General features: G+C 66.3%; 39 protein-coding genes. 18 read left to right on the top strand and 21 right to left on the bottom strand.

Annotated features, from left to right (window positions below):
* Positions 1 to 270 precede the first annotated feature (270 nt).
* Both CSQ99_RS23850 and CSQ99_RS23845 read left to right on the top strand, forming a co-directional pair.
* The gene (locus tag CSQ99_RS23850; RefSeq protein WP_099041472.1) at positions 271 to 1,860 is read left to right on the top strand and encodes an HNH endonuclease signature motif containing protein; all 1,590 of its coding nucleotides are present in this window, start codon (positions 271 to 273) and stop codon (positions 1,858 to 1,860) included.
* Between the two features lie 372 nt (positions 1,861 to 2,232).
* Positions 2,233 to 2,583 (top strand): TFIIB-type zinc ribbon-containing protein, encoded by a 351-nt coding sequence (locus CSQ99_RS23845; protein ID WP_099041471.1) that lies wholly within the window; start codon positions 2,233 to 2,235, stop codon positions 2,581 to 2,583.
* Here CSQ99_RS23845 and CSQ99_RS23840 read toward each other — a convergent pair.
* Together CSQ99_RS23840 and CSQ99_RS23835 are read right to left on the bottom strand one after the other, a co-directional pair.
* The gene (locus CSQ99_RS23840; RefSeq protein WP_099041470.1) at positions 2,576 to 3,334 is read right to left on the bottom strand and encodes a phosphotransferase family protein; all 759 of its coding nucleotides are present in this window, start codon (positions 3,332 to 3,334) and stop codon (positions 2,576 to 2,578) included. The genes CSQ99_RS23845 and CSQ99_RS23840 overlap by 8 nt on opposite strands.
* Positions 3,335 to 3,361: 27 nt before the next feature.
* Positions 3,362 to 3,832: a carboxymuconolactone decarboxylase family protein gene (locus tag CSQ99_RS23835; protein ID WP_099041480.1), complete on the bottom strand. Its 471-nt coding sequence runs from the start codon at positions 3,830 to 3,832 to the stop codon at positions 3,362 to 3,364.
* A 49-nt stretch (positions 3,833 to 3,881) separates the two neighbouring features.
* Between CSQ99_RS23835 and pdxR the strand changes: the two genes are divergently transcribed.
* The 9 genes from pdxR (at position 3,882) to CSQ99_RS23790 (ending at position 20,534) form a co-directional block, all read left to right on the top strand.
* Positions 3,882 to 5,300, top strand: coding sequence for a MocR-like pyridoxine biosynthesis transcription factor PdxR (gene pdxR, locus CSQ99_RS23830; RefSeq protein WP_099041469.1), 1,419 nt, complete (start codon positions 3,882 to 3,884; stop codon positions 5,298 to 5,300).
* A 24-nt stretch (positions 5,301 to 5,324) separates the two neighbouring features.
* Complete coding sequence (locus tag CSQ99_RS23825; protein WP_099041479.1) at positions 5,325 to 5,720, top strand: GtrA family protein; 396 nt, start codon at positions 5,325 to 5,327, stop codon at positions 5,718 to 5,720.
* Positions 5,721 to 5,776: 56 nt separating this feature from the next.
* A complete protein-coding gene (gene dprE1 / locus CSQ99_RS23820; protein ID WP_099041468.1) occupies positions 5,777 to 7,177 on the top strand; it encodes a decaprenylphosphoryl-beta-D-ribose oxidase in 1,401 nt (466 codons plus the stop codon).
* Positions 7,177 to 7,959, top strand: coding sequence for a decaprenylphospho-beta-D-erythro-pentofuranosid-2-ulose 2-reductase (dprE2, locus tag CSQ99_RS23815; RefSeq protein ID WP_099041467.1), 783 nt, complete (start codon positions 7,177 to 7,179; stop codon positions 7,957 to 7,959). The genes dprE1 and dprE2 overlap by 1 nt, the downstream gene beginning before the upstream one ends.
* A gap of 31 nt (positions 7,960 to 7,990) precedes the next feature.
* Positions 7,991 to 9,841 carry a galactan 5-O-arabinofuranosyltransferase gene (locus CSQ99_RS23810; protein WP_176561192.1) on the top strand — a complete coding sequence of 617 codons (1,851 nt, stop codon included), beginning with the start codon at positions 7,991 to 7,993 and terminating at the stop codon, positions 9,839 to 9,841.
* A complete protein-coding gene (locus tag CSQ99_RS23805) occupies positions 9,796 to 13,077 on the top strand; it encodes an arabinosyltransferase domain-containing protein (RefSeq protein ID WP_425437862.1) in 3,282 nt (1,093 codons plus the stop codon). The genes CSQ99_RS23810 and CSQ99_RS23805 overlap by 46 nt, the downstream gene beginning before the upstream one ends.
* A gap of 85 nt (positions 13,078 to 13,162) precedes the next feature.
* Positions 13,163 to 16,426 carry an arabinosyltransferase domain-containing protein gene (locus CSQ99_RS23800; protein WP_099041478.1) on the top strand — a complete coding sequence of 1,088 codons (3,264 nt, stop codon included), beginning with the start codon at positions 13,163 to 13,165 and terminating at the stop codon, positions 16,424 to 16,426.
* Complete coding sequence (locus tag CSQ99_RS23795) at positions 16,423 to 19,626, top strand: arabinosyltransferase domain-containing protein (RefSeq protein ID WP_099041464.1); 3,204 nt, start codon at positions 16,423 to 16,425, stop codon at positions 19,624 to 19,626. Before CSQ99_RS23800 ends, CSQ99_RS23795 begins: the two co-directional genes overlap by 4 nt.
* On the top strand, positions 19,623 to 20,534 hold the full coding sequence (locus CSQ99_RS23790) for an MBL fold metallo-hydrolase (protein ID WP_099041463.1): 912 nt from the start codon (positions 19,623 to 19,625) through the stop codon (positions 20,532 to 20,534). Before CSQ99_RS23795 ends, CSQ99_RS23790 begins: the two co-directional genes overlap by 4 nt.
* Before the next feature lies 1 nt (position 20,535).
* Here the strand turns inward: CSQ99_RS23790 and CSQ99_RS23785 are convergent, their stop codons facing one another.
* The 15 genes from CSQ99_RS23785 to glf all read right to left on the bottom strand — a co-directional run bounded on the left by CSQ99_RS23785 (position 20,536) and on the right by glf (position 43,719).
* A complete protein-coding gene (locus tag CSQ99_RS23785) occupies positions 20,536 to 21,960 on the bottom strand; it encodes a serine/threonine-protein kinase (protein ID WP_099041462.1) in 1,425 nt (474 codons plus the stop codon).
* Between the two features lie 28 nt (positions 21,961 to 21,988).
* Positions 21,989 to 22,999, bottom strand: a complete 1,011-nt coding sequence (locus tag CSQ99_RS23780; RefSeq protein ID WP_099041461.1) for a DUF4331 family protein — start codon at positions 22,997 to 22,999, stop codon at positions 21,989 to 21,991.
* Between the two features lie 16 nt (positions 23,000 to 23,015).
* Entirely contained in the window at positions 23,016 to 24,566 is a 1,551-nt protein-coding gene (locus tag CSQ99_RS23775; protein ID WP_099041460.1) for an acyl-CoA carboxylase subunit beta, read from the bottom strand.
* Positions 24,563 to 29,998, bottom strand: a complete 5,436-nt coding sequence (pks13, locus tag CSQ99_RS23770) for a polyketide synthase Pks13 (RefSeq protein ID WP_281258508.1) — start codon at positions 29,996 to 29,998, stop codon at positions 24,563 to 24,565. The genes CSQ99_RS23775 and pks13 overlap by 4 nt, the downstream gene beginning before the upstream one ends.
* A 17-nt stretch (positions 29,999 to 30,015) precedes the next feature.
* Positions 30,016 to 31,905, bottom strand: coding sequence for a long-chain-fatty-acid--AMP ligase FadD32 (gene fadD32 / locus CSQ99_RS23765; RefSeq protein ID WP_099041458.1), 1,890 nt, complete (start codon positions 31,903 to 31,905; stop codon positions 30,016 to 30,018).
* A 163-nt stretch (positions 31,906 to 32,068) separates the two neighbouring features.
* Positions 32,069 to 33,076 carry a carboxylesterase Culp6 gene (gene culp6, locus CSQ99_RS23760; RefSeq protein WP_099041457.1) on the bottom strand — a complete coding sequence of 336 codons (1,008 nt, stop codon included), beginning with the start codon at positions 33,074 to 33,076 and terminating at the stop codon, positions 32,069 to 32,071.
* A gap of 58 nt (positions 33,077 to 33,134) precedes the next feature.
* On the bottom strand, positions 33,135 to 33,536 hold the full coding sequence (locus tag CSQ99_RS23755; RefSeq protein ID WP_245909054.1) for a DUF732 domain-containing protein: 402 nt from the start codon (positions 33,534 to 33,536) through the stop codon (positions 33,135 to 33,137).
* Between the two features lie 157 nt (positions 33,537 to 33,693).
* Positions 33,694 to 34,578: an alpha/beta hydrolase-fold protein gene (locus CSQ99_RS23750; RefSeq protein ID WP_176561190.1), complete on the bottom strand. Its 885-nt coding sequence runs from the start codon at positions 34,576 to 34,578 to the stop codon at positions 33,694 to 33,696.
* A 165-nt stretch (positions 34,579 to 34,743) separates the two neighbouring features.
* The gene (locus tag CSQ99_RS23745; RefSeq protein ID WP_099041455.1) at positions 34,744 to 35,823 is read right to left on the bottom strand and encodes an esterase family protein; all 1,080 of its coding nucleotides are present in this window, start codon (positions 35,821 to 35,823) and stop codon (positions 34,744 to 34,746) included.
* 129 nt (positions 35,824 to 35,952) lie between these two features.
* Entirely contained in the window at positions 35,953 to 36,948 is a 996-nt protein-coding gene (locus CSQ99_RS23740) for an alpha/beta hydrolase (RefSeq protein WP_176561188.1), read from the bottom strand.
* Positions 36,949 to 37,029: 81 nt separating this feature from the next.
* Complete coding sequence (gene aftB / locus CSQ99_RS23735) at positions 37,030 to 39,060, bottom strand: terminal beta-(1->2)-arabinofuranosyltransferase (protein ID WP_176561189.1); 2,031 nt, start codon at positions 39,058 to 39,060, stop codon at positions 37,030 to 37,032.
* A 37-nt stretch (positions 39,061 to 39,097) separates the two neighbouring features.
* Positions 39,098 to 40,060, bottom strand: coding sequence for a decaprenyl-phosphate phosphoribosyltransferase (locus CSQ99_RS23730; protein WP_176561187.1), 963 nt, complete (start codon positions 40,058 to 40,060; stop codon positions 39,098 to 39,100).
* Positions 40,060 to 40,581, bottom strand: coding sequence for a phosphatase PAP2 family protein (locus CSQ99_RS23725; RefSeq protein ID WP_099041454.1), 522 nt, complete (start codon positions 40,579 to 40,581; stop codon positions 40,060 to 40,062). The genes CSQ99_RS23730 and CSQ99_RS23725 overlap by 1 nt, the downstream gene beginning before the upstream one ends.
* Positions 40,574 to 42,508 carry a glycosyltransferase gene (locus tag CSQ99_RS23720; protein WP_099041453.1) on the bottom strand — a complete coding sequence of 645 codons (1,935 nt, stop codon included), beginning with the start codon at positions 42,506 to 42,508 and terminating at the stop codon, positions 40,574 to 40,576. The genes CSQ99_RS23725 and CSQ99_RS23720 overlap by 8 nt, the downstream gene beginning before the upstream one ends.
* Complete coding sequence (gene glf / locus CSQ99_RS23715) at positions 42,505 to 43,719, bottom strand: UDP-galactopyranose mutase (RefSeq protein ID WP_099041452.1); 1,215 nt, start codon at positions 43,717 to 43,719, stop codon at positions 42,505 to 42,507. Before glf ends, CSQ99_RS23720 begins: the two co-directional genes overlap by 4 nt.
* Before the next feature lie 160 nt (positions 43,720 to 43,879).
* On the opposite strand from glf, the gene CSQ99_RS23710 reads away from it, so the two are divergent.
* Positions 43,880 to 44,785 (top strand): hypothetical protein, encoded by a 906-nt coding sequence (locus CSQ99_RS23710; RefSeq protein WP_099041451.1) that lies wholly within the window; start codon positions 43,880 to 43,882, stop codon positions 44,783 to 44,785.
* Between the two features lie 164 nt (positions 44,786 to 44,949).
* The gene (locus CSQ99_RS23705) at positions 44,950 to 46,548 is read left to right on the top strand and encodes an N-acetylmuramoyl-L-alanine amidase (RefSeq protein ID WP_425437861.1); all 1,599 of its coding nucleotides are present in this window, start codon (positions 44,950 to 44,952) and stop codon (positions 46,546 to 46,548) included.
* Here the strand turns inward: CSQ99_RS23705 and CSQ99_RS23700 are convergent, their stop codons facing one another.
* Genes CSQ99_RS23700 through CSQ99_RS23690 form a run of 3 tightly spaced genes read right to left on the bottom strand, consistent with a single transcriptional unit; the run spans position 46,549 to position 48,904 of the window.
* Positions 46,549 to 47,364 carry an HAD family hydrolase gene (locus tag CSQ99_RS23700; RefSeq protein ID WP_099041449.1) on the bottom strand — a complete coding sequence of 272 codons (816 nt, stop codon included), beginning with the start codon at positions 47,362 to 47,364 and terminating at the stop codon, positions 46,549 to 46,551.
* Complete coding sequence (locus CSQ99_RS23695) at positions 47,361 to 48,125, bottom strand: lysophospholipid acyltransferase family protein (RefSeq protein WP_099041448.1); 765 nt, start codon at positions 48,123 to 48,125, stop codon at positions 47,361 to 47,363. Before CSQ99_RS23695 ends, CSQ99_RS23700 begins: the two co-directional genes overlap by 4 nt.
* 5 nt (positions 48,126 to 48,130) lie before the next feature.
* Positions 48,131 to 48,904, bottom strand: a complete 774-nt coding sequence (locus CSQ99_RS23690) for a lysophospholipid acyltransferase family protein (protein WP_099041447.1) — start codon at positions 48,902 to 48,904, stop codon at positions 48,131 to 48,133.
* Between the two features lie 18 nt (positions 48,905 to 48,922).
* Between CSQ99_RS23690 and CSQ99_RS23685 the strand changes: the two genes are divergently transcribed.
* Genes CSQ99_RS23685 through CSQ99_RS23670 form a run of 4 tightly spaced genes read left to right on the top strand, consistent with a single transcriptional unit; the run spans position 48,923 to position 52,263 of the window.
* Entirely contained in the window at positions 48,923 to 49,594 is a 672-nt protein-coding gene (locus CSQ99_RS23685; RefSeq protein ID WP_099041446.1) for a phosphotransferase, read from the top strand.
* On the top strand, positions 49,591 to 50,304 hold the full coding sequence (locus CSQ99_RS23680; protein WP_099041473.1) for an AAA family ATPase: 714 nt from the start codon (positions 49,591 to 49,593) through the stop codon (positions 50,302 to 50,304). The genes CSQ99_RS23685 and CSQ99_RS23680 overlap by 4 nt, the downstream gene beginning before the upstream one ends.
* Positions 50,305 to 50,356: 52 nt before the next feature.
* Entirely contained in the window at positions 50,357 to 51,931 is a 1,575-nt protein-coding gene (locus tag CSQ99_RS23675) for a Rieske 2Fe-2S domain-containing protein (protein ID WP_099041445.1), read from the top strand.
* Positions 51,928 to 52,263, top strand: coding sequence for a hypothetical protein (locus CSQ99_RS23670; RefSeq protein WP_099041444.1), 336 nt, complete (start codon positions 51,928 to 51,930; stop codon positions 52,261 to 52,263). Before CSQ99_RS23675 ends, CSQ99_RS23670 begins: the two co-directional genes overlap by 4 nt.
* A gap of 6 nt (positions 52,264 to 52,269) precedes the next feature.
* Here the strand turns inward: CSQ99_RS23670 and serS are convergent, their stop codons facing one another.
* Positions 52,270 to 53,526 carry a serine--tRNA ligase gene (gene serS / locus CSQ99_RS23665; protein WP_099041443.1) on the bottom strand — a complete coding sequence of 419 codons (1,257 nt, stop codon included), beginning with the start codon at positions 53,524 to 53,526 and terminating at the stop codon, positions 52,270 to 52,272.
* Between the two features lie 114 nt (positions 53,527 to 53,640).
* On the opposite strand from serS, the gene CSQ99_RS23660 reads away from it, so the two are divergent.
* Positions 53,641 to 55,001, top strand: a 1,361-nt coding sequence (locus CSQ99_RS23660) for a septum formation family protein (protein ID WP_141562725.1), incomplete at its 3' end; no start/stop codon positions are given.

Raw genomic sequence — 55,001 nt, 5'->3', positions numbered from 1 at the left:
CGGCGCGGTGTTCCACAAAGGCAAGCTACTCGAACGGCCCGTTGGCATCACACCCGCCGAGAGCGACGAATCAACCGAAACCGAGGTCGCCTGAAACAACCTCATCCACAGGTCTTGACAATATCTCCTGCGCGACTGGGTCTGGTTCCTGGCCCCGAGCGGGTCTAGCCCTCTGCCCGAGGGGGTGAAGTTATCCCCAATCGGGGTTTTATCCACAGGTAGGGTTTGGGCTGGTCGCGACGCGTCGGGGACGTGAGTAGTGTCGAACCTATGTTCGAATCATTGGTGACCGCCGCCCTTCGTAGCCGGGCTTCGGCTGCGGTGGGCGCGTGGGCGCGGGTGGAGAACGCCGCCTGCGCACGGCGGTTGTTCGCGATGGCTGATGAGCTCGAACGAATGCTGGCCGCCGACGGCTCTCTTGAGCGCGAGCAGTGGTGCCTGGACAACTGGGACGCCGTGGCCGCCTCGGTGGCCGCCGCGCAGAACGTGTCGCTCGGCGTCGCGTCGCATCAACTCCTGATCGCCGACGGCCTACGCAAGCGCCTACCGCGGGTGGCCGAGGTGTTCGCCGCCGGCGCCATCTCCTACCGCATGGTGGCCGCGGTGGTGTCCCGCACCCGGCTGATCAAAGACACTGACGCGCTGGCCAAGGTGGATACCGAGATCGCCGCACACGTCACCTCCTGGGGGTCGTTGTCGGTGGACAAGACCCAGACCGAGATCGACTACTGGGTCGACCGCTACGACCCGGCGGCGGTGCGCCGCAACGAATACACCGCGCGTGGGCGCTACGCCGATGTACGCAAACCCGAGGACGGGTCGGGGACTGCCGATCTTGAGGCCCGGTTGTTGGCCACCGACGCCGACGCCCTCGATCAACGGTTGCAGGCCATGGCGGACGCGGTGTGCGCCAACGATCCCAGAACCATGGATCAGCGTCGCAGCGACGCCCTGGGTGTGATCGGACACGGCGCCGACCGCCTCGCCTGCCTATGTCAAGATCCGCGGTGCCCGGCCGCCGACGGGCAGCCCAGCACGGTGGTCGTCCACGTCGTCGCCCACGAAGAGTCCCTGACCGATGACACCCCAGCCCAACTCGACGGCCAAGAACCCCGTCGACCGTGGTCGGGAGAACCCGTCGCCCCCGAACCACCGACCGGCCCGGCAGCCACCGCGCCGGCGGCACTGATGGGCGGCGGCATGCTGCCGGCCCCGTTGTTGGCCGCCAAGATCGCCGGCACTGCGAAGATCGTGCCGATCGTGCATCCTGGCGATGCGCCGCCGCAGCCGCGCTACATTCCCACCGCGGTACTGGCGACGTTCATCCGGTGCCGCGACATGACTTGCCGGTTCCCTGGCTGCGACGAACCCGCCCACCATTGCGACCTCGACCACACCATCGCCTACCCGGCAGGCCCGACCCAGGCGTCGAATCTGAAATGCGTGTGCCGAAAACATCACTTACTCAAAACCTTCGGCGACTGGCGCGACCTACAGTGGCCAGACGGCACCGTGGTGTGGACGTCACCGCACGGGCAGACCTACACCACTCATCCGGGCAGCCGAATACTGTTCCCCACCCTGTGCAAACCCACCGCACCCATCACCAAAGTCGAGATGCCCCAGACCGACACCACCGCCGCCAACCGCCCGCTGGCCATGCCCCGACGCAAAGCGACCCGAACCCAGAACCGCACCCAAGCCATCAACGACGAACGCCGACACAACCAAAGCGTCATCCAGACCGAGGCAGAAGAACGCGCCCGAGAACTAGGTAAAGATCCCGGGAAGGCTTGCGAAGAAACATATTGCGTCTCTCGACCACGACCGCCAAGCGACGACGATCCGCCCCCATTTTGACGGCACCCGCATCTGGCCCCGCTGATTTCAAGGCGAGCGAACATGTTTTCAGCGCCGCTAGCTGCGCGCGGGGCAGGGGCGGGCCAGCTATAGATCGAGAGATCTCAACGTCAGAGACCCAAGGTCCCTGCGACACCGTCGTTCTCGTGCACGGCCTCTGGATGCCGCCGCGCAGTTGAGAAGGATGGGAGGCGCACTACGAGGAGAAGTGGGTCGCGACCACTGGAACTGTGCGGCGCGAGGCTGGGAAGCGGTGGCCGACTATGTGCTCGACTGGGCGTTGGCCTACGCCGACACGAAACCGCGGGGCAGACACACCGCCTGAGACCTGGCTCCCAGGCACTTCCCCGGTTGCTCTAGCGTTATCGCGATATGAGCATCCCGCCATATGAACCCCCGACGTCACCGCCGACGTCCGGCGCCGCGAACACGCTGCTGTGTCCGAAGTGCTCCGGAATCATGAAGACGTACGAGCGCAACGGCATCCACCTGGAGCAATGCGATACGTGCCGCGGCATCTTCCTCGACTTCGGCGAGCTCGAGTCGCTGACACAGATGGAGAACCGGGTCCTCCAGGCCGCGCCGCCGCCGCCACCGCCCCCGCAACCGGGCTACGGCGGGCAGCAGGGCTATGGCGGCTATGACTACGGTCCCGGCTGGGGTCACCGCGGCAACAAGCACTACCGCAAGCAGGGTTTCGGCCGCCTGTTCTTCTCTAGCTAGCCATCCGCGCACAGGCCGCCAACAGCAGCTCGTCCCGATGATGTGCGGCGGCCTGCACCACCGCCGCCCTGGCGAACGGCTCGAGAACCGGCCACGGGTCACCCGCGGGTAGGGCTGGCCCGTCGGCGTCTCGGTAGGCGTCGACGAACGTCGCCCAGTCGTCATCGGGGATCAGCCCCGCCGCCCAGAATCCGGCCGGGCGGGCGAGATCCCACGCCGGGTCGCCGACGCCGAGATCGTCGACATCGATCAGCAGCCAGGGCGCACCGGCAGCTGACCGACCGAGCTGGCCAAGGTGGAAGTCGCCGTGCACCGCCGTTGCGGGCCGACCGGGAGAGCTTGCGCGCCACACCGCGTCGGGCAGGGCCGCGGCCGCGCGGCGGACGGTGGCATTGGGGCGCTCCCGCAGCGCATCCATCGCCCGGCGCAGTCGCTGGGGCCAGCCCTGCGGGGGAATCCGCCCGGCGGGTTCCTCGCGGTGCAGGCGGGCCAGCAGCCCGCCAGCCTCCGCCCATGGTAGGGACTCAGGTTGCGGCACAACGGTTTCCACGAATGGCCAGACCGAACGCCACCGGTCGCCGACCCGTTCGGGCTGCGCCGACAACGGAGACACCAACGCCTGCGAAGCCGCTGCGACGCGCAAGCGGGTGGCCAACTGCCGCGGGTCGGTTCCCGGTCGGTGCAGCTTGTAGACCACTGCATCGAGACCGCAGCCGTCGACGTGGATCTCTGCACCGGACGGGGTCTGCATCCCTTGACCGTATTAGCGACGCGGCCGTTACCGGGTAGGCGGTTGTATGCGGGTGGCAACGTTGATGCGGTTCCACGCATTGATGGTCACCGCCATCGCGATCACCTGGCCGAGTTCGCGATCGGAGAACACCTCCGCGGCCCGCTGGTACACGTCGTCGGGCACATGGCCGTCACCGAGTTGGGTGATCGCCTCGGTCAAAGCCAGCGCGGCCCGCTCACTCTCGGAGAACAGTTGCCCGGCTTCTTTCCATGCGGCCAGGACGTCGAGCTTCTGCGTGCTGACGCCGTGCTTACGTGCGTCGCGCGTGTGCATGTCCAGGCAGAAAGCGCAGTGGTTGAGCTGGGATGCCCGGATTTTGATCAGCTCACCGAGTTCGACATCGAGGTCTTTGGCCGACGCATTGGACAGCGCCATCATCGCGTCGTACAGCTCGGGGGATGTCTTGTAGATCTTGAGTCGTTCCAGGGACTCTGAAGTTTGCAGGGTGCTTGTCATGCCCACAACGCTACTGCGCAAAATCCCATCTGCGTGGTTAACTTCAGACATGGATTCATGGGCCAATCCCGGTCATCGCGACCTCCATCTGGATCTGCGCGATGCCATCACCCCGGGCGCTCGCGGCGCCAGGGAGCTGCTGCTGACCGCGCTCCGCGACGCCGTGCGGTCTGGCCGGCTGGCCGCCGGAACGATGCTCCCGCCGTCGCGCTCCTTGGCCACCGATCTCGGGTTGGCCCGCAACACCGTCGCCGAGGCGTACGCCGAACTGGTCGCGGAGGGTTGGCTGGCGTCGCGCCAGGGCGCAGGCACCTGGGTGGTCAACACCAGCGGCGCCCAACGTCCCGCCCGCCCGCGCGGCGTGCGAGTGGTACCGACACACAACCTGCTCCCCGGTCACCCCGACGTGGCGGAGTTCCCGCGCAACCAATGGGCGGCCGCCACCCGGCGCGCACTCACCAACGCCCCCACCGAGGCACTGCGCATGGGCGATCCGCGGGGCCGTCCCGAGCTTCGTGACGCGCTCGCCGACTACCTGGCGCGCGTGCGTGGCGTCCGGACATCGCCGGACTCGATCGTCATCTGCGCCGGCGTGCGCCACGCGGTTGAGTTGATGGGCCGCGTCTTCGGAGCCCGACGGCCGATCGCGGTCGAGGCTTACGGCCTGTTCGTCTTCCGCGAGGCACTCGAGGCCATGGGGATCGCCACCGTCCCAATCGATCTCGACGAGCACGGCGCGGTGGTCGCCGAGCTCGACGAGCTCGACGTGCCCGCGGTGTTGCTCACCCCCGCACATCACAATCCGTACGGGATGTCGTTGCACCCGTCCCGGCGAACCGCGGTCGTCGAATGGGCCCAACGGACCGACGGCTACGTGATGGACGACGACTACGACGGCGAGTTCCGCTACGACCGCCAACCGATCGGCGCGCTGCAGGCGCTGAGTCCCGAACGCGTCGTCTATCTGGGGTCAGCCAGTAAGAGCCTGTCCCCCGTCCTGCGCCTGGGCTGGATGGTGTTGCCGACCGACCTCGTCGACGCCGTCATCGAAGCCGAAGGCGGGTCCCAGTTCTACGTCGACGGCGTCACCCAGTTGACGATGGCCGAATTCATTACCAGCGGCGGCTACGACAAGCACATCCGCCGCATGCGGATGCGCTACCGGCGGCGGCGCGATCTCGCCGTAGGAGCCCTGTCCGCCGCCGACGTCAGCATCCGCGGTCTGGACGCCGGCCTGAACCTGACGCTGACGCTGCCCGACGGCGCCGAACAAGAGGTGCTGCAGCGCGCGGGCGAGGCCGGCGTCGGCGTCACCGGCCTGGCGATCATGCGTCATCCGCAGGCCGGGGCCGAGGTGGCGCGGCCCGACGGCCTGGTCGTCGGCTTCGGCACCCCGGCCGAGCACACATTCGGAGCGGCGATCGACGCGTTGCGCGCCGTGCTGAGCGCCAGCGGACTGGGTGGCTAAGCTGCCCGGGTGGCCGAGCCCCCGATGCCCCCCGGCCTGAGTCTCGCGACCCAGGCATGGCGATTCATCGTCACCGGAGGCCTCTCGGCGATCGTCGACTTCGGGCTCTACATCGCGCTTCTGGCGGCGGGGTTGCACGTCAACATCGCGAAGACCATCAGCTTCATCGCGGGAACCACCACGGCCTACCTGATCAACCGGCGCTGGACGTTCCAGGCGCCGCCGAGCAAGGTGCGGTTCATCGCCGTCTGCGCGCTCTACGCGGTCACCTACGCCGTGCAGGTCGGCATCAACTATCTCCTCTACATGGCGTGGGACGACAAGCCGTGGCGCGTCCCGGTGGCGTTCGTCATCGCGCAGGGCACCGCGACGGTCATCAACTTCATCGTGCAGCGCGCGGTCATCTTCCGGTTGCGCTGACGCACCAATTGCGCAGCTGACCGGGCGCAAACGGGCAGCACGGTACCCTCGTCTCGATGTTCGACAACCTCCCGACGACCTCGCGTGCCCTGACCGGGTTCGGGCGCACCGCACCGTCGGTCGCGCAGGTGCTGTCCACACCCGACGTCGAATTGATCGCCAGGGCCGTTCGCGAAGCCAACGATCCCGGCTCTTCGAGTGCGACATTCCTGAGTCGCGGTGTCCTCGCACGGGGTCTCGGCCGCTCCTACGGCGACCAGGCCTGCAACGGCGGCGGACTCGTCATCGACATGACCGCACTGGACAAGATCCATTCGGTGAGCAGCGATACGACCGTGGCCGACGTCGACGCCGGGGTCAGCCTGGACCAACTGATGAAGGCGGCACTGCCGTTCGGGCTGTGGGTTCCGGTGCTGCCCGGTACGCGACAGGTCACCATCGGCGGCGCCATCGCCTCAGACATCCACGGTAAGAACCACCACAGCGCAGGCAGCTTCGGCAATCACGTGCTGTCGATGGATCTGCTGATGGCAGACGGAGAGGTGCGCACCCTCACACCGGACGGGCCTGAAGCGGAGTTGTTCTGGGCCACGGTCGGCGGCAACGGTTTGACGGGCATCGTGGTGCGCGCCCATATTGCCATGACCCGCACCGAGACGGCGTACTTCATCGCCGACGGCGTCTCCACCAAGGACCTCGACGAAACCATCGCCGTGCACCTCGACGGTAGCGAGGACCGCTACACCTACTCCAGCGCCTGGTTCGACCTGATCAGCCCGCCGCCCAAACTCGGCCGCGCCGCGGTAAGCCGGGGCAGCCTCGCCACGCTGGACCAATTACCACCCAAGCTGGCCAAGAATCCGCTGAAATTCGATGCGCCACAACTGTTGAGCGTGCCCGACATCTTCCCGGTGAGCGCGATGAACAAGCTGTCGTTCATGGCGATCGGCGAGATCTACTATCGACTCGGCGGAACATACAGCGGCAAGATCATGAACCTGTCGCAGTTCTACCACATGCTCGACCTGGTCAGCGGCTGGAATAATGCCTATGGCCCAGCGGGTTTCGCCCAACACCAGTTCCTGGTACCCCCCGATGCGCTTGAGGAGTTCAAGGCGATCATCCGCTGGATCCAGACCCGTGGGCATTACTCGGCGCTCAACGTGTTCAAACTGTTCGGCCCGGGAAACCGTGCACCGCTGAGCTTTCCGATGGCTGGCTGGAACGTCGCGATGGACTTCCCCAACAAGGTCGGCGTCAACGAATTCCTCAACGAACTCGATGACCGTGTCATGGAATTCGGCGGGCGGGTCTACACCGCCAAGGATTCCCGCGTCAGCGCGGAGAGATTCCACAAGATGTATCCCCTCATCGACGAGTGGATCGCGGTGCGCCGCAAGGCCGATCCCAACGGGGTCTTCGCATCCGATATGGCCCGACGCTTGGAGCTTCTTTAATGGTTCTTGATGCCACCGGTAATCCCCAGACCATCCTGCTGCTCGGAGGCACCTCCGAGATCGGACTGGCCATCTGTGAGCGCTACCTGCGCAACGCACGTGCCCGCATCGTGCTGGCCGACGTCCCCGGCCACCCGAAGCGCGACGACGCCATCGCCCAGATGGAAGCCGCCGGAGCGAAGTCCGTCGAATGGATCGACTTCGACGGTGTCGACACCGAGAGCCACCCGAAAGTGATCGACGCGGCCTTCGCGGGTGGCGACGTCGACGTCGCCATCGTGGCTTTTGGTCTGCTCGGTGACGCCGAGGAACTGTGGCAGAACCAGCGCAAGGCCGTGCAGATCGCCGAGATCAACTACACCGCCGCGGTTTCCGTCGGTGTGCTCCTCGGCGAGAAGATGCGTGCGCAGGGCTTCGGCCGAATCATCGCGATGAGCTCGGCCGCCGGTGAACGGGTGCGGCGCTCGAACTTCGTCTACGGATCGACCAAGGCCGGGCTGGACGGCTTCTACCTGGGCCTCGGAGAGGCGCTGCGCGAGTTCGGTGTTCGAGTCCTGGTGATCAGGCCGGGGCAGGTGCGCACCGGCACGACGATCGCGCACTGGAAGGCCACCGGCGCCAAGGAGGCGCCCTTCACCGTCGACAAGGAAGACGTCGCCGAACTGGCGGTCGCGGCGTCGGCCAAGGGCAAGGACTTGGTGTGGGCGCCGGGAGCGTTTCGGTACGTGATGATGGTGATCCGGCACATCCCGCGCACCATCATGCGCAAGCTCCCGATCTAACGTGCGCGGCACGCTGGCGATCCTCGGCCAGATGGCCGTGGCGGTCATCATCGCGGTGACCGTGACCGCGGTGTCGCTTGTCGCCATCGCGCGGGTGGAATGGCCGGCGTATAACTCTTCGAACCAGCTGCACGCGCTGACCACCGTCGGCCAATTCGTCTGTCTCGCCGGCCTGTTCGCGTGCGGCCTGCTCTGGCGACGCGGACGCCGTGTCCTGGCGCGGCTCGGGACGGTGCTGTTCCTGTCGGCGTTCTCGGTGGTCACGCTGGCGATGCCGCTCGGTGCGACGAAGCTCTACCTGTACGGGATCTCCGTCGACCAGCAGTTCCGCACCGAATACCTCACCCGCCTCGCCGACAGCCCCGCACTGCACGATATGACCTACTACGGGCTGCCGCCGTTCTACCCGCCCGGCTGGTTCTGGATCGGCGGCCGGATGGCGGCGCTGAGCGGGACCCCCGCATGGGAGATGTTCAAACCGTGGGCCATCATCTCGATCACGGTCGCCATCGCGCTCGCCTTCGTGTTGTGGGCCAAGATGATTCGCTTCGAGTACGCGTTGGTCGTGACGACGGCGACCGCCGCAGCCACGCTGGCGTACTCACCGGCCGAGCCCTACGCCGCCGTCATCACCGTGCTTCTGCCGCCGGTCTTCGTGCTGGCGTGGTCGGGGTTGCGCGGCGGTAAGTCGGACGGGGCGGTGGGCGGGAGAACGCGAGCTGGCTGGGCAGCTGTCATTGCGACGGGGATTTTTCTCGGCGTCGCAGCGCTGTTCTACTCGCTGCTGCTCGGCTATGCCGCGTTCACGCTGGCGATCATGGCGTTCACTCTCGCCGCCGCGCGCCGTTCTATCGAGCCGCTGCGCAGACTGCTTGTCATCGCGGCGATCTCGGCGGCCATGTGGCTGATCGGTCTCGGTCCGTGGCTGCTGGCCGCGATCAAGGACAGGCCTGCCGGGTCCGGCTCCGCTCAGCACTATCTACCGGCGGCAGGCGCATCGCTGGAGTTCCCGATGCTGCGCTTCACCCTGCTCGGCGCGCTGTGCTTGCTCGGGACGCTGTGGCTGGTGTGGCGTGCCCGCTCGTCGACCCGCGCAGGCGCGTTGGCCGTCGCCGTGCTCGCCGTCTACGCGTGGTCGCTGCTCTCGATGCTCACCACGCTGCTCGGCACCACCCTGTTGTCCTTCCGGCTACAGCCGCCGCTCACGGTGCTGCTGGCGGCGGCAGGCGCCTTCGGCTTCATCGAAGTCGCCCTGGCGATCGCACGCCGGTATGCGCCCGAAACCGGACGGCGCGTTGTCGCGGTCGCCGCAACACTGGGCGCCATCGGTGCGCTGACCTTCGCCCAGGACATTCCGGACGTGTTGCGCTCCGACATCGTCGTCGCCTACACCGATACCGACGGCGACGGCCACCGGGCCGACCGCCGTCCGCCGGGCGCCGAGCGCTACTACCGCGAGATCGACGCCAGGGTCGGCGAGGTGACGGGTCGGCCGCGAAACGAGACCGTGGTACTCACCGCGGACTACAGCTTCCTGTCGTATTACCCGTACTACGGATTCCAGGGGCTGACGTCGCACTACGCCAACCCGCTCGCTCAATTCGAGAAGCGTGCCGACACGATCGAAGGCTGGGCGACGCTGACCGATGCCGATCAGTTCATCGAAAGCCTCGATTCGCTGCCGTGGAAGGCGCCCGACGTGTTCCTGATGCGTCGCGGCGCAGACGACACGTACACGTTGCGGCTGGCTTCCGACGTCTACCCCAACCAGCCCAACGTGCGGCGCTACCACGTCACGCTCGACGAGGCGCTGTTCGACGATCCACGCTTCGACGTATCCGAGATCGGGCCGTTCGTGCTGGCCATTCGGCTGCCCAATTAGGATCAACCCCCGTGACCGGAGGCGGGGCGAGGACGGCTAACCACCGGACGGCGCGAATCATCGCCATCGTCGCGGGTCTGGTCGGTGCGGCGCTGGCGCTCGCCACCCCCCTGCTACCGGTGGTGCAGACCACCGCGCAGCTGAACTGGCCCCAGAACGGCGTACTACAGAGCGTTGACGCACCGCTGATCGGATACGTGGCCACCGACCTGGAGATCTCGGTGCCCTGCAGCGCGGCGGCGGGCCTGGCCGGGCCGCAGAACCGCGGCCGCACCGTGCTGTTGTCGACAGTGCCCAAGCAGGCACCCAAGGCGATCGATCGCGGTCTGCTCATCGAACGGGTCAACAATGACCTGCTCGTCATCGTCCGCAACACCCCGGTGGTCAGCGCACCGCTGGACCAGGTGCTCAGCCCGGCCTGCCAGGAGCTGACGTTCACCGCGCAGGCCGACCAGGTGACGGGCGAATTCGTCGGACTGGTGAAGTCACCTGACTCCGACGATCCCGGCGCACCCCTGCGCGGTGAGCGCGGCGGCTACGACTTCCGCCCGCAGATCGTCGGCGTCTTCACCGATCTGTCCGGTCCGGCGCCACCCGGCCTCGAGTTCTCGGCGACGCTGGACACCCGTTACAGCAGCGCGCCCACGCTGCTGAAAGTGTTGGCGATGATCATCGGCGTGGCGATGACGATCATCGCGCTCGGCGCCCTGCATGTTTTGGACACCGCCGACGGCAGATCGGTCAAACGCTTCCTGCCGCCGCGATGGTGGTCGGTCAAACCGCTGGACGGCGTGGTCACCGCGGTGCTGGTGTGGTGGCACTTCGTCGGGGCCAACACCGCCGACGACGGCTACATCCTGACCATGGCGCGGGTGTCCGAGCATGCCGGGTACATGGCGAACTACTACCGATGGTTCGGCACCCCAGAAGCCCCGTTCGGCTGGTACTACGACCTGCTCGCCTTGTGGGCGCACGTCAGCACCACCAGCGTCTGGATGCGGCTGCCGACGCTCGCGATGGCGCTCGCCTGCTGGTGGGTGATCAGTCGCGAGGTGCTGCCGCGGCTGGGCCACGCCGTCAAGACCAGCCAGGCTGCGGCGTGGACGGCGGCTGGCCTGTTCCTGGTGTTCTGGCTGCCGCTGAACAACGGCCTGCGCCCCGAACCCATCATCGCGCTCGGCATCCTGCTCACATGGTGCTCGGTGGAACGCGGGGTGGCCACCAGCAGGCTGCTACCGGTGGCGATCGCCATCATCATCGGTGCACTGACGTTGTTCTCCGGGCCCACCGGCATCGCCGCGGTCGGCGCACTTCTCGTCGCGGTGGGTCCCCTGAAAACCATTGTGGCCGCGCATACTTCGCGGTTCGGGTACCTGGCGCTGCTGGCTCCTATCCTGGCGGCAGGCACGGTGACGATCTTCCTGATCTTCCGCGATCAGACGTTGGCCGGTGAACTGCAGGCCAGCACGTTCAAGTCCGCCGTCGGCCCGAGCCTGAGCTGGTTCGACGAGCACATCCGCTACGAGCGACTGTTCACCACCAGCCCCGACGGCTCGGTCGCCCGCCGGTTCGCGGTACTCACACTTCTGCTGACACTTGCGGTGTCGGTGGCGATGTCGCTGCGCAAGTACCGGATTCCGGGAACCGCGTTGGGCCCAAGCCGTCGCATCATCGGCATCACGGTCATCTCGTTTCTGGCGCTGATGTTCACCCCGACCAAGTGGACCCACCACTTCGGGGTGTTCGCCGGGTTGGCGGGATCGCTCGGTGCGCTGGCCGCGGTCGCCGTCACGGCGGTCGCGATGCGCTCGCGCCGTAACCGCTCGGTGTTCGGCGCGGCGGTGCTGTTCGTGATGGCGCTGTCGTTCGCGACCGTCAACGGGTGGTGGTACGTCTCCAACTTCGGAGTGCCGTGGTCCAACGAGTTCCCCGAGTGGAAGTTCGGCTTCACCACCATTTTGCTGGGTTTCTCGGTCCTTGCGCTGCTACTGGCGGCGTGGTTCCACTTCTCGGGCCGCGATGTGTCGCCGCCGGGTCCGCCGAGGAGATGGCAGCGGATTGTCCAGTCGCCGTTGGCCGTTGCGACCTGGGTGCTCGTCGTATTCGAGGTGGCATCGCTCACCCTGGCGATGGTCGACCAGTATCCGGCGTGGAGCGTCGGCCGATCCAACCTCGAGGCGGTGGCGGGCAAGACCTGCGGGATGGCCGAGGACGTGCTCGTTGAACAGGATCCGAACGGCGCCATCTTGATGCCCGTCGACGTGCCGGTCAGTGACGCCCTCGGTGCGGTGACCGCAGAAGGATTCGGCCCCAACGGAATCCCGTCCGACGTATCGGCCGACGAGGTGCTTTCCGGCCCCGGAACCGCGACGAACTTCGCCGACACACCGGAAGCGGATGAGACGGCGGGCGAGGCGGGCACCGAGGGTGGCACCACCGCCGCGGCCGGCGTCAACGGATCCCGGGCCCGCCTGCCCTATGGCCTCGACCCGGCGACGACACCGGTGCTGGGCAGCTGGCGCAGCGGCACCCAGCAGCCTGCGGAGCTGCGCTCGGCGTGGTACCGGCTGCCGCCCCGGGACGAGTCGGGCCCATTGCTGGTGGTCGCCGCGGCCGGTCGCTTCGACGGGAGCGAGGTCACCCTGCAATGGGCCGACGACGAACAGGCGGCCAACGACGAGGCGGGCGGCGGTGTCGGATTCGCCGACGTCGGCGCGGTGCCGGCCTGGCGCAACCTGCGTGCTCCGATGGACGCCATTCCCGCCGAGGCCACCCAGGTGCGCCTGGTCGCGACTGACGACGATCTCAATCCGCAGCACTGGATCGCGCTGACCCCGCCACGCATCCCGCAGCTGCGCACCCTGCAGGACGTCGTGGGCACCGAAGATCCGGTACTGCTGGACTGGCTGGTGGGCCTCGCGTTCCCGTGCCAGCGCCCATTCGGCCACCAGTACGGCGTAGCCGAGGTGCCCAAGTGGCGGATCCTGCCCGACCGGTTCGGCGCAGAGGCCAATTCACCGGTGATGGACTACCTGGGCGGCGGTCCGCTGGGCATCACGGAACTGCTGGTGCGGGCCACCACGGTGCCGAGCTATCTGAAGGACGACTGGTTCCGCGATTGGGGCGCGCTGCAGCAGCTCAACCCGTGGTATCCGAACGCGGAGCCGGCGCGGCTGGAACTGGGAACCGCGACTCGCAGCGGACTGTGGAGCCCGGCACCGCTGCGGCTGTCCTGAAGTACGGCTGCGCACGGCCCCGCATCGTCGGCTCTCACACCTACGTCGCATACCATCGAGCCTCGTGCCAGCCGACCCCGAAGACATGCGAGCAGAGCGGACCCACCGGTTCGCGCGCCTGATCGCCGTCGTCGCAGGCATCGCGGGTCTGCTGCTGTGCGGCCTGATTCCGCTGCTGCCGGTCCAACAGACCACCGCCACCATCCTGTGGCCACAGTCGTCCGGTCCCGACGGGCTGATCACCGATATCACCGCGCCGCTGGTGTCCGGCGCACCGCTGGCCCTCGACATCTCCATCCCCTGCCAGGCCATCGCCACCCTGCCCGAAGCGGGCGGTTTGGTGGTGTCCACCGTGCCGACGAACGGTATCGACGCCAGCCGTAACGGCATGTTCGTCCGTGCCACCGCCGACGTCGTGGTGGTCGCGGTCCGAGACTCCGTCGCCGCCGTCGCACCCCGGCCCGCCGTCGAGTCCGGTGCGTGCAGCTCGCTGCACCTCTGGGCCAACCCGGGCGAGGTCGGCGCCGACTTCATCGGTATCCCCGGTGCGGCGGGCACCCTGTCGGCCGAAAAGAAGCCACAGGTTGCGGGGGTGTTCACCGATCTGGAGGTGGCGGCGCAGACGGGGCTGTCGGGGCGTATCGACATCGACACCCGGTTCATCACGTCACCGACGACCCTCAAGCTGGCGGCGATGGTGCTGGGGGTGATGTGCGTACTCGCCTCGATGGCGGCCATGGGCGTGCTCGACCGGCTCTCCTCGAGGCGCGTCGCCAACGCGTGGCGTCGACTCTGGCGGGTGGGTTGGGCGACCTGGCTGGCCGACGTCGGTGTGGTCGGGACACTGCTGCTCTGGCACATCATCGGCGCGCTGACGTCAGACGACGGCTACAACCTGACCATCGCCCGGGTGTCCGCCGACACCGGCTACACCGCGAACTACTACCGCTTCTTCGGCGCCACCGAGGCCCCGTTCGACTGGTATCAGTCCGTGCTCGCGCAACTCGCGGCCATCAGCACCGCCAGTGTGTGGATGCGCATTCCGGCGACCCTTGCGGGAATCGGCGCATGGCTGATCCTGAGCCGCTGGGTGCTGCCTCGGCTGGGCAGGCGGCTCGCGGCCAACCGCGTCACGGTCTGGACGGCAGGGGCGGTGTTCCTGGCCGCCTGGCTGCCGTTCAACAACGGTCTGCGCCCCGAGCCGCTGATCGCCTTCGGCGTGATCGCGGCGTGGGCATTGGTCGAATACTCCATCGCGACCCGACGCCTGCTGCCCTACGCGGTCGCCATCGTGGTGGCCGCGTTCTCGGTGACCCTGGCGCCGCAGGGCCTCATCGCGGTGGCGCCCCTGCTCGTCGGTGCCCGCGCCGTGGCACGGATCATCCGCAGCCGCCGAGCGGTCGACGGTGTGGTCGGTCCGCTGGCCACACTGCTTTCATCGGCGGCGCTGATCTTCGTGATCGTGTTCCGTGACCAAACCCTGGCCACCGTCGCCGAGTCGGCCCGCATCAAATATGTCGTCGGACCGACCATCGCCTGGTATCAGGAGTTTCTGCGCTACTACTTCCTCACCGTCGAGGACAGCGTCGACTCGTCACTGACGCGTCGCTTCGCGGTGCTTGTGCTTCTGCTGTGCCTGTTCGGCATGCTGACGGTCCTGTTGCGCCGCAGCTCAGTCCCCGGCATGGCCCGCGGACCGGTCTGGCGCCTGATCGGCGCGACGGCCATCGGCCTTCTGCTGCTGACGTTCACGCCGACGAAGTGGGCTGTGCAGTTCGGTGCGTTCGCCGCCCTGGCAGGTGCGCTCGGCGCGGTCACCGCGTTCTCGTTCGCCAGGGTCGGACTGCACAGCCGACGCAACGTCGCGCTTTATGTGACCGCGCTGCTGTTCGTATTGGCTTGGGCGACATCGGGTATCAACGGCTGGTTCTACGTCGGCAACTACGGGGTGCCGTGGTTCGACAAACAGCCGGTGATCGCCGGGATCCCGGTCCTGACCATCTTCTTGGTGCTGGCGATCCTGACGGGCCTGCTGGCCGGGTGGTTGCACTTCCGCATGGACTACACGGGCCACACCGAGGTCGCCAACACCGGCCGCAACCGGGCGCTGGCGTCGACGCCGCTGCTGGTGGTCGCCGTCATCATGGTGGTGCTCGAGGTCGGTTCACTGGCCAAGGGGGCCGCCCAGCGCTACCCGGTATACACCACCGGTAAGGCCAACGCCGCCGCTCTCATGTCGGGGCTGTCGTCAACGAGCTGCGCGATGGCCGACGATGTCCTAGTCGAACCGGACACCAATGCCGGTATGCTGCAACCGGTTCCGGGTCAGCAGGTTGGCGAGTACGGCCCGCTCGGCGGCGAGAATCCGGTGGGGTTCACCCCGAGCGGCGTCAGCGACACCTTGGAGCCCGCCGAACCCGTCACCGCCAACCCCGGCCTGGTGAACTCCGACGGCTCCCCCAACGAACCGAACGTCGGCATCGGATACGCGGCGGGCACCGGTGGTGGTTACGGTCCCGTCGGCGTCAACGGCTCGAACGCATTCCTGCCGTTCGGTCTCGATCCAAAGCGCACGCCGGTGATGGGCAGTTATGACGAAAACACCGTTGCGGCCAAGGTGACTTCGGCGTGGTACCAACTACCGCCACGAACCCCCGATCGCCCGCTCGTCACGGTCGCCGCCGCGGGCGCCATCTGGTATTTCGAGGAGGACGGCTCCTTCAATTACGGGCAGTCGCTGAAACTGCAGTGGGGCGTGCACCGGCCCGACGGGAGCTACCAGGCGTTGGGCGACGTGCAGCCCATCGACATCTTCCCCCAGAAGGCTTGGCGCAATTTACGTTTCCCGCTGGCATGGGCGCCGCCGGAGGCCAACGTCGCGCGCATCGTCGCCGACGACCCGAACCTGTCCGACGACCAGTGGTTCGCGTTCACCCCGCCGCGGGTGCCCGTGCTCGAAACCGCGCAGCAGCTGCTCGGCTCGGAGACACCGGTGATGTTGGACATCGCGACGGCGGCGAACTTCCCCTGCCAGCGGCCGTTCTCCGAGCATCTCGGTGTCGCCGAGTTGCCGGAGTACCGCATCCAGCCCAACTTCAAGCAGATGGTGTCGTCGTCGAACATGTGGCAATCCGCACAGGACGGCGGGCCGTTCCTGTTCATCCAGGCGCTGCTTCGCACCAGCGCCGTCCCGAGCTACCTGCGCGATGACTGGTACCGCGACTGGGGTTCGATCGAACGCTATGACCGGGTGGTGCCTGCATCGCGTGCACCGAACGCCAATATCGAGCAGGGCGTGCAACGAGTCTTCGGGTGGAGCCGTAACGGACCGATCAGGGCGCTGCCATGACCGGGCCCGTGACTGACCTGAAGGACGTGAAGGACGTGAGGGTCGCCCGCTGGGTGGCCATGATCGCCGGGCTCATCGGCTTCGTGCTCTCGGTCGCGACCCCACTGCTTCCGGTGGTGCAGACCACGGCGACGCTGAACTGGCCACAGGCCGGGCAGATGAATAACGTGACGGCGCCACTGATCTCACTGACACCGGTGTCGATGACCGCGACGGTGCCCTGCGAGGTCGTTCGTTCGATGCCGCCGTCGGGCGGCATGGTGCTCGGCACCGCGCCGAAGGACGGCAAGCAGGCCGCATTGCAGGGCCTGTTCGTCACGGTCTCGGCGCAGCGGGTCGACGTCACCGACCGCAACGTCGTGGTGGCCAGCGTGCCGCGCGCGCGGGTGGAATCCCCGGACTGTCAGCGCATCGAGATCACCTCCTCGGAGGCAGGCACATTCGCGACATTCGTCGGGCTGCGTAAAGCCGACGGCACCGACCAGTACACCGGCTTCGCCGATCCCAACCTGCGACCTCAGATCGTCGGCATGTTCACCGACCTGACCGGTCCGGCACCGCCGGAGCTGTCGGTTTCGGCAGTGATCGACACCCGCTTCACCACGCAGCCAACGGCATTGAAGCTCTCGGCGATGGTGCTGGCGATACTCGCCACGATCATCGCTTTGGTCGCGCTCTGGCGGCTGGACCAGGTCGATGGCAGACGGATGCGGCGCGTCATCCCGTCGCGGTGGCGGACTTTCAGCGCCACCGATGTGGTGGTGGTCGGCGGCTTCATGCTGTGGCACATCATCGGCGCAAACTCGTCGGACGACGGCTACCAGTTGCAGATGGCGCGCGTCGCCGGCCATGCCGGCTACATGTCGAACTACTTCAGATGGTTCGGCAGTCCCGAGGATCCGTTCGGCTGGTACTACAACCTGCTCGCGCTGATGACCAGTGTCAGCGATGCGAGTATCTGGATTCGCCTGCCGGATCTGGTGTGCGGGATCCTTTGCTGGCTCTTGCTATCTCGTGAGGTGTTGCCGCGGTTGGGCCCCGCGGTGGCATCGAGTCGCGCGGCGGTGTGGGCAGCGGGTCTTGTTCTGCTGGCCGCCTGGATGCCGTTCAACAACGGCCTGCGGCCCGAAGGTCAGATCGCCACCGGCGCTCTCATCACCTACGTGCTGATCGAGCGTGCCATCGCCTCGGGTCGGATGACACCGGCGGCACTTGCCACGCTGGCCGCCGCATTCACCTTGGGCATCCAGCCGACCGGACTGATCGCCGTGGCCGCGCTGTTGGCGGGCGGCAGACCGCTCCTGCGGATCCTGGTGCGCAGGCATCGCCTCGTCGGCACGTGGCCTCTGGTGTTGCCGATGCTGGCCGCGGGAACCGTGATCCTGACCGTCGTCTTCGCCGACCAGACGATCGCAACGGTGATGGAAGCCACCAGAATCCGCACCTCCGTCGGACCCGCTCAGGAGTGGTGGACCGAGAACCTTCGGTACTACTACCTGATCTTGCCGACGGTCGACGGCTCGCTATCGCGACGCTTCGGGTTCCTGATGACAGCATTGGCGCTGTTCGCCTCGCTATTCATCCTGTTGCGGCGCAAGCGCATCCCCGGTGTCGCCCGCGGCCCCGCGTGGCGGCTGATGGGCACGATTTTCGGCACGATCTTCTTCCTGCAGTTCGCCCCCACCAAGTGGGTGCACCACTTCGGCCTGTTCGCCGCTGTCGGCGCCGCGATGGCGGCGCTGGCGACGGTGCTGGTATCCCGATCTGTGCTGCGCGCCTCACGTAACCGGATGGCGGTTGTGGCGGCCGTACTGTTCCTGCTCGCATTGTGTTTCGCGACCACCAACGGGTGGTGGTACGTGTCGAGCTACGGCGTCCCGTTCAACAATGCGATGCCGAAGATCGGCCCGATCACTGTCAGCACGATCTTCTTCGCGCTGTTCGCCCTCGCGGCGATCTGGGCGACATACCTGCATTTTGCGGACCGCCGTTGGGGTGAAGACCGCGTGACGCGGGCCATCACGGCAGCGCCGATTCCCGTCGCCGCGGGATTCATGGTGCTGGTGTTCGTGGGATCGATGCTCGCGGGTGTCGTGCGCCAGTACCCGACGTATTCCAATGCGTGGTCCAACCTGCGCGCGTTCACCGGCGGATGCGGTCTGGCCGACGACGTGCTGGTGGAACCCGACTCCAACGACGGCTTCCTGAAGGCGCTGCCCGGTGATTACGGTCCGCTGGGTCCGCTGGGCGGCGTCGGGCCGACGGGATTCACCCCCAGCGGGGTGCCGGAAAAGATCGTCGCCGAGACGATCCGGATGAGCCTGCCGATGCCCGGCACCGACTACGACTGGGATCAGCCGACCAAGCGCAAGACGCCGGGCGTCAACGGGTCGACGGTGCCACTGCCCTACGGCCTCGACCCCGCACGGGTTCCGTTGGCAGGCAGCTACGTTCAGGGCGCGCAGCAAGAGAGTCGGCTGACGTCGGCCTGGTACGAGCTACCGCCGCGTGAGGATGCCCACCCGCTCGTGGTCGTCACCGCGGCGGGCACCATCACCGGCGACAGCGTGTTCAACGCGCGGACCGAGGGACAGACGGTCGAACTGGAATACGCGCTTCCCGGACCGGACGGCGCCCCCGTACCAGGAGGCCGGCTGGTGCCCTACGACCTTGGACCCGCTCCGTCGTGGCGCAACCTGCGCTTTCCCCGCGACCAGATTCCCGCCGACGCGATCGCGGTACGTGTAGTGGCCGAAGATGTTTCGCTCACTCAAGGCGACTGGATCGCCGTCACACCGCCGCGGGTTCCTGAGCTGCGGTCGGTGCAGGAGTACGTCGGGTCCGCTCAGCCCGTTCTGATGGACTGGGCCGTCGGGATGGCGTTCCCGTGCCAGCAACCGATGCTGCACGCCAACGGCGTCACCGAGATCCCCAAGTACCGGATCACGCCGGACTACAACGCAAAACGCAAGGACACCGACACCTGGCAGGATGGCCTCAACGGCGGCCTGCTGGGCATCACCGACCTTCTGCTGCGCGCCCATGTGATGGCGACCTACCTGTCGAACGACTGGGGCCGCGACTGGGGTTCGCTCCGCAAGTTCGACACCATCGTCGATGCCGAACCCGCCACCCTCGATTTCGGCACTGCCACGCGCAGCGGGCTGTACTCCCCTGGTCACATAAGGATCAAGCCGTGACCTCGGACCGCATCCGCCTCGGCGATGCCACACTCACCCGTGTCATCGAGACCCAGGTCGACAACCTGCCGACGGAGGTCTTCCCCTTGACACCGCGGGATGTTTGGCGGGAGGACAGCGAGTTCAAGCCGACTTACTGGAACGAAGGCGGCTGGCGAATCGCCATGCAGATCTGGGTGATCGAGGTGGACGGGCAAACCGTGCTCATCGACACCGGCGCGGGCAACGACAAAGCCCGGCCGCTGATGGCGGTTCTGGATCATCTGCAGACCGATTTCCTGGCGGTACTCGGCCGCGCGGGCTTCGAACCCGCCGATATCGACGTCGTCGTGAACACCCACCTGCACTTCGACCACGTCGGCTGGAATACCAGGCGCGAAGGGGAGGCGTGGGTGCCGACGTTCCCCAATGCCCGCTACCTGGTTCCCGAAGCCGACTACCGGCACTTCTGCCCCGACGGTCCGGCGCAGACCTCGACACCGCAGTCACCCGAAGCGGAATCGACTCAACAGCATGTCCGAACAGTGTTCGCCGACAGCGTGTCTCCCGTGCAGAAGCAGATCGAGTTGTGGTCCGGCGACCATCAGCTCAGCGAGTCGCTATGGCTGCGTCCCGCGCCCGGTCATACGCCGGGAGCCTCGGTGGTCTGGCTGGATGCCGGTAAGCCCGCCGTCTTCGTCGGCGACCTGACGCACTGCCCGGTGCAGTTGCACCGACCCAACGATCCCTGTGCGTGGGACGAGGATTTCGACTTGGCGGCGGCGACCCGTAAGCGAGTGCTGACCGAGGCGTCCCGGCGCCGCGCCGCGGTAATTCCCGCACACTATCCGGGGCACGGCGGCGCGACGGTGGTTGCGCGTGGCGATGCGTTCATGGTCGACGACTGGCTGGAGCTGCCGGCGATCTGAGCTACGGTGACTCGGTTGCGGATTCGTTGACCTCGAGAATGTCGTTGTGGCAGTCGACATGGGACTGCCCGGTCTGCTCCATGCAGACGAGCACCGGCTGCTGGCTCTCCGATGGGAGCACCTGGTCGTTGGGTCCGGGAGTGACTGTGGGACTGGAGATCTGACCGGGGTACGTCGACCAGATCTCCGCGCCGGTGGTCGGCAGATGCGCGCAGTACACCGGCGCGCCGGTTCCGGTGAGTCCGGCCTCGCCGAGCGTGCCGCACTCCGCCCCCACGACCACCACCGGCAGCGCGACGCCCCGCGGCGGTGCGGGTGCGGGTGCCGAGGCACTGGTGGGGGCCGCCGCGGGTGCAGCCGGCCGATCGCGCCCGCGATCGAAAAGCACGTAGGCGCCCGCCGCGATGGCGAGCACCACGACCGCGATGGCCGCGGGCAGAACAAATCGTCGCTTGGAGGCAGGCTCGGGTTTGGCGTGTCTCGCGCCCGACGCCCCCGTCACGGACTGCGCGAGCATCGTCGGCTCCGATTTGCCGATGTCTCCCGCAGCACCGCCGGACCATTGCAAACCCGAACCCGATGCGGTCGGGTTCGTCCGATGGGCCAACGCACGGGCGAAATCGATGCACTTGTCGAAACGCTCGTGTGGCGACTTCGCGAGCGCCTTGGTGAACGCCGGGCCGAGATTCGACAATTCGGGTCGACGAGTCCCGATCGACGGGATATCGCCTGTCAGGTGCTGGCTGATGACGACCGCGGGATTGGTGTGTTTGAACGGCGGAGTACCCGTCAGCAGCTGAAAAGCTGTCGCCGCCAACGCATACTGGTCAGCCCGGCCGTCGATGCCCTCGCCCATGAGTTGCTCCGGCGCAGCGTACGCGACGGTCCCCACGGTCATGTTGGTACCGGTCAGATTCGTGGTGTCGCCGATGCGCCTGGCAATCCCGAAATCCGCCAGCATGATTCGCTCATTGGTGGTTCCGGGATTGGCCAACAGGATATTGGCGGGCTTGACATCGCGGTGGAGCAGTCCCCGGTCGTGGGCATAGTCGAGTGCGTCTGCGACGGCCGCGATGATCCGGATCACGTCGTCCGGGGGCATACCGTCCGGGTAGCTCTCCGTCAGGAGCCGGTGTGCGTCGGTGCCCTCGACGTAGTCCATCGAGATCCAGAGCTGGCCGTCGACGTCGCCACGGTCATGCACCTCGACGATGTGCTGGTGCCACAGCGTGGCCGCGATGTCGGCCTCCCTGTTGAAGCGTTCCCGGTATTCACTGTCGGCGCAAACCGTCGCCGAAAGCACCTTGAGCGCGTCGTAGCGTGGCAGGCGGGGATGCTGGGCCAGGTAGACCTCGCCCATGCCACCGGCACCGAGTGAGCGCACGATGGTGTACCCGGCGATGTCCTGTCCGTCGGCGAGCGGCATGGGCGAATAGTAATTCCCTGCGGGGCCGTCAGTGGGGTGTGCCGAGGTACGGAAACTCGGTCAGGGTGTCGGTGTGCGGACTCAACCCGCTCGGCGGGCATTCGCCCTTGGTCAGAAACGCGAGCCGGTAGTCGATGACATCGTCGGTGAACGCGCGGCCGTTGGGGTACCTGGCGGCTTTGGCCGGGTTGAACGTGAGCATGTCGGGCAGCGTGCCCTCCCGGTCGATCGCGGCGATGGCCTCGTCGCGCGTGTAGTTGCCGGTGTGACCCATCAGGTGGATGAACTGCTCGATCCAGCGCTCACGATCGCGCACCGGTTCACTGGCGTTGTACTCCAGTTTGGTGTCGTCGGTGTTGAAGAAGCTGCTCACCGAGGGGTGGCCGGCGCGGTCCACGTGGTCGAGCTTTCCGTTCTGGCGCACGCTGCAGCGGCCCCAGATGCGGATGTCGGGGTCGGCGCCGAGGTACTCGGTGGGCAGTTCCAGCACCGTGGAGAAAACGTTGGCCGTCGTGTTGGAATCCTGGCCCGTCCACGGCGACTTCCCACCGAGTTCCGCAAGATGGGGCGATGTGAAATTCCGCGTTCCGGAGATGTCGAACAGATTCTTGATGCCGTCGAAGTCGAAGAAGAACGCATCGCTGCGTGCGCCCGCGAAGAAGGTGAACCCGCCCGATTGGTGAATGTCGGGGGTCTTTCCGAACGACACGTCCACCGCGTCGAAGATCTTCTCGCCGATGGCTTCTGGCTCCTTGGCCTCATCGCCGTGCGCGAGAAAGACGTCGACCGTCTGCCGCCCCTCCTGCGGGGTGGAGAAGACGTAGCTGAACGCGATGTCGTTCTGCAGGTCGCCGTCGTTGTCGATCGCGAGCCGGTAGATGGCATCGGGGTGAAGGGCGTCGGCGTTCGGATTGGCGTTGAGGATCAGGACTGTGCGCGCGGAGTCGGTAGGCGATTGGAACGCATACAGATCGCACAGATCGAGGCGTTGATCGCCCAGCGGTGGACCGAGGCTGAGACCCGTGAAATGGTTCGACACATCGCAAGTATCCGGGCTAAATCGGCGTAAGGCCGTGCTTTCGCTGTACCCGCTGAATTTGCTTGTCCCGCAGCAACCGCAGGGACTTGCGCAGCAGCAGCCGGGTTTCGTGCGGCTGGATGACCGCGTCGATGTAACCGCGCTCGGCAGCGATCCACGGAGTGGCCATGTTGAGGTTGTAGCCCTCGATGAAGTCGGCGCGGATCTTCTGCACCTCCGGTGCGGTGGGATCCGGGAAGCGCTTCACCAGCAACTGTGCCGCGCCCTCGGCACCGATCACCGCGATGCGCGCGGTCGGCCACGCGAAGTTCAGGTCCGCGGCCAGCTGCTTGGATCCCATCACCGCGTACCCGCCGCCGTAGGCCTTGCGGACGATGACGGTCATCTTCGGTACGTCAGCCTCGACGAGGGCATTGAAGAACCGTCCGCCGCGCTTGATGATGCCGCCCTTCTCCTGCTCGACGCCGGGCAGCGCCCCCGGGGTGTCGACCACGAAAACCAAAGGCGTGTTGTACGAGTCGCAGAATCTGATGAACGCCGTCGCCTTGTCGGAGGCTTCGGTGTCGATGGCGCCCGAGAGGTACATGGGCTGGTTGGCGATCACGCCGACGGGACGGCCGTCGACCCGGGCGAAGGCCGTGATCATCGCCTGCCCGCGTTGCGCGCCAACCTCGAACACGTCGCCGTCGTCGAAGATCCGAAGCAGGATCTCCATCATGTCGTAGGCCTGGTTGTCCGCGTCCGGCACGATCGCATCGAGTTCGTAGTCGTGCGGCGTCAGCTCCGGCTCCATACCCGGGTTGACGATCGGCGCGTCGTCAAAAGTGTTGGCGGGCAGGAAGCTGAGGTATTCGCGGACGTACTGGAACGCGGCTTCCTCGGACTCGACCACCTGATGGATGTTGCCGTAGCGCGCTTGGTTGTCGGCGCCACCGAGTTCGTCGAGCGTGACGTCCTCACCGGTGACGTCCTTGATCACGTCGGGGCCGGTGATGAACATGTAGCCCTGATCGCGCACGGCGACCACGAGGTCGGTCTGGATCGGCGAGTACACCGCGCCGCCCGCGCACGCGCCGAAGATCAGCGAGATCTCGGGTACCAGGCCGCGCAGCATCTCGTGTCTGCGGCCGAGTTCGGCGTACCACGCAAGCGACGTCACCGCGTCCTGGATGCGCGCCCCGGCGGAGTCGTTGATGCCGATGATCGGGCAGCCGACCATCGCCACCCACTCCATCAGCTTGGCGACCTTGCGGCCGAACATTTCGCCGACCGAGCCCTGGAACACCGTCTGGTCGTGGCTGAAGACGCCGACCGGCCGGCCGTTGATGGTGGCGTGTCCGGTGACCACACCGTCGCCGTAGAGCGCGTCGGGGTCCCCCGGAGTCTTGGCCAGCGCACCGATCTCCAGGAAGCTGCCCGGGTCGACCAGCGAGTGGATGCGGGCGCGGGCACTCGGAATGCCCTTGCGCGCACGCTTGGCGATGGCTTTCTCACCACCGGGTTCCTTCGCCAACTCCAGCTTCTCGTGAAGGTCGGCGAGCAGCTCCGCGGTGGTTTTGGTGGTCACTTCGCCTGCTTCTCCTCAGACTCGATGCGGTTGAGCGCCTCGCTCATGTGGGCGCCGACCTTGGCAATGTACGGCTCGTCGATCGCCTGGATGTGTTCACCCCCGATGGGCACCACTTCCAGCTCGGAGACGAACTCACCCCAACCGCCGTCCGGTTTGCGGGTGGCGTATGCGGGCTCGAAGTAGATCGCATCGTCGTGGTACCGGTCGGCCATGTACAGCGTCACGTGGCCGTCGTAGGGCTGGATCTCCGCGAGATCGATGGCCCGCTGATCCAGATACGACGTCCGCTGGTGCTCGATGATGCCGCCGGGGATCTGCACCCCACTCTGGCTCACGATGTCCAGCACGAACTTCACCTGACCCTCGTCGTCGAGCGCCTCGAGTTCCTCGTAGGGAATCTCGGGCACCTCGACGTTGAAGGTGCGCTCGGCGAACCGGGCGTAGCGGTCCCAGCGGGCGCGAGTCTCCTCCTTGGTCTGCAGGATCGGTTCCCCCGGCCGCACCGCGTCGATGAGGCCGACGAAGCGGACGTCGGCGCCGGCCTTCTTGAGACCGATCGCGCAGGCGTAGGCGAGCACGCCTCCCAGCGACCAGCCGGCCAGGATGAACGGGCGGTCGCCGTTGATTTCCATCAACTTGGGCACGTACTCGCCGGCCCGCTCCTCGATCGTGCCCTCGACGCGCTCGATGCCGTACATCGGTGTGCTCGCCGGCAACCGCTTGAGTAGCGGCTCATACACCACAGTCGATCCACCGGCGGCATGAAACACGAACACCGGGATCTCGTTGGCCCCTTCCTGTGGGGCGCGCAGGGTGCGCACGAATCCGTCGACCTTGCCGCCCTCGAGATAGTCGCGAACCGTGGCGGCCAGCGCCTCGACGGTCTTGGCGCCACGCACGTCGTCGGCGGTGACGGTGCCCTCGTCGACACGTTCGGTGAGGCGTTCGGCGATTTGGGCCGCGGTGGCGGCGTCGACCTCGGGCAGGTCGTTGAAGATTCCGCCCGGCGACTTGCCGGTCACAATCGCCCACGTCGCGAAGGTCACCCGCTCCGCGGCGTCGCGCGGCGGCACGTCCGAGCCGAGCGCCGCGGTCACCGCCTCCTGGGTCAGCACTTTGGACGCTGCGGCCATCGTCGACTGCGACGGTCCGGCATTCTGCTGCGGGCCTCGGGGATCGGTCGGCGGCGGCGGGAGCGGCGTCTCATCCTGGGTCGAGGGCTCCGCCTGCGGATCCGCCACCGGAGTTGTCGCGGTCACCTCATTCGCACCGCTGAGCACGGCGGCTTGCTCCCCCGCCACCTCGGCCAGCCTTGCCTCGAGTTCGGCGACCGTCGTCGCTCCGCCCATCAACTCCGCCTGCGCGGCGGCGATCTCCTCGGCAGTCTGCCCCTTCTGCGAGTCGGCGAGCTGGTCGACCTCGTCGCGGTGCTCGATCGCGTACTCGATCAGCTTCTGCACCGCGTACAGGTTGGCGTCGCGCACTGCGGTCAACTGGATCGGCGGCAGGTCGAAGTCATACTCGACCCGGTTCTTGATCCGGACCGCCATCAGCGAGTCAAGGCCGAGCTCGATCAGCGGCACCTCCCACGGCAGATCCTCGGGCTCGTAACCCATGGCACTGCCGACGATCGTGCCGAGCCGCTGGCCGATGCTCTCCCCGCTGTCCGGCGACCACTTGGCAAAGCCCGCCGCGAGACCGGCGCCCGCGGTGAGGTTGTCCTGGAGAATCTCAGCGTCGTCTTCTTCTTCGACGAGCTGCGCCGCCGAAACCTGTTGTGCGACAGCCACTCCCGTTGCCATCGCGGAAGGTAGCGCGGCGGCCGCGCCATCGCGGCTGACCACGGCGTCATAGACCAGCGTGAACGACTCGTCGATGCGCGCGTGCACCTGCACGCTGGCGCCACCCGGGTGACGCGTCAACGTGGTCACCAGGCGGGCACCGGCACCTGGCATCGCCCGCTGCTCAGAGGCGATCAGCTTGGAACCTGGAAGCACCTGCGCCGCCGCGGCTTTGACGAGTCCGGCGAGGTCCGGCTCACCCTTCGGAGCGAATTCCCAGACGTGCTTGCCGTCGGGCATCGCGACGTGGTTGCCCGGCATCATGATCGAGCTGTCACCGGTGAAGCGGGCATCGAGCCAGTGCGGCTTGCGCCGGAACCTGGTCGGCGGGATGTTTGCGAAATCAGCCCTGCCCGAACCCCGGGGAAACAGAGTTCGGAAGTCGAGATCGTGGCCGTAGACGAACAACTGGGCCATGGCCGAGGTCATCGAGTCGACCTCATCCTGCTTGCGCGCCAGCGTCGCGATCAGCTGCGCGTCGTGCAACCCGGCCGCGGCGGTCGTCAGGCCCACCTGCATCAGCGCCACCGGATTCGGTGCCAGCTCAAGGAAAGTCGTATGGCCGTTGTCGACGGCGTTGCGGATGCCGTGCGTGAAGTACACGCTGTGCCGCAGGCCCTTCTTCCAGTAGTCGACGCCGTGGATCGGATCGCCGCCTGGCCGGATGTAACCGCCCTCGTGCACCGTCGAGAAGTAGCCGATGTTCAGCGGGTGCGCCTCGATGCCCTGCAGCTCTGCGGCCAACTCACCAAGCAGCGGGTCCATCTGAGTGGTGTGGCTCGCGCCCTTGGTCTGGAACTTGCGGGCGAACTTCCCCTCCGATTCGGCACGCGCGATGATCGCGTCCACCTGCTCGGGCGGGCCGCCGATGACCGTCTGGGTCGGTGCGGCATAGACGCACACCTCGAGGTCCTTGAAAGCTTCAGTGTCCTTGAACACCGTCTCGATCTCGTCGGCGGAGTACTCCACCAACGCCATCAACCGGATGTACTCGCCGAACAGCATGGCCTCGCCCTCGCCCATGAGGTGGGCGCGCGAGCAGATCGTGCGGGTGGCGTCCGCCAGTGAGAGGCCACCTGCGAAGTAGGCCGCCGCCGCCTCGCCAAGCGACTGACCCACTACTGCACCGGGTTTGGCGCCGTGCGACTTCAGCAGTTCACCGAGAGCGACCTGGATCGCGAAGATCACCGTCTGCGTGGTCTCGATGCCGTAGTCCTGCGCATCGTCGAGAATCAGCTCGACGACCGAGTACCCCAGCTCGTCCTGCACGTGGGCGTCGACCTTGTTGATCCACTCGGCGAAGGTCTCATCGCGCAGGTACAAGCTCTTGGCCATCTTGCGATGCTGGGCGCCGAATCCGGCCAGTACCCACACGGGTCCGTTGGTGACGGGACCGTCCGCGCTGAACACGCTGGGGTGCTGTTTGCCGTCGGCCACCGCACGCAGGCCCTTGATCGCCTCGTCGTGGTCGTGGACCAGCACCACGGCGCGGGAGCGTCCGTGGTTGCGCCGCGAGAGCGCGCGGCCGATGGACTCCAGCGACGACGCACGGCCTTCCGGGCTGTCGATCCAGTCGGCGAGTTCCGCGGCCGTGGCCTTCTTGCGTGATGTCAGGAATCCCGAGACTGCCAGTGGCACAAGCAGAGCGGGCTGTTCGCCAGACTCGAGTTCCTCGCGGGCGACCTCTAGTAGGCGCTTCGCCTCGTCGGTCAGACCGGGTAGTTCGGGCTCTTCATCGTCCGAATGGACGGACCGGTCCAGCGCGTCGTCGTCATCGTCGTCGTCGTCGTCGATGAACTCGCCGTATTCGTCCAGCCGCACACCGCCGACTGGGGGCACCTCCCGCTTGCGGGGGAAGGTAGCGGTTGCTTCAGCGGGCGCGGCCGTCGCCTCGACGATCGGTTCCTCGGCCTCGGGTTCGACGAGATCGCTTGGCAGTACCTCGCGCAGCACCATGTGCGCGTTGGCGCCGCCGAAGCCGAAGCCGGAGACACCGGTGATCGCGTGTCCGCTGTAGCGAGGCCAATCGGTGACGGTATCGGCGACCTTCAGATGCACCGCGTCAAAGTCGATGTACGGGTTGGGTCCGCTGTAGTTGATCGACGGCGGAATCTTGTCGTTGGCCAGGGCGAGCGCCATCTTCGCCAGGCTGGCCGCGCCCGCTGCCGACTCCAGGTGTCCCACATTGGATTTCACCGCACCGAGCAGAGCCGGCTTGTCGGCGTCCCTGCCCCGTCCGACAACCCGTCCGAGCGCATCGGCCTCGATCGGGTCGCCGAGGATGGTGCCGGTGCCGTGCGCCTCGATGTAGTCGACGTCGCGCGGGTTGATACCGGCGTCCTTGTAGGCCGTGCGGAGAACCTCGGCCTGCGCGTCCGGATTCGGGGCGAGCATACCGTTGGAGCGACCGTCGTGATTGACGGCGCTGCCTGCGATCACGGCGTAGATCTCGTCGCCGTCGCGGCGTGCGTCGGCCAGCCGCTTCAACACCAGCATGCCGCCGCCCTCGGAGCGGGCGTAGCCGTCGGCGTCCTGCGAGAACGACTTGATCAGGCCGTCGGGTGCGAGCACGCCGCCGACCTCGTCGAAGCCGATGGTCACCAGCGGGGTGATCAACGCGTTGACGCCGCCCACCATTGCCACGTCGGCCTCACCGGTGCGCAACGCCGCAACGCCCTGGTGCGCCGCGACCAGCGAGCTCGAGCAGGCGGTGTCGATAGCCATCGACGGTCCGCGGAAGTCGTAGAAGTAGGACACCCGGTTGGCGATGATCGAGCTGGTGGTGCCGGTGATCGCGTACGGATGGGCGACGGTCGGGTCCGAGACGGCCAGGAACTGGTAGTCGTTGTTCGACGAGCCGATGTATACCGCGACCTTCTGACCGCGCAGGCTCGACGCCGGGATCCGGGCGTCTTCGAGTGCCTCCCAGGTCAATTCGAGCGCCATCCGCTGCTGGGGGTCGATGTTGTCGGCTTCCATCTTCGACAGGGCGAAGAACTCCGCGTCGAAACCCTTGATATCGGAGAGGTAGCCGCCCCGGGTGCGGGCTTTGGCAACGCGTTCGGCGATCCGCGGCTCGGAGAGGAACTCCTCCCAGCGTCCCTCGGGCAGATCGCTGATGCCACTGCGCCCGTCGAGCAGCGCCTGCCACGTCCCGTCCGCGGTGTCCATGTCGCCGGGGAAGCGGGTGGCGATGCCGATGATCGCAATGTTCGCGGTGTCCTCATCGACCTGGCGCGACCAATCCTCGCCGCCTGCGACGTCGTCGATTTCCGGCTCACCCTCGACGATTACGGTCGCCAGCGCTTCGATGGTCGGATGGCGGAACGCCATCATGGCCGTGACGGTGACCCCGGTGTAGTCCTCGATATCGCTGGCCATCGCGACGGCGTCGCGCGATGCCATGCCCAACTCGATGAGCGGCGCATTCTCGTTGATCGCATCGGGCGACTGACCCGTCGAGTTGGCCACCCAATTGCGCATCCACTCGCGCAGCTCCGGCACCGTGACGTCGGTACGCGCTGGAGCCGCCCCGGCGGCGACATCGGGTTCCGGTTGCTGCTGCGAATCGTCCTGTATATCAGCCATATTCAAAAAGTCGGTTGTCAGTCAGTCTCGTCGGGGAAATCATTGGCGATCTTGCCTGAGCGCAGACTGCCGTCCAGATACGCGGCGCGGCAGGCCCGCCGGCCGATCTTGCCGCTGGAGGTACGCGGAATCGCGCCGGCCGCGGTGAGCAGCACGTCACGCACGGTGACTCCGTGACGCACGGCGATGGCCGCGCGGATGTCGTCGGCGATCGGGGCCATCTCGAGCTTGTGCGCGCCAGGAGCCCGCTCGCCGACGATCACCAGCTGCTCTGACGAGTCAGAGGGATCGCGCTTGAGGCCGGCATGCGAGTTGTCGAATACCTCGTCGGGCAGCTGATTGGCCGGCACCGAGAACGCCGCCACGTACCCGACCCGCAACGCCTTGGTCGACTCCTGCGCGGAGTACTCGAGGTCCTGCGGATAGTGATTGCGGCCGTCGATGATGACGAGATCCTTGACGCGACCGGTGATGAACAGCTCGCCGTCGTAGAACGCTCCGAGATCACCTGTGCGTACCCACGTGGCGTCGTCGGTCGCGCCCTCGGCGTGCGACGGGTTGGTCCGCGACTTGAGGATGTTCTGGAAAGTCTCGCGAGTCTCTTCCTCTTTGCCCCAATAGCCCGTGCCCATGTTCTGGCCGCTGATCCAGACCTCACCGATCTGCCCGTCGGGGAGCTCGGTGGCGGATTCGGCGTCGACGATCACTGCCCACTCCGCGACGCCGACCTTGCCCGCACCTGCCTGGGAGACAGCGCTCGGCGAATCGGGATCGACCTCGACGAACGTGCCGGTGTTCAACGCGTCGCGATCGACGGAGACGATCCTCGGGTGGTCGCCCATCGGAGTGGTCGAGACGAACAGGGTCGCCTCGGCCAAACCGTAGGACGGCTTGATGGCCTGCGGCTTGAAGCCGTGCGGTGCGAACGCGTCGTTGAATCGCTGGACGGTCGCGGCCGAGATCGGCTCGCTGCCGTTCAGAATGCACTTGACCACCGACAGATCCAGCGGCGGTTCGTCGTCCCTGGGCAGCCCGCGCGCCGCGGCGTGATCGAACGCGAAGTTCGGGGCCACCGAGATCACGCCGCCGGTGTCGTCGGGCTTGCGCGACATTTCGCGGATCCAACGGCCGGGCCTGCGAACGAACGCCGCCGGGGTCATGAAAGTGATGTAGTGCCCGAGCATCGGCGCCAGCATGGCCGTGATTAGCCCCATGTCGTGGAAGAACGGCAGCCATGAAAGGCCACGGTCGCCTTCCTCGCCGTCGAGTGCCTCGATGATCTGGACGATGTTGGTGGCGAGATTGAGGTGGGTGATCTGCACGCCGGTCGGGATGCGGGTCGACCCGGAGGTGTACTGCAGGTAGGCGACTGTGTCGACGGCGACGTCGACCTGCTCCCAGGTGGCGCCTACCTCATCGGGCACCGCGTCGACGGCGATGACGCGCGGACGCTCCTTGGCGGGCCTGCTGCGGAAGAACTTGCGAACGCCCTCCGCGGACTCCGTGGTGGTCAGGATCGCCGACGGCTGGCAGTCGTCGAGCACGGCGTGCAGCCGTCCGACGTGGCCGGGCTCCGAGGGGTCGAACAGCGGCACCGCGACGCGACCCGAATACAGGGTGCCGTACATGGCGACGACGTAGTTCAGGTTCTGGGGGCACAGGATCGCCACTCGGTCGCCCAGCTCGGTGACCTGCTGCAGACGGGCGGCGATCGCGCGGTTGCGGGTGCCGAAGTCCGCCCAGTTCAGCTCGCGCGCGACACCGTCGCGCTCAACGGAATAATCGAGGAAGCGGTAGGCGACCCTATCGCCACGGACCTTGGCCCACTTTTCGACGTGCTTGACCACGCTGCCGTTATCCGGGAACTTGATCAGTCCGTCTTTCAGGAACGGGTTGTGAAACCCCATTCTCACTCTCCTGTTCAAAGGCACACATGTCTTGATGCCGTATCACACATGATCCGTCTGACCCGGTCTCGAGCCCGGGGTGGGTGGCGGTCGGAAATCGCTCTTAGTTTTCTCTTAATGTTAGGCGACCGGTCGACGCAGTCCAAATCTCCGCGGTTACAGGTCAGCCATGTTTTGGGTGCGGAGCGTTATTGATCACACTCTGCGCCCAGCCCAGTGTCCACTGCGGGGCCGGAGCACCATCAAGATTCCAGAATTGCGGCGTGTTGTACATGGCGTGGACCGGCTGTCCCGCACCGCCGCTGAGGACCTCGAGGGTCCTCGGTAGCTGCGTGATGTTGAAGGCCGACTCGGGCGCCGAACAGATCAGATCGCCTGTCGCACATATCTCATAGGTGCGGTTGTTGAGCATCCCGAATCCGCCCGGTCGCGGTCCGGTCATGTCCAGGCCGAGCTCGCTGAGCATCGGCACCTCGTCCAAGGTGATCTCCGCGCCTTGGCCCGGCGCGTTGGGACCGACATCCTGGCCGACGCCTGGCTGGCGACGACCGTCGGCGATCAACGCCACCCCAAGCACCAGGTCCTCGTCGACCGGGCCGCGTCCGTTGCCGACATCGCTTGCGATATCGCCCGCGATCACTGCGCCCTGCGAAAAGCCGACCAGCACGTAACTGGTCAGCGGGCATCGGTTGTTCATGTCCGTCATGGCCCGCACCGCCCCGTCGAAACCTTCGGCGCGGCTCTGGTTATAGGACATCTGCTTGTCGGCGGCGAACGGATTGTGGAACTGGGCGGTGTAGGGAACCGTGTAGATCTCCAGCCGGCCCGCATCGAACTGCTGGCGCAACGGGTTGGTGACGTTGAGAAGCAGCGCGATGGGGAACTGGGTCGGGTTGAACGGGTCGAGCTGTGGCGAGGACTCCCAGGTGCCGGGGATCGATATCAACTGCACGTCGGGGCAGCTGGCGTCCTGGAATTCGGGACGCGGCTTCTTTCCCGTCGACGGTATGCCTCCCGGTGCCGATGAGGGCGGTTGCGCGCCCGGCGGGGTCTCCGGCGACCGCTGCCACACCCACACCAGCACCACGACCAGCACCACGACCAGGGCGACCGCCACCGCCGCGACGAGCCCCAGTATGCGGTGACGTTTCCGCCGAGTGGTCTTGGGCATGGGGTTTCTCTTGCTCCTCGCGTGCTGTGGTGGTCTGTGTGCGCGTTGTCCGCGACTGCTAGCAGAGTCGTTCGGTCGCGATGCGAATGTACTCGGCAGTCGCTGAGTTGACGTCGGCTGCCGACGGCGCAACCGAGGATAGATGGTCACCGCGGACGTCGCTGCGCACCAACGGCAGCACGAAGTCCCACACCGCGTGGTCGGTCTGCTTGGCCGCGCGGGCCTGACACACGTAGGACCCGATCGACAGGGCGGCCAGGTTGCTCGACGGCTTCACCCCCGCGGCGCTCAGCGCATCGAGGTACTGGCGTTGTTGCGCCGTCACGACCAGTGCGTTGGACTGTCCGCCCGCCTGCACCGGTCCCGGAGAGGCCGCGCCGGCATCGCCGTGCGCGGTTTCCGTCTCGGATGTGGGCATACCGATGGTGGCCATCACGTCGTTACCGGAACATCCGGTCATCAACGCTGGGATCGAAGCCACCAATAGTGTCGTCGCTGAGGTTGCCAACCATCCGGAAAGTGGGGTCGAACCGACCCTTCGCCTGACCGAGAGCTGCACGGTTCCAAGGTACCGGCTGATACCTAGGGGGAACCTGAGAGCGCAGGTCGCGGCGCGCCTACGCGATCGTGGCGACCAGTTCTCCCGACATCGCGGCGAGCTGTCCGCTCCAGGCACCCCAGTCATTGCCGCCGCTTGCTGGGAAGTCGAAGTGTCCGTTGGCGCCTCCGACGGAGCGGTAGTGCTGGTAGAACTCCTTGTTCGTGCCCGCGGCGATATCGCAGTAGCCGATCATCGCGGGGGCGTCGCATCCGCCGGTCGTCGGGCTGTACACCCACAGCCGGGTGTTGTTGTCCGAGAGAAGCTGCACGTGGACGTTCGGCGAATGCCACTTCCAGCGGCCCAGCTGTGGCAGGCCCCACATGTTGCGGGTGTCGACGCCGCCGAACTGCTGGAGACCGGCGGTGATGGCGCCGTCGGTTCCGGTCCGCTCAGGGGCCAGGAATCCCGAAAGAGATCCGGCGAAGCGATACCGGTCCGGGTGGAACGTGGCCATCGCCATCGCGCCATATCCGCCTTGTGAGGCGCCTACGATGCCGTGACCGCCCGGTGCCAGCCCCTTGTTGGCGGCCAACCAGTTCGGCAGTTCTGTCGCCAGGAACGTCTCCCACTGCTTGCTGCCGTCCTGCTCCCAGTTGGTGTACATACTCCACGCACCGCCTGCGGGTGCGGCGATCGAGATGCCCTGCCCGCCGAGGGTGGCCATCGCGTTGCCGGCCGTCACCCAGTTGCTTACGTCGGGGGCGGCGTTGAACGCGTCGAGCAGGATGACGGCGTGCGGACCGCCACCGGAGAATGCGACGGGGATGTCGCGGCCCATCGCCGCTGACGGAACCATCAGCATCTCGACGTCGGCCTTGGCGGTGGGCGCCACGGACGTGCCGGCGCCCCAAAGCCCGGCAGTCAGCACCACGGTCAGGATCGTCCGAATCACGCCACGCATCAACTGCCCCATTTCACCCTCGTCCGGCTGGTCCCCGCGCGAGAAGTCAATCACACCGGCACGACGGGGCGCTGCGGAAATGACCGACGGCGGCGACCCCGAAGGATCGCCGCCGCCGACTACGTTATTTCAGTCGCATCCGTCGTTTTCCGACGAACGGGTCAATTAACCGCCGGATTCAGCCGATGCCGGCTGGGCCTCAACCGCGCCCTCGGCCGTTCCGCCGACGGGAGTGCTCGGCTGCGGCGTGGCACCCAGCACGCGCTGGATGTCGGGCTTCATCTGGTTGAGCTGCTGACCCCAGTACTCCCAGCTGTGAGTACCGGCCTCCGGGAAGTTGAACACGCCGTTCTTACCGCCCGCGGCGATGTACTCCTCCTGGAACGTCTTGTTGGTCCGCAACGTGAACTTCTCGAGGAACTCCGCGTTGAAGTTGTCGCCGGCCGGGATGCCGGTGCCGTTGATATCGGCGGGCTTGCCGTTACCGCAGAACACCCAGATGCGGGTGCCGTTGGCGACCAGCTGACCGATGTTGACCATCGGGTCGTTGCGCTCCCACGCGTTATTCGGGTCTTCCGTTGCGCCCCACATGTCGTTGGCGTCGTAGCCACCCGCGTCACCCATCGACATGTTGACCAGCATCGGCCACCAGCCTTCGGACAGATTCAGGAAGCCTGAAAGCGAAGCCGCGTACTGGAACTGCTGCGGGTAGTAGATCGCGAGCGTCATCGCGGCCGAACCGGCCATCGAAAGACCCACCGCCGCGTTGCGGTTCGGGTTCACGCCTTTGTTCGCGGCCAGGTAACCCGGAAGTTCCTGGGTGATGAAGGTCTCCCACTTATACGTGGAGCACCCCGCCTTGCCGCAGGCCGGCTTGTACCAGTCGCTGTAGAAGCTGGACTGGCCACCGACCGGCATGATCACCGCGAGACCGGAATCGACGTACCACTCGAATGCGGCGGTCTCGATGTCCCATCCATTGAAGTCGTCGCGGGCGCGAAGGCCGTCTAGCAAGTAGACGCCAGGCGCGTTCGGCCCACCGTTTTGAAACTGAACCTTGATGTCACGTCCCATCCCTGCGGACGGAACCATGAGGTACTCGACCGGCAGACCCGGACGAGAGAAAGCGCCCGCAGTCGCCGAGCCACCGACGGCGCTGACGAGGGCGGGCAACACTGCTGCGGCTAGCGCCACAGCCGCGAGCCGGCGCACCCACGCGCCACGGATTTTGCCAACGAACTTCATGCTTCATCTATCCCATCTGTCGTATGCCGCACGCGGAACCTGTCCGATGGACCCCGCCGCGTTGCGGTTGCAGTCAACCACAAATTGCTGTGGTACCTCTATTCGGCGTGTATCGTCCCTGGTCGCTCCTCAGCCCTTGAGGGTTGCGATCAGGTCTGGTTTCAGGGCTTGCAACTGCGCTCCCCAGTACGGCCACGCGTGATTTCCCGCGGGCGGAAACTCGAAAGTGGCGTTATTACCCCCGGCCTCCACGTAGGCCGTTTGGAAATCCAAATTGCTCTTGAGAGCCATTGATTCAAGGCTGTTCGCGCTGAACGCCTGATCCGGATCTGCGTTCACGTCGAGCGGGGTCGCGCCGCCCGGTGCGCAGTAAATCCACAGGCGGGTGCCGTTGGCGATGATGCGCGAGACCTGCCTGATCGGGTCGTTGCGTTTCCATGCGTTGTCCCATGGAGCGCCCCACATGTTGTCCACGTTGTAGCCGCCCGCGTCCAGCATCGCGACGCGAATGGCCTGCTGCATGAACAGCGCCGATGGGTTCAGGAAGCCTGAAAGTGATGCGGCGTAGCGGAATTGCGATGGGTAATAAGCGGAAAGGATCAGCGCTGGACCGCCGGACATCGACAACCCGACGACGCCGTTACCGGTTGGGGAGACCTGCTTGTTGGTCGCCAGCCACGACGGAAGCTCGCTGGTGAGAAACGTCTCCCATTTGTAGGTATAGGGCTGGTTGTTGAAACTCGACGGTGAATACCAGTCGGTGTAGAAGCTGGACTGCCCGCCGACGGGCATGACGGTGGCGACACCGGAGTCCAAAAGCCATTCGAAGGCCTGGGTTTCGACATCCCAGCCGTTGTAATCGTCGCGCGCACGCAAGCCGTCGAGCAGGTAGACGGCTTTGGCGGATTCAGTCGTCGGCGCGCCCGTCGCGGGTTGAAACTGCACGCGAATGTTGCGGCCCATCGATGTCGAGTACACATCGAGGTACTCGACGGGCAGACCCTCGCGGGAGAAGGCGCCCGCCGGCGGTGTGACGTTGGACACAGCCGCGATCGCAGGCATCGTCAGGACCGCGGCACCCGCCGCGATCGCACGGCGAAGCCAGGTTCGCACAGCTCTTACCATCCGTTCGTGAGTTCAGGCGCCGCATACCCGGCGGTCCCCGCGAGCTATGTATCGCCCAACTCGATGGTCGCGTTACCGGAGCTATGGCCCCGTGGCCGGCATGCCTGTGTAGGGCGCGTTCTTCGGCTCCGGCACATCCAGACCGCAGCGTTTCAGTTCATAGAGCGGCACTCGATCGATCCGGTATTCCGTCAGTGCGTACGCGTGCAGCAGGTTCGACAGGAACCGGCGCGGCCCCATCTCACCGCGGATGGCATTCAGCATCGCGTCGGTCGCCGGGCACTCGAGTGCCGCCTCGGCCTGTGCGATCCACTCCTCGTCGATATAGGACGGAATGAAGGGCCTGGTCTTGAGGAACGGTCCCTCGGCCACCGCCCAGTCGGGGAAGAGGTTCTTGTCGTGGCCGATGCGGCCGTCGTCCAAACGCGCGGTGTGCGCGGCAAGCGGATTGGCGAGTCCGATCTGATCGATCACCCGGACGTTCAGTCCGACATTCATCCCCAACATGCCGAGGTTGGTGAAAAACACTGTGTGCGGGCCCCTTTGGGCCTTGACATCGGGCGGCGCATCAGGCGGGGGCGGGATCGCGGGCACCACGTCCCACTGGTCGTAATTGCCGGCCGGCAGCAGTAGGGCGCCGTCAGGCGTGTTGTTCAACGCCGTCATCACCGCACGCATCCGCGGGTAATCGAGGTAGTCGGCCGCAGTCAGCGGATGCGCGTTGCCCGTTGCCTGTGCGTAGAACCGTCGCTCGTCGACGATGCCGCTGTACGTCACGCGGGTGGCGTCGGCCCCCATCCCGTTCGAATTCGCCACCCACAACGACCAACCCGCGATCGACACCCACAGCAGGCTGGTGGCACCGACGAACAGATAGCCTGCGCCACGGGCCATTCGGGCGCCGTCGGGCAACACCAGCGGAATCACCGCGATCGGAGCGAGCATGCAGAACAACGGGGTCAACAAGACCCGCCCATGCATGAAGTCGCCGCCCTGGCGGATCCAGTAGATCGCCTGCAGCGCACCGCTGACCAGCATGAATCCCACCACCGCCTGCGGGCTTTGAACTGTCCGCGCAAGCCATCCATGGCCCGGCGCCACCGAGTGACGAATCCCCCACGGGCGGCCACGGGTCACCATCACCACCGCCGCCAGACCGGCCAGCAGAATGGCGGGTGCCCACAGCAGATACGGACTGTTGAAGTTGGCCAGGTACACGAACCCTTGTGACCACTTGGCTCCAGAGGCGTCCTTGGCCAGGGCCGTGCCGGGAAACAGCAAGCCGTAGTAGCCCATTCGGAAGATCTCGTAGGCCACGGGCACCAGACCGCCTGCGAGAACGATGAGTCCGCGCCGCCGCCAGTCCCGTGCCGCGATCAGCATCATGACCAGCGCGAGCCCGCCGATCAACGCCAGCTCGGGCCGAATCAGCACGCTCATCCCTGCGACGAAAGCCAGTGCGGCGTCGAAGGACCGGCTGATTCCGGCCGGTGGCCCCACGGGTTGTCTGCGAATCGTCGGTGGGCCACCGCGGTAGACGGGCATTGGTGCTCTGCCCGGACCGGATGCGCGCATCGCCTGCGACCAGCAGACCATCATCCACCAGAGGAGCCCGAGATATGCCAGCACCAAACCATTTTCGAGACCGGAGGTGGCGAAGTCACGGGCCGGCGGTACCGCGATGTAGACCAGTACACCCGCGGGCAGTATCAACGCCCGCCGCCCCTGCAGGCTCGGCGCATACAGTCTGGCGGCGCCCAGCATCGCGAACACCACACCGAGCACGCTGAGCGTGAGCGCCAGGAACAGCGCCACATACTCCATCCGCACCGGGCCACCGACCCAGGCGCCGAGGTAGATCAGATAGGTCCATACCGTCGAGGTATTCGCCTCGACGCGTTCGCCGGCGTTGAACACCGGACCATTGCCCGCCAACAGGTTTCGGACGGTGCGCAGGACGATGAGACCGTCGTCGGCGATCCAGCGCCGCTCCCACGCTCCCCAGCCGAACAGCGCCGCGACGACGATCACGCTCACCCACAGGCTGATTCGCACTGTGAGGTCATAGGGAAACGCCGGCAGGCGGGCGAAACGGTCGCCGAGGCCGTCCATCCAGCGGCTTCGGCCGGCGACCGTGAAGCTCACCCTGTCAACTGAGGAAGATGGCGGCACCGATGGTTCCGATCCACGCCAGTGCCAACAGCTGCAGCACCCGGTCCTTCAACGCGATCTCCTCTGGCTCACCGGCCATGCCACCGTCGACGTCGACGGCATACCGCAGGATGGCGATCACAAAGGGGATCATCGACACCACGAACCAGGACGTACCGCCAGTGTCGTCGCGCTCGAATGCCCAAAGGCCGTAACACAGCACCAGTGCCGTCGCCGACAGCGTCCACACGAAGCGCAGATACGAACTGGTGTAACTCTCGAGTGATTTACGGATCTTGGCCCCGGTGCGCTCGGCCAGCTGGAGTTCGGCGTACCGCTTGCCCGCCGCCATGAACAGCGAACCGAAAGCCATCATCAGCAGGAACCATTGCGACAACGGCACACCCGCCGCGACACCACCGGCGATGGCGCGAATCAAGAAGCCCGACGAGACGATGCAGATGTCGATGACGGGCTGGTGCTTGAGGCCGAAGCAGTAGGCCAGCTGGATCACGATGTAAATCGCGATCACCACCGCCAGATTCGGGGTCACCAGCCAGGAGATCACCAGCGACACGACGCCGAGTACCACGGCCAGTGAGTAGGCCAGCCACTCTGGAACCACGCCCGCTGCGATCGGGCGGAATCGTTTGGTCGGGTGCGCGCGGTCCGCTTCGACGTCCCTCGCGTCGTTCACCAGGTACACGCATGATGCGGCCAGGCTGAACACCACGAACGCCAGCAGCACCTGCACCAGCACTTCGCGGTAGTCGTAGGCGTAGCGCGCATCGCCGAGCGCGGCCACCGGCGCGGCGAACACCAGGACGTTTTTGACCCACTGCCTCGGCCGGAGCGCCTTGATGAGCCCGGTCGCGAGATTGCGCGGCGGGCCCTTCTGGAGCGTCGGCTCCGAACTCACCTGAGGCGCGCTCTCTGCGCTGCTCTCGCTCGAGATGCTCATCAGACTCCTTCGGCCCGCTCTGTGACCATGGTGACCGCCTTGGCGACGACCGCCCCGACCGCCACGCCGGTGAGCACGTCACTCGGGTAATGAACGCCGAGCACCAACCGCGACAACGCCATTGGCGGCACCAGTATCGCGGGCAAGGGAAGACCGGTCGCCCGGCCCAGGAGAATCGACGCCGCGGTGGTGGATGTCGCGTGCGCGGAGGGGAAGCTGAGCCGGCTCGGAGTACCCACGTTCACCGCGATCGCGGGATGGTGCGGGCGCTCGCGTCGCACCACACGTTTGATCACCACCGCCGCGGCGTGGGCGACGAATGCCCCGGCGCCTGCGGCGAGGAAAGCGTGTCGCTTCGCGGGCTGCAGCAGCGCGCCGAGCGCCGCGACCACGAGCCAGCCGATGCTGTGCTCACCGAAATGGGAAAGTGCCCGTGCGCCCGCCAGCACGCCGGGCGGATCGGCGAGCGCGGACTGGACTGCCACCAGCACGGCATCCTCGCCGCGCGGGCTGTCAGCCATCGGCCCCGGGGAGCAGTACGGTCTCCCACTTCTGCTTGCTCGTGAGCACCGGCAGCGCGGCGCGGTAAACCTTGCGCATGCGGTTGAACTTTCGGGCGAGCGCGATCTGACGCTTGATCGACTCACGAAGCAGCTCAGCCATTTTCGCGCGGTCGCGTTGGCGGTACACGACGCCGCGGCCGTCAGCGGTTGTGACCGTGACGCCGTCGACCTTGCATAGCGAGAACCACCGGGCATCCTGGGTGGCGACATTGATCTGCGGGCGCCGATGATGCTCGGGGTCATGCGTCTTGAGTTGATGGAGAATCCCGCGAGTCAGCCGCAACGAGATCGCCAGCGGGTTGGTGGGGATCGTCACCTTCTTGCGCCACCTCTTGTCCGAGGGCGTCGGCAGCGCGGTCGCGCTTTCCAGCACGACGGCATCGGGGTACTCCGCCCGCATGGCGCGCACGTCGGGCAGCGCGGACTCCAGGATCGAGAAAATGTGCTCGGGTCCGGCCAGGAAGTCATCCATCGCCTTGTTCTGGATCGCAACGGTCGAATACTCAAGGCACAGAAGATGTTTCAAGGTCGCCTTCAAATGGCTGGCGAGCAGTCCGGTGATGTTGCCGTCCCAGTGCATCGCCGAGACCACCAACCGGTTGCGCAGATGAAAGTACGCCTGCCAGTCGATGGCGTCGTCCTTGTCGCTCCACGCCATGTGCCAGATCGCGGCGCCGGGCAACGTGACGGTCGGATAGCCGTGCTCCCCAGCCCGCAGGCCGTACTCCACGTCGTCCCACTTGATGAACAGCGGCACCGGCTGCCCGAGCTCCTCTGCCACCGCTCGCGGGATCATGCACATCCACCAGCCGTTGAAGTCGACGTCGATGCGCCGGTGCAGCAGTTTGCTACGGGGCTCCTCTTCGTCGTTGAGGCGGTACTTGGCGAAGTTGTGGTCATACTCGGTGTTGACCGCGCCCGACCACATGAAGTTCTCGGAGTCGACCATCTCGCCCATCACGTGCAGATGGCTCGGCTCTTGCAGGTTGAGCATCTGGCCGCCGACCAGCGTGGGCACCTTGGCGAACCGGTTCAGCGCCAGCGCCCGCAGTATCGAGTCAGGTTCGACGCGGATGTCGTCATCCATGAACAGGATCTGTTCGCAGTCCGTGTTCTTCAGCGCCTCGTACATGACCCGGCTATAACCACCGGAACCACCGAGGTTGGGTTGGTTGTGCACCGACAGCCGGTTGCCGAGCGCAGCGGCTGCGGCCTCAAACCCCGGATGGTCCTTGGCCTTCTTGGTGCCCTGGTCGGACACGATCACCGCGCTGATCACCTCGTCCACCAACGGATCCGACGTCAACGCCGCCAGTGCGCTGACGCAGTCCGCGGGCCGGTTGAAGGTCGGGATTCCGACGACGACGTTGGCCCGTCCCGGGGCGGGCCGCGGCGCGTACCAGCCCGCACTGTGCACGGTGGACTTGCTGTTGGTGGTGATGTCGAACCAGATCCATCCACCGTCTTCGAACGGCGACAGGTCGATCTCGAACTCGACAAAGGCGGTTCCTTCGTCACCGCTCGACACCGCCTCACCACCGACGGTGATCCGGGCGCCGGTTGCCTTGGACCTGTACACGTCGACTCGGGCGCTGCCGGTGAGTTCGACGCGCAACACCACCGACTCCAGCGTCGACCAGCGGCGCCAATAGCTCGCCGGGAAGGCGTTGAAGTACGTCGCGAACGACACCTCCGACTCCGCGCCGATCTCGAGCGTGGTGCGCGTCGGGGCGTGGGCGCGACGCGCGTTGGTATCCGACTCCTCGATGTAGAGCTTTCGAACGTCGAGCGGTTCGCCGGGGCGCGGCAGGATTACGCGCGCCAAGAGGCTGACCGCCCTGGTGTCGTCTCCGGCGTCGAGCGCGCCGGACGGGATGTCACTCATGCGTTGCTGCTTTCTGTGCCATCTTCGGCGAGGGGCACGCCGTCACGCAGGTGCGGCGCGAGGGTGTTGTCGAACATATTCAATGCGCTGGCGATCGCCATGTGCATGTCGAGGTACTGATAGGTGCCAAGGCGGCCGCCGAACAGCACCTTCGCCGATGCCGTCTCGGCCTTCGCGCGCGCCCGGTAGGCCGCCAGCAAGGACCGATCCGTCTCGGTGTTGATCGGGTAATACGGTTCGTCGTCGTCATCGGCGAAACGGGAGAACTCCCGCATGATCACCGTCTTGTCGGTCGGATAGACCCGCTCCGGGTGGAAGTGCCGGAACTCGTGGATCCGGGTGTAAGGCACGTCAAGGTCGTTGTAGTTCATCACGGGTGTCCCTTGAAAATCGCCCGTTTCGAGCACCTCGAGTTCGAAATCGAGTGTGCGCCAACCCAGTCGGCCCTCCACATAGTCGAAGTATCGGTCCAGCGGTCCGGTGTAGACCACCGGCGCGTCGGGGTTCGCCGCACGAAGTTCGTCGCGGACGTCGAACCAGTCGGTGTCCAACCGCACCTCGACGCGGTCATCGGCGGCCATGTTCTGCAGCCACGCGGTGTAACCGTCGGTCGGAAGCCCCTCATAGGTGTCGTTGAAGTAGCGGTTGTCGAATGTGTAGCGCACCGGCAGCCGCGTGATGTTCGCCGCAGGCAGTTCGGTGGGATCGGTCTGCCACTGTTTGGCGGTGTAACCCTTCACGAACGCCTCGTAAAGCGGGCGGCCGATGAGCGAGATCGCCTTCTCTTCGAGATTCGCGGCAGCGCTGCTGTCGATCTCGGCGGCCTGCTCGGAGATCAACTGCCGGGCCTGCTCGGGTGTGAAGTACTTGCCGAAGAACTGCGACACCAGACCGAGGCCCATCGGGAACTGGTAGGCCTGCCCGTTGTGCATGGCGAAGACCCGGTGCTGGTAGCCGGTGAAGTCGGTGAACTGGCGCACGTAGTCCCACACCCGTTGGTTCGAGGTGTGGAAGAGGTGGGCGCCGTACTTGTGGATCTCGATGCCGGTCTGTGGTTCCGGCTCCGAGTAGGCATTGCCGCCGATATGCGGGCGGCGATCGAGCACCAGAACCCGCTTATCCAGCTGCGATGCCACACGCTCGGCAACCGTCAGGCCGAAGAAACCGGAACCGACGACAAAGAGATCGAAACGAGCTGTCATCGGCAGCAAGGGTATCCGACGGCCACCGCGCAGCCCGAATCCGACGGAGGGCTCAGGTCAAGATTGGCTCACAATTCCGTATCGCCACTTCAGTCACAGTAGTCACAGCAGTACCGTCTATCACGTACGAGTACCTACCAGATGTAGTCCATATATTGAGGAGACTTCCGTGCCGAACCGACGTCGACGCAGGCTCTCGACAGCCATGAGCGCAGTCGCCGCCCTGGCCGTCGCGAGTCCAGCCGCAGTAGTCGCCGTATCCGAGTTGTCCGCAAGCATCGATGCGCAGCCGCAGCACCGCGAGTTCGTCCAGGCCGCAGGCGTAACCGACCTGCCGAATGAGCTGATTTCGGCGCTATCGCAGGGCCTGTCGCAATTCGGCATCAACCTGCCACCGATGCCCACCGGCGTATTGACAGGTAGCGGCGCCGGCACGCCAACGACGCTGACCTCGCCCGGCCTGACCTCGCCCGCTCTGACCGCACCGGGCTTGACCACGCCAGGCCTGACGACACCGGGCCTGACCACGCCGGGCCTGACCACGCCGGGCCTGACCGCGCCGAGTGCGACCCTTCCCGGCCTCACCGCGACCGGGCCGGCACTGACCGATCCGGCGCTGGCCAACCCCGCACTCACCAATCCGGCACTGTCCAGTCCGGGATTGACCGCAGATGCCGGGGGTCTGACGACGCCCGGACTGAGCACGCCGGCCGCGTCGCTCACCGATCCAGGGCTGACTCCGATCTCCACCGGTGCGCTGCCCGCACCCAGCGAGATCCCGATCTCGGCACCGATCGGACTCGATCCCGGCGCCGGCATGTACCCGATCATGGGCGATCCGTCGCTGGCGAGCATGCCGGCAACCGGCGGCAGCACCGGCATCATCGGCGATCTGTCTTCCATGGCCAACCAGTTGGGCGCCGGCCAGGCGATTGACCTGCTCAAGGGCATGGTGATGCCCGCGATCATGTCGGCGGCCAAGCCCCCGGGTGCACCGGCAGTCGCTGGTGCGGCGCCTGCGGCCGCAGCAGCACCGGCCGCCGCAGCGGGAGCCTCAACCGGCGCTGGCGCGTAGACCTATCACCGAACGGCACCGCAGAAGCCTCCTCCCTGGCTCTGCGGTGCCGTTGCGTTGAGGCCGCGTCCAGATTGGTATGCACTAGTGCCGTGTTGAAACATCAGTAACAACTGACACTTACGTAACATCGGCCCGTGTCGTGTCGCCGTTCTGTGCCGTCGATGCTCTTCACCGCGATCGCGGCGACGGCTGTCGTACTGCCCATGGCGATCTACGGCATTCCGGGAGCCGGCGATGGCCACGAGACAGCGCCCAGCGCGCCGCAGGTCGCGCAGCAGCCGCTGACCGGCGTCGGCGGTGGCGAGACGATTCGCGAGATCCACCAGGACACGCCCTTCTCGTTGGTCGCACTGACTGCTGACGACCTCGCCGGTACGTCGGCTCGGGTCCGGGCCAAGAAGCCCGACGGCACCTGGGGCCCCTGGTATGAGGCAGAGGCCATGGAGGGGCTCGGGCCCGACACTCCCGTGGCAGGCGCCCCGCACGGCACCGAACCCGTCTTCGTCGGTCGCACCAACACTGTGCAGATCGCGGTCACCCGCGCGAAGCCCGTGCCCAATCCGGCCCCCGAGCCCGCCGATGACCGGCCGCCGTTGGGATACGTGCCCGCCAACGTCGAGCAGCCCCTTCCCCAGAACGTCAACGCCGTGCTGATCAGCCCACCGCAGGCGCCGGTGGATTCGTTGCCGCTTCCCTCTGCCGTCACCGCACCGGGAGTGCCACCGCAAATCATCGACAGGGCGGGGTGGGGTGCCGATGAGGGAATGCGTTGCCCAAACCCTCAGTACGACAAGTCAATCCGGGCCGGCATCGTCCACCACACCGCCGGTAGCAACGAGTACGCACCCGAGGATTCGGCCGGGATCATCCGGTCGATCTACGAGTACCACACCCGCACGCTGGGCTGGTGCGACATCGCCTACAACGCCATGGTCGACAAGTACGGCCAGGTTTTCGAAGGCCGCGCGGGTGGAATCACCAGGCCCGTCGAGGGAGCTCACACCGGCGGCTTCAACCGCGACACCTGGGGTGTGGCCATGTTGGGCAACTTCGACCAGATCCCGCCCACCGAGATTCAGCTGCAGAACACAGGCAGGTTGCTCGGATGGCGATTGGGTCTAGACCACATCGACCCTAGAGGCACAGTGGTGCTCGCCTCGGCGGGCAGCTCGTTCTCCAAGTTCCCGTTCGGTGCCACGCCGGCGCTGCCGACCATCTTCACCCACCGAGACGTGGGCGTCACCGAATGCCCGGGCAATGCCGCGTACGCCGCGATGGATCGGATTCGGGATATCGCGGCACGATTCAACAGGCCGCCCGGTCCTGCCGACCTGGCGGAGACACTGCGCGGGGGTGCGATCTTCATGCGCTGGGAGTCGATGGGCGGCCCGAACAGCATCCTCGGCGCACCGAGGTCGCCCGAGGCCGCGGGCGAAGGTCCGGCTCGGTATGCGAATTTCGAGCGTGGCGCGATCTATTGGTCTCCGACGAGCGGAGCCGAACCGGTCACCGGGGAGATCTACAAAGCTTGGGGCTCGCTGGGTTTCGAGCGCGGCGCGCTCGGCCTGCCGACGAGCGGTGAGATCCAGGAGCCGCTGTGGGTCGTGCAGAACTTCCAGCATGGCACGCTGAATTTCGATCGCGAGCACGGAACCGTCACGCGGGTCATCGACGGGGCCCCGACCGAACTGCCGAGATCGGTGTCCGAACACACTCCGATTCAGCTGGAGCGGTTCACTCCGGCCATCAGCCCCGCCTGATCACAGCCACCACCGCTCGAGCACCCGCGCGACACCGTCGTCCGCGTTCGTCGCGGTGACCTCGTCGGCCGCGGCCACCGCATCGGGGTGGGCGTTGCCCATGGCCACGCCGAGGCCGGCCCATCGCAGCATCGGCACGTCGTTCGGCATGTCGCCGAAGGCCACCACGTCTTCTGCCGTGACGCCCAGTGGCCCTGCCAGCTCAGCGATTCCGGTGGCCTTACTGATACCCAGCGGCATTATCTCGATCAGGCCGTTGTTGGTCGAATAGGTGATATCGCCCTGCATACCAACGTATTTGGCCAATTCGTCAGCCATGTCGGCACTCTGTGCGCCCGCCTTGCGGATCAACAATTTGACGGCGGGCGCACTCAGCAGGTCCTCGAACGACACTTCGGTGTTGTCCGGGTTCAGCCATGCATGCTCGTAGCCGGGCGAGCTGACGAACTGGGGGGTGGCGGCGTCATGTGCGCTGCGCCCCACCCGTTCGACGGCAAGGCCGGCGCCGGGGATGACACGGGTGGCGATCTCGGCGATCTCGGCGAGCACGTCGACGGACAGGGTGCGGGCCGACACGATGCGGTCGGTTGACGGGTCATAGATCACAGCGCCGTTGGCGCACACCGCCATCGGCGCGAACCCCAGGGCATCGACGATCGGTGAAATCCAGCGCGGCGGACGACCGGTCGCGAGCACGAACTGGGTTCCGGAGTCCACGGCGGCCGTCAGCGCGGCGCGGGTGCGGGCGGTGATCTTGTCGTCGTCGGTGAGCAGCGTTCCGTCCACATCGGAGGCCACCAGCAGAGGCAGGGTCACCGGCGGCTTTTCGTCTCTCGCTGCGCCCGCCTGCGGGCCCGTTCGGCGAGCTCGGCTGCCTCGAGCGCCTTGGCCTCGTCGGTCGTCGGCGCCGATCCGCCGAGGCGGTGCGGCACCCAGTACGCACCAGCGGGATGCGGGTAGTCCTCCTGCACCATGTGCAGCAGTTTGTTCATCGCCTCGCGCAACGCCGTACTGGTGTCGTCGAACGTCGCCGCGGCGTGTACATGCGGGCCGATTGCCACGGTGATCGGTATCTTCCTGCGGCCCATGTTTCGTGGATGGTCCTTGGTCCACATTCGCTGGGTGCCCCACACGATCATCGGGATGATCGGCACCTGTGCGTCGCGCGCCATCCGCGCCGCGCCGGATTTGAACTCCTTCAGCTCGAAGCTGCGGCTGATCGTTGCCTCTGGATACACGGCGACGAGCTCGCCCTCCCGTAGTCGCTCGACGGCGACGGCGTAGGCGGCGCCGCCGCCCGCTTCGCGGTCGACCGGAATCGTCCCGGAGTGCTTGATCAGGAAGTTGACGACCTTCACCTGCTGCATTTCGGACTTGATCATGAACCGCAGCCGGCGCCGGACCTGATATGCGGCGAGTGCGGACGGATACCAGTCCAGGTAGCTGGTGTGGTTGATCGCGACGACGGCGCCACCGTGCGCGGGGATGTTCTCCAGGCCAAGGTAGGTGATGCGCGAGCCAATGACCCTGTTCGCCGTGCTGACTGCAATCTCCAATCCGCGGAAAACCGGCTCCATGCGCGCTACTCCGGCGCTCCTGCGGGGCCCCGCTGCGCGCGGCGGGCCGCCTTCTCCGCAGCCTCTTCGGCGTCCATCCGGTTCGCCTCTGCCAGCGTCGGTGCTCCGCCACCGAGTCGGTGCGGCACCCAGAATTCGCCGGGCGGATACGGTCCATAATCGTCTTGCACGCGTTCGAGCAGGTGCTGCATTCGGGAGTGCAGGAGCGCGGTCAGCTCGACCGGCGGCAGGGTCGGGTAGATCGGCTCGCCCACGGCCACCGAGATCGGCACCTTGGGGCGACGCATGTTCTTCGGATGGCCCTTGGTCCAGATGCGCTGCGCGCCCCAGACGATATGCGGGACGATCGGTACGTCGGCGGCGATCGCCATTCGCGCCGCACCGGATTTGAAGTCTTTGATCTCGAAGCTGCGGCTGATCGTGGCCTCCGGGTAGACGCCGACCAGCTCGCCTTCTTTGAGCTTGCGGCAGGCCTCGTCGAATGACGCGGCGCCGCTGTCGCGGTCCACCTCGATGTGACGCAGGCTGCGCATGATCGGGCCCGTGAACTTGTTGTCGAACACCTCTTTCTTCGCCATGAAACGGACCTTGCGGCCCCGCTTCTGCCGGTAGGCGGGCAGCCCGGCGAAGGTGAAGTCGAGGTATCCGGTGTGGTTGATGGCGATCACGGCCCCGCCGGCCACCGGCACGTTCTCGACGCCGGTGACGGTGAACGTCAGCCCCTGAAATCGCCAGAGCGTCCTGGCGAGTTGGATGACTGTTCCGTAAACCGGCTCCACATCAGGCAGCCTAGTCGCGTGAGCCGCCCCACCGAACCCGTGCCGACCCCCTTCGTCGTCACCGACATCGCGGCGGGCAGAACGGTGGCCCCGATATGGGTCAACGAACTCGGTGGTGTCACGTTCGCGATCGGCGGCGGATCCGAATATGTCAAGGTCACGCCGCCGCAATCGGCGCACGGACTGGCGGCCGAGGTGTGCCGGCTCGGCTGGGCCGCCACCTATCTGCGAGTGCCGCGGGTGCTGGGCGCGGGCGACGGGTGGATCCATACCGCCGGGCTGCCGGGCTCCTCCGCGATCGATCCGCGGTGGATGGACGATCCGCGCACGGCCGCGCGCGCGATCGGCGCCGGCCTTGCCCTGATGCACGAGACTCTGCCCGTGGGCGACTGCCCGTTCGGGCCACCGACGTGGGTGACCGATCAACCCGATGTCGACCGCCTCGTGGTCTGCCACGGCGATGCGTGTGCGCCCAACACCCTGATCGATGACGATGGCCGCTGTTGCGGGCATGTCGACCTCGGCGATCTCGGCGTCGCCGACCGTTGGGCCGATCTGGCGGTCGCGCAATGGTCGCTGGAGTACAACTACGGGGGCGACTGGCGCGACGAGTTTTTTGACGCCTACGGCGTCGCGCCCGATCAGGACCGGATGGACCACTACCTGCGGCTGTGGGAGGACGGCGATTGATTCTGCAGCAGATTTCTCTTGACCCTGAGAAAGACTCGGACTCTTGGTATTTCGATATCCCGGCCATCGCGCAGCTGGCCGCCGAGCCGCTGGCGCTCGACGCATCTGTGACCGTGATCGTCGGCGAGAACGGCTCGGGCAAGTCCACGGTGCTCGAGGCGGTCGCGGCCGCATGGGCCTCGCGGCTTCGCGGAGCCGTCAAGCATTGGACCCCGCGGGCGGGCGATGAGGACAGCGACCTGCACTGGGCAGTGCGACTGCAGGGCGAGTTCCCGCCGCCCGCCGGTGGCTGCTTCCTGCGGGCCGAAGCCATGCATCAGTTGTTCACCGAGGTCGATAGCGGGACCCCCCACCAGGTGTTCGGCGGAGCGCTCAACGCGCAATCACACGGCGAGTCGTTCCTGGCGTTCCTGTCCTCCCGGGACACCGAACGCGGGCTGTTCATCCTCGACGAACCGGAGGCGGCACTGTCGTTCACTTCGTGTCTGCAGTTGATGGCGCTGATGGACTCGCTCATCGCCGACGGATCGCAGGTCCTGCTGGCAACGCACTCACCCGTGCTCGCGGCGTTTCCCGGCGCGAGGATCCTCGAATTCGGCGAGCACGGCCGCCGCGTGAGCACCTGGGAGGATCTTCCGATGGTGGCGCACTGGCGCCGCTTCATGTCCGCGCCCGACGCGTATCTGCGGCACCTGTTCGCGGCCGGTTAGTCTTGATGCCGCACTCCGCTAATGGAAAGGCGGACATCAGGAGAGGACATAAGTGCAGGTCACCAGCGTCGGACACGCCGGCTTCCGGATAGCTACCAACGCCGGAGCCATCCTGTGCGACCCGTGGGTCAACCCCGCGTACTTCGCGTCGTGGTTCCCGTTCCCCGACAACAGTGGGCTGGACTGGGACGCCCTCGGCGACTGCGACTACCTGTACGTCTCGCACCTGCACGCTGACCACTTCGACGCGAGGAACCTGAGCGCGCACGTCAACAAGGACGCGACGGTGCTGCTGCCCGACTTCCCGGTACCAGACCTGCGCCGCGAACTGGAAAAGATCGGGTTCCACCGGTTCTTCGAAACCACCGACTCGGTCAAACACCGCGTCAGCGGACCCAAGGGCGACCTCGATGTGATGATCATCTCGCTGCGCGCGCCCGCGGACGGTCCGATCGGGGACTCCGGCCTGGTAGTCGACGACGGCGAGACGGTCTGCTTCAACATGAACGACGCCCGACCGGTCGACCTCGACGTGGTGCACGCCGACTTCGGAGCCGTCGACGTGCACATGCTGCAGTACTCGGGCGCGATCTGGTATCCGATGGTCTACGACATGCCTGCACGCGCCAAGGAGGCGTTCGGCACTCAGAAGCGCCAGCGACAGATGGACCGGTGCCGCCAGTACATCGCACAGGTGGGGGCCACGTGGGTGATCCCGTCCGCGGGTCCCCCGTGCTTTCTGGATTCAGCGCTGCGTGACCTCAACGACGATCACGGCGACCCCGCGAACATCTTTCCCGATCAGGTGGTCTTCCTCGAGCAGATGAGAAGCAACGGCCACGACGGCGGCCTGCTGATGATGCCGGGGACTACCGCCGATTTCACTGGCTCACAGTTGAATTCGCTGCACCATCCGCTGGCCGACGACGAAGTGCAGGCGATCTTCACCACCCGTAAGGCGGCCTACATCGCCGACTATGCCGAGCGGATGGCTCCGGTGCTGGCCGCCGAGAAGGCGAATTGGGCGCCCGCGGCGGGCGAGTCCATGCTGGAGCCGCTGCGCACACTCTTCGAGCCGATCATGCTGGGAAGCGACCAGATCTGTGACGGCATCGGCTATCCGGTGGAATTGCGGCTCGAGGGCGGCGGCCACGACGAATCCGTCGTGCTCGATTTTCCGAAACGAGCTGTCCGCGAACCCATTGCGGACGAGAAGTTTCGGTACGGCTTCGCGATCGCACCCGAGCTCGTGCGCACGGTGCTGCGCGACAACGAGCCCGACTGGGTCAACACGATCTTCTTGTCCACCCGGTTCTCGGCATGGCGGGTCGGCGGCTACAACGAGTACCTCTATACGTTCTTCAAATGTCTGACCGACGAACGCATCGCCTACGCCGACGGCTGGTTCGCCGAGGCACATGACGACACCGCATCAATCATGTTGGACGGCTGGGAGATTCAACGACGCTGCCCGCACCTGAAGGCCGACCTGTCGAAATTCGGCGTGGTGGAGGGCTCGACGTTGACTTGCAACCTGCACGGTTGGCAGTGGAATCTGGATAACGGCCGATGCCTGACGACCAAGGGGCATGAGCTGCGCTCCGCACGGGGGGGTACGCAATCGTGACGGGACCGCTTCAGAACTACGACGACGGCCTCATCCAGCTGGACCGCGAGGCGATCACGTTGCGGCGCTATCACTTTCCGTCGGGCACCTCGAAGATCATCCCGCTTCGCGATGTGCGCGGGTACAAAGCCGAATCCCTGAGCTTCCTCAATGAGCGGTTCCGACTGTGGGGCAGTTCCAACGTCCGCCGCTGGCTGCCACTGGATGTCTGGCGACCGATCAAATCCACGCTCGTCACCCTCGATGTGGCGGGCGCACGAACCAACCCCGCGTTCACACCGCAGCGGCCGACGGAGTTTCTCGCCAAACTCGACGAACTGCTCGCACGCTAGTAGCGGCTACTTCGGCTCGAGGACTTCGGTTCCGACGAATCCCACCAAGGCTTCCGGCACCCGCACACTCCCATCGGGCTGCTGGTGGTTCTCGAGGATGGCCACCAACCACCGGGTGGTCGCCAGCGTGCCATTCAGGGTCGCCGCGGTCTGGGGCTTGCCGTTCTCGTCGCGGTAACGCACTCCCAGTCGCCGTGCCTGAAACGTCGTACAGTTCGACGTCGAGGTCAGCTCCCGATATGTCTGCTGCGTCGGAATCCACGCCTCGCAGTCGAACTTGCGCGCGGCTGATGACCCCAAATCCCCTGCGGCGATGTCGATCACGCGATACGGCACGTCGATCTTCGCCAGCATTTCGCGCTCCCAGCCGAGTAGCCGCTGGTGTTCGGACTCGGCCTCGTCGGGCTTGCAGTAGATGAAACCCTCGACCTTGTCGAACTGGTGCACACGGATGATGCCGCGGGTGTCCTTTCCGTGGCTGCCCGCCTCGCGACGGAAGCACGACGACCAGCCCGCATAGCGCCGCGGACCGTCGGAGAGATCGATGATCTCGCCGGAGTGGTAACCGGCAAGGGCCACCTCCGACGTACCGACCAGATAGAGATCGTCGGCGTCCAGGTGGTAAACCTCCTCGGCGTGTGCACCGAGAAAGCCGGTGCCCGCCATGATTTCCGGGCGGACCAGCACCGGCGGCACCATCAGGGTGAAACCGTTCGCCTGAGCCAGCTGCGCTGCCAACTGCAGCAGTCCGAGCTGCAGCAGCGCCCCGGCGCCGGTCAGGAAGTAGAACCGTGCGCCGGACACCTTCGCGCCGCGCTCAAGGTCGATCAGCCCGAGTGACTCGCCGAGTTCGACGTGGTCCTTCGGGTTGTCGATGGCGCGTGGTTCGCCGACGGTGTCGAGCAGCGCGAAGTCGTCTTCTCCGCCGGCGGGGACACCGTCGATGATCACATTCGAGATGGCCATGTGCGCGGCGGCGAACGCCGTCTCCGCCTCACCCTGTTCCGATTCGGCGGCCTTCACCTTGTCGGCCAGCTCCTTGGCCGCGGCCAGCAGGGCGGGCCGGTCGTCCGGCGAGGCATTCGGAATCTTCTTACTGGCGGCCTTCTGCTCGGCGCGCAGGTTGTCGCCGGACGACACCGCCGCCCGTCGCGCGGCATCGGCGCCGAGGAGCGCGTCGACTAGGCCAGGGTCTTCTCCGCGGGCGCGTTGCGATGCGCGCACCAGATCCGGATTTTCGCGCAGTAGCTTGAGGTCGATCACGGGCGCAACACTACTTTGGCCGCCGACAGGGAACAGCCGAGGTCGGACCCCCAGGCACAACCTCATAACGTTACAACTGCATCACTTGTCACAGCGCCCGACACGCCTGTCACAATGGAGCAGATGTCTGAAGCACCCACCGTGGAATATCCGTCTGGTGACGAGGCTGGAAAGTCCTCGTCGCGGACGTCGTTATGGCGCAGCCTGCAGGCCGCGTCGACGCGTCGGGCGCTGCTGTTGACCGCCCTCGGCGGGCTGCTCATCGCCGGTCTGATCACCGCGATTCCGCAGAACGAGGGCCCGGGCGGCCTGACCGCGAGCACGATTTCGCTCGGTCCCCGCGGTAACGACACCTTCAAGCACGCGAAGGCCGGCGACTGCCTGAACTGGCCGGAGCGCACCCCGGATTCCGCGGAGATCGTCGACTGCAAGGACGAACACCGGTTCGAGGTCGCCGAATCGGTGGACATGCGCACATTCCCCGGCAGCGAGTACGGGCCCGACGCGGCGCCGCCGTCGACCGCGCGCATTCAGCAGATCAGCCAGGAGCAGTGCTCGGCCGCGGTCAAGCACTACCTCGGCGCCGACTTCGATCCCAACAGCCGCTTCACCGTCAGCATGTTGTGGTCCGGCGACAAGGCCTGGAAGCAGTCCGGTGAGCGCCGCATGCTCTGCGGGTTGCAACTGCCCGGCCCCAACAACCAACAGGTGGCTTTCAAGGGCAAGGTCGCCGACAACGACCAGTCGAAAGTGTGGCCCGCGGGCACCTGCCTTGGCATCGACCCGTCGACCAACCAGCCCACCGACATTCCGATCGACTGCGCGGCGCCGCATGCGATGGAGGTCACCGGTGCGGTCAACCTCGCCGAGAAGTTCCCGACCGGCCTACCGCCCGAGCCTGAACAGGACACCTTCATCAAGGATGCGTGTACCCGGATGACGGACGCCTACCTGGCACCTATTCAGTTGCGCAGCACCACGCTGACGCTCATCTACAGCACGATCTCGCTGCCGACCTGGTCGGCGGGCAGCCACCAGGTGTCATGCAGCATCGGGGCGACCCTCGGTAACGGCGGCTGGTCGACGCTGCTCAACAGCGCCAAGGGACCGTTGATGATCAACGGTCAGCCGCCCATCCCGCCGCCCGACATCCCCGAGGAACGGCTGAGCTTCCCGCCGGTCCCGATGCCGGACGAGCCCGCCGAATCATCGTCATCGTCATCGTCGTCGTCGTCGTCATCGTCGTCTTCGTCTTCGTCGACCGGTGGTCAGTCCGACTTCGGCAATCAGACTCAGCACATGCCGGGCTCCACCCAGGCCACCGAAACGGCCGCCCCGACCCCGGATCCGGCCGCGCCGGGCAACACGTTCCTGAACGCGCCGCCACCGCCACCGGGGGCACCACCACCCCCACCGCCCTGTCCCTTATACCCATCTGACGCTGCCGACGAACACCCCTGTGTAGATCGCGGGCG

Origin of the sequence: Mycobacterium neglectum, from assembly GCF_002591975.1 — a bacterium.
Lineage (GTDB): Bacteria > Actinomycetota > Actinomycetes > Mycobacteriales > Mycobacteriaceae > Mycobacterium > Mycobacterium neglectum.
Note: the sequence above shows the minus strand (reverse complement) of the source record. Positions and strands in the feature narration are given on the sequence as shown.

Excerpts from the sequence above, each read along its gene's own strand:
- CSQ99_RS23850 (WP_099041472.1), top strand. The coding sequence starts at position 271 with ATGTTCGAATCATTGGTGACCGCCGCCCTTCGTAGCCGGGCTTCGGCT.
- CSQ99_RS23845 (WP_099041471.1), top strand. The coding sequence starts at position 2,233 with ATGAGCATCCCGCCATATGAACCCCCGACGTCACCGCCGACGTCCGGC.
- CSQ99_RS23840 (WP_099041470.1), bottom strand. The coding sequence starts at position 3,334 with ATGCAGACCCCGTCCGGTGCAGAGATCCACGTCGACGGCTGCGGTCTC.
- CSQ99_RS23835 (WP_099041480.1), bottom strand. The coding sequence starts at position 3,832 with ATGACAAGCACCCTGCAAACTTCAGAGTCCCTGGAACGACTCAAGATC.
- pdxR (WP_099041469.1), top strand. The coding sequence starts at position 3,882 with ATGGATTCATGGGCCAATCCCGGTCATCGCGACCTCCATCTGGATCTG.
- CSQ99_RS23825 (WP_099041479.1), top strand. The coding sequence starts at position 5,325 with ATGCCCCCCGGCCTGAGTCTCGCGACCCAGGCATGGCGATTCATCGTC.
- dprE1 (WP_099041468.1), top strand. The coding sequence starts at position 5,777 with ATGTTCGACAACCTCCCGACGACCTCGCGTGCCCTGACCGGGTTCGGG.
- dprE2 (WP_099041467.1), top strand. The coding sequence starts at position 7,177 with ATGGTTCTTGATGCCACCGGTAATCCCCAGACCATCCTGCTGCTCGGA.
- CSQ99_RS23810 (WP_176561192.1), top strand. The coding sequence starts at position 7,991 with ATGGCCGTGGCGGTCATCATCGCGGTGACCGTGACCGCGGTGTCGCTT.
- CSQ99_RS23800 (WP_099041478.1), top strand. The coding sequence starts at position 13,163 with ATGCGAGCAGAGCGGACCCACCGGTTCGCGCGCCTGATCGCCGTCGTC.
- CSQ99_RS23795 (WP_099041464.1), top strand. The coding sequence starts at position 16,423 with ATGACCGGGCCCGTGACTGACCTGAAGGACGTGAAGGACGTGAGGGTC.
- CSQ99_RS23785 (WP_099041462.1), bottom strand. The coding sequence starts at position 21,960 with ATGCCGCTCGCCGACGGACAGGACATCGCCGGGTACACCATCGTGCGC.
- pks13 (WP_281258508.1), bottom strand. The coding sequence starts at position 29,998 with ATGGCTGATATACAGGACGATTCGCAGCAGCAACCGGAACCCGATGTC.
- fadD32 (WP_099041458.1), bottom strand. The coding sequence starts at position 31,905 with ATGGGGTTTCACAACCCGTTCCTGAAAGACGGACTGATCAAGTTCCCG.
- culp6 (WP_099041457.1), bottom strand. The coding sequence starts at position 33,076 with ATGCCCAAGACCACTCGGCGGAAACGTCACCGCATACTGGGGCTCGTC.
- CSQ99_RS23755 (WP_245909054.1), bottom strand. The coding sequence starts at position 33,536 with ATGACCGGATGTTCCGGTAACGACGTGATGGCCACCATCGGTATGCCC.
- CSQ99_RS23750 (WP_176561190.1), bottom strand. The coding sequence starts at position 34,578 with ATGCGTGGCGTGATTCGGACGATCCTGACCGTGGTGCTGACTGCCGGG.
- CSQ99_RS23745 (WP_099041455.1), bottom strand. The coding sequence starts at position 35,823 with ATGAAGTTCGTTGGCAAAATCCGTGGCGCGTGGGTGCGCCGGCTCGCG.
- CSQ99_RS23740 (WP_176561188.1), bottom strand. The coding sequence starts at position 36,948 with ATGGTAAGAGCTGTGCGAACCTGGCTTCGCCGTGCGATCGCGGCGGGT.
- aftB (WP_176561189.1), bottom strand. The coding sequence starts at position 39,060 with ATGGACGGCCTCGGCGACCGTTTCGCCCGCCTGCCGGCGTTTCCCTAT.
- CSQ99_RS23730 (WP_176561187.1), bottom strand. The coding sequence starts at position 40,060 with ATGAGCATCTCGAGCGAGAGCAGCGCAGAGAGCGCGCCTCAGGTGAGT.
- CSQ99_RS23725 (WP_099041454.1), bottom strand. The coding sequence starts at position 40,581 with ATGGCTGACAGCCCGCGCGGCGAGGATGCCGTGCTGGTGGCAGTCCAG.
- CSQ99_RS23720 (WP_099041453.1), bottom strand. The coding sequence starts at position 42,508 with ATGAGTGACATCCCGTCCGGCGCGCTCGACGCCGGAGACGACACCAGG.
- CSQ99_RS23705 (WP_425437861.1), top strand. The coding sequence starts at position 44,950 with ATGCTCTTCACCGCGATCGCGGCGACGGCTGTCGTACTGCCCATGGCG.
- CSQ99_RS23695 (WP_099041448.1), bottom strand. The coding sequence starts at position 48,125 with ATGGAGCCGGTTTTCCGCGGATTGGAGATTGCAGTCAGCACGGCGAAC.